The following is a 56,347-nucleotide window of genomic DNA, read 5'->3' on the forward strand; positions in this document are numbered from 1 at the left end:
CTGCACCCGCTACGTCTCGCCAAACGCGCTGGTCAAGGCGTCCGAAACGATCCGTCGCGAGCCTGTCCCCGTTCCCGACGAACTGCGTGCTTTGAGACACGAACTCGGTTTCGACTATGGCAAGTTCGATTTCGTCATGCATGAGGGCAGGGCCGTACTCCTCGATGCGAACAAGACCCCGGGTCGCCCCAAAAACCTGGTGAAGATGTTCGCGGCCGGCGCTTCCTATCTCGCCGACGGCTTCGAAGGCCTCATCCGTCGGATCGGATAATGCGGTGGGCTTGGTCCAAACTAATACTTGACCAAGTCAACTAAATTATTGACTATGTCGGGCAGGAGGATGCCATGACGATTCATCAACCCGGCAAGGAGCGGATCGATGCGGTGCGGGGCTTCAACCGCTTCTACACCCGCCAGATCGGCCTGCTCGACGAAGGATGGCTGAAAAGCGCCTTCTCGCTGACCGAGGCTCGTGTGCTCTATGAACTGGCGCATCGCCACGGGCTGACCGCCACCGATCTTGCGCGCGATCTCGGTCTCGATGCCGGCTATCTCAGCCGGTTGCTGAAAAAGTTTCAGGAGCGCGGCCTTGTGGAGCGCGCTGCGACGGAAGCCGATGCGCGGCGCTCGTCGATCGCGCTGACGCCGGCGGGGAGGGCGGCCTTCGCGCCGCTGAACCAGGGTTCGCACGATCAGGTCGCGGCCTTGCTCGACCGGCTCCCGGATCCGGAGCAGGACAGGCTGGTCAAGGCGATGCAGACGGTGCAGCGCCTGCTGGGCGACAGTGCCGAGCCCAAGGTCCCCTACATGCTGCGGCCTTTGCAGGTCGGCGACATCGGCTGGATCATCCATCGCCAGGGCCTGCTCTACGCGCAGGAATATGGCTGGGACGAAACCTATGAGGCGCTGGTCGCCGAAATCCTCGGCGCCTTCGTCAAATCCTTCGATCCGAAATGGGAACGCAGCTGGATCGCCGAACGGGAGGGGGAAGTCGTTGGCTCGGTCTTTGTCGTGCGCCAGTCGGACACGGTGGCGAAGCTGCGCCTGCTCTACGTCGAGCCCTCGGCGCGCGGTCTCGGCATCGGCAAGCGACTGGTCGAGGAATGCATCGGCTTTGCCCGTGCTAAGGGATACAAGACGCTGACATTGTGGACCAACGACATTCTCGTCTCGGCGCGCCGCATCTATGAGGCGGCGGGCTTCAAGCTTGCCGAGGAAGAGCGCCACCATTCCTTCGGCAAGGATCTGGTCGGCCAGAACTGGAACCTGGAGCTGTAACGTCTCTCACCCCTTCACCGGTATCCAGATTTCCAGCCCGCCATTGCCGCTGCGCGGATCGAATTCGGGGCCGTAGCGCTCGAATTCGGGCGCATCGGCGATCTCGTGTCCGGACGCCGGCAGCCATTTGTTCCAGATCGTGTTGACCGTGCGGCGGATGGTCGAGATGTGGTCACGATGGGCGAACACGGCGTATTTCTGCGCCGGCACGCGTACGCGCGAAAACTCCTTCGGCAGGTCCGAAAAATCGGACACCTCGACACCGGCGATGTAGTCGAAATTGCCGGCGTCGTCGCCATTGACGCAGACGCCATAGGCGACGTCGCCGACCTCGCCCGGAATGTTGCCGATATAGGGGCCGAACCGCTGCCATTGCATCGGGATGCCGGCGCTGGTTTCGCAGCTGTAGCGTTCGCTGAGACCGGCGATGAGGAACGGCCGGCTGGCCTCAAAACGCGGCGGCTCGAGATTGGTGAGGAAGGACTGGTCCATCAGGATCGGCTCCACGAGATCGAGGTTGTCTAGCGAGCCTTGCGCGCGCACCAGTTCCGGCGTGGTGCCGAATTGGTCGCGGAAGGCGCGGGTGAAGGCCTCATGCGAGGCATAGCCGGTGTCGAGAGCGAGCGAGAGGATGTCGGGTGCACCGGCGGCGAGCTTGCGCGCCGCTTCGGTCAGCCGGCGAGACCGCATGTAGCCCATCACCGAACGGCCGGTCGCCGCACCGAAAGCCCGCGTCACGTGAAAGCGCGACACCCCGCTGCTCTTGGCGACATCGTCGAGCGAGACGGATTCCGGCAGATGGCTTTCGACGAACCACAGCGCTTTCTCGGTAGGATTCATTTGGCTCCTTGCATGGGCCAGTCTTCACATTGGCAAAGTCTTCGCGTCGGCAGGTCATCGTGCCGTTTCCTGGAGCTCGCAGTTTGATCGAAATTGCGCACTGCGCAAATCGCGACGGCGGCCGGCAGTCGAAGGCGTCAGGCGAAAGAGCTTGACAGGAGCAAGCAACGTCTTTTAGGTAGTAACGTTATTACATAACGATGATCCATATGACTCCCTCTGACAAGACCCTAGCTCTCGTGGCTTTCCGAGCCCCGGAAATTTATTGCGCTGTGATTGGCGGGAAATTAGGGTGGGCGACTGATGGTCCCCGAGTCGAAAGGCGAGGGGTGAAAAGGGAACACGGTGAGATCTTCGGATCGAGGCCGTGGCTGCCCCCGCAACTGTAAGCGGTTAGCAAGATCCGAAATGCCACTGGCCGGCAAGGCTGGGAAGGCAGGATGGCGCAAAGACCCGCGAGCCAGGAGACCTGCCATCGGCTTGAGTTGACCGGACGGGGTGTGCCGGGAGGAGACGTGGACATCGGTCTTGTCGGCCGGTCGGTCCAGCTTCCTTCCGTCGCCATTGAGAAAGTGACGGTAAGTTGGACGCCTCCCAGCCTCTTCTTGAAGCGCGCGAACTGAGCGCGACGGCGGGTAGTCAGCGCCTGGTCAGCGCGGTGAGCCTTTCGGTGGCGGCGGGCGACCGCCTCGCCATCATCGGCCCCAACGGCGCCGGCAAGACGACGCTGTTGCGCATGCTATGCGGTACGCTGCGGCCAAGCGCGGGAGAGGTGAGATTTTCCGGACGCCGGCTGGAGACGTTTTCTGCCGCCGAGCGGGCGCTGCACATGGCTGTCGTCGGCCAGACCGATCAGCCTGATCCGCGGCTTGCCGTGATCGACTATGTCGAGCTTGGGCGCGTCCCGCATGCCGGTTTGCGACGAAGGAGCGAGCAACGCGACATCGTCGTCGAAGCGCTTCGCAGAACCGGCCTGCTGCCGCTGCTCGGCCGCACGATCGGCTCGCTGTCCGGTGGCGAGCGGCAACGCGCCCAATTGGCACGCGCCATCGCCCAGGAGCCTAAAATCCTGTTCCTCGACGAACCGACCAATCATCTCGATCCGCGCGCCCGCAGCGAACTTCTCGAACTCGTATCGCAGTTGGGCATGACCGTCGTGGCGGTGCTTCACGATCTGTCGCTGGTCACGCCATTTGCCACCAGGGTGGCGGTGATGAACGAGGCCCGACTGCAGGCACTCGCCGGTCCGCGCGAGGCGCTGACCAAGCAGTTGATCCGCGACATTTTCGGCGTCGACGTGCTTCGGCTGCGCCATCCCACCGAAGACCGCGAACTCACGGTCTTCGAAGTTCCAAACCGCGCCTCTTCCGATTTAACCAAGGAGCAACATCCGTGAAACGCCTCGCACTGTCTTCTGCTTCCCTCCTGCTTGCCCAGACCGCCTTGGCTTTTCCGGTAACTGTCGACAGCTGCGGCACGCCGCTGACCTTCGATGCCGCGCCGAAGCGCGCCGTCATCCAGGATCTGAACATGGCCGAGATGGCCTTCGCGCTGGGGCTGCAACCGTCGATCGTCGGCCTGACCGGCATCACCGGATGGTACAAGGTCGGTCCGGAATTCAAGGCCGAGCAGGGCGCGATCCCGGAACTCGCGCCGAAATACCCGACGCTCGAAAACCTCGTCGCCGTCGAGCCTGATTTCTTCTTCGCCGGCTGGTACTACGGCATGAAGCCGGGCGGCGAGGTGACGCCCGATACGCTGGCGCCGCACGGTATCAAGACGTTGGTGCTGACGGAAAGCTGCGTCCACCTCGACAGCAACCGCCCCGCCGCCTCGATGGACCTGCTCTATGGCGACGTCGAGAAGCTGGGCAAGATTTTTGGCAAGGAGGCCAAGGCGAAAAAACTTGTTTCGGACTGGAAAGCGCAACTCGCCGATATCACGGCAAAGGTCGGCGACAGCAAGGGAACGCGGGTGTTTCTTTACGACTCCGGCGAAGACAAACCCTTCACATCAGGCAAGTTCGCGATCCCCAGCGCCATGATCGCCGCCGCCGGCGGCGACAACGTCATGGCCGACATGCAGACGAGCTGGGGCAACACGGATTGGGAAACGGTCGCCTCCCGCAATCCGCAGTTCCTGGTCCTGCTCGATTACCAGGACGGCGGCGGCTACCGCAAACTGCTCGATTTCCTCAGAGCCCATCCGGCGATGAAGGAGACCGATGCGGTCAAGAATGAACGCTTCGTCGCGCTGCGCTATGCCGAACTGACGCCCGGGCCGGCGAATATCGAGGCGATCGGCAAGATCGCCAAGGCGATGCACCCGGAAGCTTTTTGAGCTTGCGCCACCGGGCGTTCGAATTGGCCATGGCAGCAGGAGCAGCAGCGATGGCTGCTCTTGCTCTGCTGTCTATCGCTTATGGATCGACTGTCATAGCGCTGACGGACGTGGTTGCTGCGCTGGCGCATGCGGCCGAACTGGGCGGAGACATCGTGTCCGGTCCGATCGCCAAGATCGTCGTCGATCTCAGGCTGCCGCGCACGATCATGGCCATCTGTGTCGGCGCCGGGCTGGGCGTCATCGGTGCGCTGCTGCAGACGGTAACGCGCAACGACCTTGCCGACCCATTCCTGTTCGGCCTGTCTTCCGGTGCTGCGGCCGGTGCAGTTTCCGTCATCACCATTTTTGGCGACCATTTCGGTATCTGGACGCTGCCGGTCGCCGCCTTCACCGGCGGCATATTGGCCGCCGGCATCGTGCTTGTGCTGGTTTCCAGGGTGAGAGGTCAAGGCCCCGAACGGCTGATACTGGCCGGCCTTGCCGTCTCGTTCATGTTCACCGCCTTGACCAATTATCTCGTCTTTGCCGGGGACCAGCGCGCCGCGCACTCGGTGCTGTTCTGGACGATGGGCGGGCTCGGATTGGCGCGATGGGACAATGTCGGGCTGGCTGCTCTGGGCGCAGGCACCATCCTTGCCTATGCGCTGTGGAACCACCGCCGGCTCGACGCTTTCTTGGCCGGCGAAAATGCCGCCGAAACCCTCGGCGTCCCGGTTGCGCGGATGCGCAGGACGACATTTCTCGTCGCCGCTTTCTCGACGGCGATCCTAGTCTCGGTCGCCGGCGTCATAGGTTTCGTCGGCCTGATGATCCCGCATCTGTCCAGGACCCTGGCCGGCCCGTTGCACCTGCGCCTGATTGCAAGCTGCGCCCTGTTCGGAGCTGTGCTGTTGCTGGCAAGCGACCTTCTGGCGCGCACGCTGCTGCCGCCGCAGGAACTGCCGATCGGCATCATCACCAGTTCGGTTGGTGCTTTCTTCGTCGCCACGATGCTCATTCGCAATCGTTCGGCATGACTGTCATGCAAGTTTGCCGCCTTCTGGCACAATGCGGCTCCTTGAATGATGAGCACGCTTATAATATATGCCGCTTATGGTTTCCGACGGCATCGACAGATTGGGCTTTTTGATCCACGACGTGCAGCGCCTGATGCGCAAGCGTTTCGAGGCGAAGGCCAGCGGGCTCGGCCTTTCCTCGGCGCAATGGCGGCTTATGGTCCGCGTCGCCAAGGAAGAAGGCATCACGCAGGCGCGGCTCGCCGAACTCCTTGAGATCGAGCCGATCAGCGTATCGCGCCTGGTCGACCGGATGGAGGAGGGCGGCTGGATCGAGCGTCGTGCCGACGCTGCCGACCGCCGCGTCCGCATGATCTTTCCAACTGCCAAGGCGAGCGAGGCCTACGCAGAGGTCAAGAGCCTCGCTGGCGAAGTCTATGAAGAATCGCTGACCGGCGTGTCGCCGCAAGATCGCCGCGTCCTGATCAAGGCGTTGGAGACGATGGCCGAAAACCTGGCGGACGGCGACACGGCGTCCTGCGAAAAAGTCAAGAATACAGAAGGCGCAGCAGCATGAACGCGGTAGCCAAAGTAGATGAGAATGCAACCAAGCTGGAGATGGAAGCTCCCGCGCAGCCGGCAGCTCCGGCTACGGTCGCTCCGCAGCCAGCGCCGGTGGCGCCGAAGAAGAAGCGCCGTGCCGGCCGCTTCCTTTTGATGTTTGCGCTCCCCGTGGCGTTGATCGCCGGCGGCAGCTACGTCTGGGTGACCGGTGGCCGCTACCAGGAGACGGAAAACGCCAATCTGCAGCAGGCCAAGGTATCGATCGCCGCCGATACGGCGGGCCGCATCGTTCAGGTCGACATTTTCGACAACCAGTCCGTCAAGCAGGGCGATGTGCTGTTCGCCATCGATCCCGAGCCCTACCGGATCGCGCTGGCGCAGGCCGATGCGGCGGTGGCCGGCGCGCGCCTCAATGTCGAGCAGCTGCGTGCGGCCTACAGCCAGGCGATAGCGCAGGAGAAGTCCGACGCCAGCCAGATCGACTACGCGCAGTCGCAATACGACCGGGCCGCCGATCTTGCCCGCAAGGGCATCAATGCCAAGTCGTCGCTGGACGAGGCCAGGAACGATCTCGACAAGGCCAAGCAGCAACTGGCGGTGGCCGAGCAGGGCATCCTCAGCGCCAAGGCGGCACTTGGCGGCAATCCCGAAATCGAGACCGACAAGCATCCGACCGTGATGGCGGCGCTCGCCGCGCGCGACAAGGCTGCCTACGATTTGGCGCAGACCACGGTCAGGGCGCCGGCCGACGGCATCGTCAGCCAGGCTGCCTCGTTTAAGGTCGGCCAGTATGTCGGCTCGGGCACGCCGCTGTTTTCGCTGGTCGAGACCGCCGATACCTGGATCGACGCCAATTTCAAGGAAACCCAGCTCACCCATATGAAACCCGGCCAAAAGGCCGAAATCGTGGTCGACACCTATCCGGGCAAGACGTTCGAAGCCACGGTCCAGGCGATCGGCGCCGGCACGGGGGCCGAGTTCTCGCTGCTGCCCGCTCAGAACGCCACCGGCAACTGGGTCAAGGTCACCCAGCGCATTCCGGTGCGCCTGCAACTGGCCGATGCCGATGCCAAGATGGCGCTGCGCACCGGCATGAGCGCGACCGTCACGGTGGACACCGGCGTGGCGCGGGGCTTTCCGAGCATCTTCGGCCACGCCACGGCGGGCGAGCACTAAATAGAATTACTCGCCATTTTTTGCGAACTGAATGACAGGATCGGTCCGATGGGAGGTGGCGAAGGGTTGAGGGTGTGAACCGGGCCGCGTTGCGGCCTGGCCAGAACCCAGACAACCCGACGCGGGCCTTTTCGGTCCTCAGGTTTCCGGGCGGCAGGCGCCCGTTTTCTCGAGACGCTCGGTCGATGTACCCCCCACATCGATAATCGCGTCCCACCGCGATGAGGGTCTCTCCATACGGAAAGGCCACGCCGCCCGGAAACCCAACGCATCGGCCCGAAAATCGGAATCGATTATCGGAAAGCACGATGCGCTGACTGAAAGTCGCTCTTGTGTACACGTTTTTGTTATCTGCCGGAAGTTCCGTATCATGAGCACGCCAGAACCTTTTCGCGAAGTGCCGCACCGCGGCCTGATCACCGTAGCGCTGATGTTGGCGACGATCATGCAGGCGCTCGACACCACGATCGCTAACGTCGCGCTGCCGACCATGACCGGCGATCTCGGCGCTTCCCCCGACAACATCAACTGGGTGCTGACCTCCTACATCGTTGCCGCGGCGATCATGACGCCGGTGACCGGCTGGCTGGCCGACCGCTTTGGCCGCAAGGAGCTGTTCCTGACGGCGGTGGTCGGTTTCACCATCTTCTCCATGCTGTGCGGCCTGGCATGGAGCCTTGAAACCATGGTGCTGTTCCGCCTCATGCAGGGCGTGTTCGGCGCGGCAATCGTGCCGCTGTCGCAGACTTTCCTGCTCGACATCAACCCTAAGGAACGCCATGGCCAGGCCATGGCCATCTGGGGCGCCGGCATCATGCTGGGGCCGATCCTGGGCCCGACGCTGGGTGGCTGGCTGACCGAGAATTTCAACTGGCGCTGGGTGTTCTTCATCAACCTGCCGGTCGGCATCCTCGCCTTCCTCGGCATGGCCGCCTACTTGCCGGCCGTTGCAAGGCGGATACGCAGCTTCGATTTCTTCGGCTTCGCCATGCTATCGCTCGGCGTCGGCGCGCTGCAGCTGATGCTGGACCGCGGCGGTGAGGTCGACTGGTTTTCCTCGGTCGAGATATGGATCGAGCTGGGTCTTTCCATCACCGGCTTCTGGGTGTTCATCATTCACACCTTGACGGCGGAGCACCCCTTCATCGACCCGAAGATATTCCTCGACCGCAATTTCGTGACCGGGCTGGCATTCATCTTCGTCATGGGCGTGCTCATCCTTGCCAGCATGTCGCTGCTGCCGCCAATGCTGGCGACCATCTTCGGCTATCCGACCTTGACCATCGGTGTGGTCATAGGTCCCCGCGGCATCGGTACGATGGTTGCGATGCTCCTGGTCGGCCGCATCATGCACAGGATCGATGCCAGGATCCTCGTCGTCATCGGCTTCTTGCTGACCGCGCAATCGCTCTACACCATGTCCGGCTTCTCACCGCAGATGGACAATTGGCTCATCCTCAGCTCCGGCGTCATCCAGGGCCTTGGAATGGGAATGGTGTTCGTACCGCTGTCGACCGTGGCCTTCGCCACGCTGGATACACGCTTCCGCACCGACGCCACCGCGCTGTTCAGCCTGGTGCGCAACCTTGGCTCGTCGATCGGCGTATCGGTGGTGACGGTTCTGCTGGTGCGCAACACGCAGGTCAATCACAGCGAGCTCTCGGCCCACATCAATCCGTTCAATCCCAACCTCTGGGCGGCGTCGCCGGCGGCAGCGAGCGGCGATCCGACAGCGCTTTCTCAGATGGACGGCATGGTCAATATCCAGGCGATGATGATTTCTTACGTCAACGACTTCAAGCTGCTGATGATGATGACGCTGTTCGCCATCCCGTTCGTTTTCCTGCTGCGCAAGCCAAAGACCGGCCCGGCCGCCGGCGGGGCACCCGCTGCGCACATGGATTGATGAACGAGTGGCGGAAGAGGCCTACTTCCCCAGAACGAGGCTCCAGTACCGCCGCGAGCTGTCGCGGCCGTCCCGCACATAGGCTAGGCCGAAGCGGGTGAAGCGCGGATCAAGCATGTTGCGACGGTGGCCGGCCGAATTCATCCAGATCTCGAACAGCTTCTGCTGGTCGAAGCGGCCCTCGGCGATGTTTTCGGCAGCCGCGCCGGTGATGCCGTTGCCCTTGACGCGCGAGGCAAATCCCTTGCCCCAGCCGGTGGTGTGGGTCATACGGCCGCCGCGGGCCATATAGCCGGCCTGTTGCAAGGCTGCCTGTTCGAGCCGAGGATCGGCGACAAGCGGTGCGAGTCCGGCCGAGGCGCGGATACTGGTCAGCGTGCCAACGGCGGAGGCAGAGACGCCGGCGCCTTGTCCGGTAGGCAGCACAGTGGCGCAGGCAGCGAGCCCGGCCAGCGCGGCAAGGCCGGCGCCTTTCAGCAGCGTGCGCCGGTCAAGGCTTGGTCGGCTTTCGTAATTTTCGATTTTCGCAGCATTCATGCCTGCCTGACATAGCAGTGATCATGGCTTTTGCCGGGCAGGCGCTCAAAAATCTCGCTCACTGCGGTTCGTCTTGTCGGTGGTAAAATCCGACGCGTGGTGCGAGACGGATACCGAGAAAAGCTTCCGGAAGGCCGGCATAGCGTAAGCCACTGAGAGGGTCGCGCCTGGATCTCATGACCGTCCCGAAAAGCGGGCCGTTGACACCGCGATTGTGGAGGCGATGATCGCAATCTGCGACGAGTTCGAATTCTACGGTTATCGCCGCGTTGGCGCGGCTCTGCGTCAGTAAGGGCTCGGCACCGACAGCGACCACAATGGCCCAATCTTCAATGTACAGCCGACCATTTTCGCAACGACTGCAATGGTGTAGCGGATGTTGGCGACCGCTTTATTCCTTAGAGGATGAGGATGGATCCAGGTTTTCCGACTGCGTTCAGGATCGAGCTCCGAAAAGTACGATGCAGCAAAGTTCCATTTCAGAAGCGTTGTCCGGTGCACGTAAGTGCCGATGGCTGGGTGCGGATCCCGCTCTCTGTTTCGTCCTAATCTACTTTGCGTTGCAGATCATTTTCGTAACCTTCATGTCGAACGGCGCCAGCATGGACGATGCCGAACAGCTTGCCTATGCCGGATCCTGGCAACTGGGATACGGCAGTTCGCAGCAACCCCTCTACAACTGGATCGTCAGTGCGGCCACGGCCGTTTTCGGCATCAATCTGTTCACGCTGCAGCTGGTGAAGTTCAGCCTTCTCGCCAGCATGTATGCCAGCGTTTATTGCGGCGCCCGGCTGCTCGGACTTGGCCGGTGGGTTGCGGCGGCGGGCGCGCTCGGAATTTTTCTCCTGCCGCCGATCGGCTGGGAATCGCAGCGCGCCCTTACCCATTCGGTCGTAGGTGTGGCGGGCTGCGCCTGGACGTTCTTCTGCTTCGCCTGGCACATGAAGTCGAAATCGTGGTTCTCAGCCGTTGCACTTGGCTTAGCGGCGGCGGCTGCGCTGCTTGGCAAATTGAACGCGACGTTCTTCATCCTAGCATTGTTGGCCGCCGGATTTTCAGTGTCGGATTACAGGAGGACACTTCTCTCGCGGACCGGCTTGCTCACCCTGGTCGTTCTGGTGGCCGCGCTTGCGCCGGTAGGCCTATGGATGCTGGAGCACAGCCATCATGTAACGGCGCGGTCGAACAAGTTCGCCTTCGATAACAGCGGAAACCTATTGATCAGCCGGGCGACCGGCATTGGAGTGATGCTGCTGAAAACAGCTCTGTTTTCCTGTGTCGCGGTGATTTTGTTCGCCATCGCGGTCTGGCGCAACCGGGCCGACATTATTGCACGATCGCCTGCAATGGGCACTGGCGAGCGCTTCGTCGTCTTGCTCGTGTCATGGAGCCTTGGGGTGGTATTCGTCGGTATCGTCATCAGCGGGGCGACGCGCATCGAGGACCGTTGGCTTCAGCCAGTCCTTTTTCTTTTGCCGCTTTTGTTGGCGCTGCTTTTTTCGTATCATATCCGCGGCGACAGGGGCCTGCGGCAGATCGCGTTCTGGAGCGCTATGGCCGCTCTTGTCATCATGCCGGTGCTGGCACTCAACCTTTCCTACGGAAGGGCGGGAAAGCCGCCGATCGGGCAGTTGGATTACAAGAGCCTCTACGAACGGTTGCGGGAAGCAGGAGACTTTCAGGTCGTGGTTTCCGAGGGACCGCAGATTCCGGGGAATCTGCGGCTATACGATCCAAACTTGGTCGTTGCCTATCCGGCGATGCCGGGCGCGGCATCTCGTATAAGACAGCCTGTTGTCGCGGTATCAACGGGTGAGCTATCTCAAGGTGTGTTGAATTTGCTCGCCGCCGCGGGCATCAGCTCCAGTCATGCCGAAATCAGGCGAACGACACTTCACTACGTCAGCCAGCCGGATCTGACCCAGGACGTCAGCTATATCTTCGTGCCATAAAGGCCAGATTAGCATTTTCCATCGGTCAGGATTTGATCCGAATAAATACCACTGTGTTTGCCGTCAACATAGGAATATCGGAAGCGACCTTTACAAATCTAAGGTCAAGTTTAGCGGCACGGGTTCTTCCGTCGTCGAATACCTTGGGCCGCTTCTCGATGGCCTGCCATACCTCAAGGTCTACAAAGAGGTCGGTTCAGAAATGGCTGCTTTAGCCCATATGGCTCTCGATTGCGGACAGCCGAGTTACGTCTCAATAGGACGTTCATTGTTCTAGGCGCAGAGCGTCGGCAGTTCGCTGCCCGCGCATTCCGATCCTCGGCACGGACATCAAGTCCCACCCAAGCCGGTTGTCCAGCTTCGGTATCAGGCATCAGATTTTCCCCACTGGCTATTCCGCCGCCACGAGCCTCGTTTCCGCCGTCGAAGCGACCCGGCCGGCCCGTTCGTCCTCGGTCTCTTTCCACCAGTCGCCGAGCGCGTCGATGAGCGGCAGACCGGATGCATCAGCTGATGGCTTTCGTGAACACCGGCTTCACCGCCGCTTTCGCGCCGCTCTGGGTGGCATCTGAAATGGAATCGGGCGAACCGGCCCCGAAGCCGATCCGGCCGAGCGATATGCGCAAGCCATCCAGGATGGCGAAAAGCCCGCTGGTTCGGGCGCCTGCCTCGGCCATGTCCCATTGGCCGAGGTGATCGATCGCTTCGCTGCCTAGTTTGTCACGCGTCCCACCGCGCGGTGCCAAAGTGGCGCCGCGCGGTGACCGGCTGTGGTTGCCCGGCAGGGTGGAGAATCCGTCCAGTCAGGTGATCAGGTGGGATGCGTTGGCACGCATCCAGTCGGCCAGCGAATCCAGCGTGCCGCGCAAGGTTCTGCCCAGCGGCGTTATCTCATACTCCACGCGCGGCGGCATCTCGGCATAGACCCTCCGATAGACCAGGCCGCGATGTTCGAACAGGCGCAGCTGCCGCGTCAGCTCCTTTTGCGTAATCGGCGCGACGGCCCGCTGGAGCTCGCCGAAGCGGATCGGACAACCGGTGACGATCAGGCGGTAAAGAATGGGAATGGCCCATTTCCCCGAAACCAGATTGACGAAATCGATCATCGGGCAACGATCGGTCGCGCCATTTCCGCCTTCGACGGGCGCGACCTCGATGGCTTTTGCCTGTGCTATGAAATTATTTCCGTTAGTACCCATTCGGTGCCTACTATACAAAGCATACTATCATGCCGACAATGCCTTTCTCATCTCATTGGGAAGGCAAATCATGGGTCGCCAAATCATGGGTCGCTTGAAAGGCAAATATGCCCTCATCACCGGCGCAACCAGCGGCATCGGTCTCGAAACCGCGCGCCAGTTTCTGGCCGAGGGCGCTACGGTGGCAATCACCGGCAGAAGCCCGTCTGGGCTCGAAGCTGCGCAGCGCGAGCTGGGTGGATCGGCGCAGGTGATCAGCAATGATGCCGGCAATCTCGCCGATCAGCGCGCGCTTGCCGCCGAGCTTGCGCAGCGCTGGCCTCGGCTCGATATACTCAACATCAACGCCGGCGATGTAATGCACCAACCGCTGCAGGATTGGGACGAGGCGGTGTACGACCGTCTGATGCAGACCAATCTCAAGGGGCCGTTCTTTCTGATCCAGGCCCTGTTGCCGATGTTCTCCAACCCGTCGTCGATCATCCTGTGCGGCTCGGTCAGTGCCCATATCGGCTTGCCCCAGAGCAGCGCCTATGCCGCCAGCAAGGCGGGCCTCCTGTCGTTGGCGCGTACCCTCTCGGGTGAGATGATCGAGCGCGGTATTCGCGTCAATGGCCTCAGCCCCGGGCCGACCGAGACGCCGGCACTGGGCAAGCTCGGTCTGTCCGAAGCGGAAGAGAAGGCGCTTGGCGACCGGATACGCGCACTGGTGCCGATCGGCCGGATGGGCAAATCCTGGGAACTCGCCAAGGCGGCGGTATTTCTGGCATCGGATGAGTCGAGCTTCGTCGTCGGCACGGAACTGCTCGTCGATGGCGGCGTCGGAAATCTATAACCGGATTTATCATCGCGACCGTCGACTTGGCGACAATCACCCCTAAATCGGCTATCATAGCGCTTGTACGAGAAGTGGCAGCTACGGGCGGCCATCCTGGCGGTGACCGCCCCGACACACGGGAGAATGGTCATGGCCAGCTTTCATGTCATGTCGGACGCGCGCGGAATGCACGTGCAGCCCACGGTGCGCCGCATCACCACGGCGGACCTGATGGATGTGCTGCGGCTCGGCGTCGAGGATTTCTGGGCAAAACCATCGCATTACGTGTTCCTGTGCCTGATCTATCCGGTGGTCGGGTTGATCCTGGCGCAGTGGACGACATCCGGCTCCTATGCCATCCAGCTCCTCTACCCGCTGATGTCCGGCTTCGCCCTGCTTGGACCCTTCGCCGCGATCGGTCTCTACGAGATCAGCCGCCGACGCGAGCTCGGCATGGACACGTCCTGGTGGCACGCGCTCGACGTGCGCCACTCCAAGGCGCTGCCGGCGATCGCGGTCATCGGCGTCATGCTCGTCGCACTGTTCCTGCTCTGGCTGTACACCGCACAATCCATCTACACCGGCCTGTTCGGCAATCAGCCGCCGGCTTCGATCGGCGGCTTTGTGCGCGAGGTGCTGACGACGCCCAAAGGTTGGGCGCTGATCCTGCTCGGCAATGCGGCTGGGTTCGTCTTCGCCGCGATCGTGCTGGCGACGACCGTCGTCGCTTTCCCGCTGCTGCTCGACCGCGATGTCGGCGCTGTTTCGGCAATCGAGACATCGGCGCGGGCGGTGATGGCTAACCCGCTGCAGATGGCGCTGTGGGGCCTGATGGTCGCCGTGCTGCTGGTCATCGGCTCGATCCCGCTGTTTGCCGGGCTCGCTGTCGTCATGCCGGTGCTTGGCCATGCGACGTGGCATCTCTATCGCAGAGTGGTCGAGCCGGAGCGGGTGCAGCAGGACCGGCGGCCGATGTAAGCAGGCGCAGGGCTAGCGCTGCGCTTCGGTCGCCATCTTCAGGGCCAGCGCGGTCAGCACCGTGCCCATCATCCAGCGCTGGATCACCAGCCACAGCGGCCGGCCGGCGAGGAAGACGGCGATCGAGCCGGCCGTCACCGCGATGATCGCGTTGACGGTGAGACTGATCGCGATCTGCGTGGTGCCGAGCACCAGAAGCTGCGGCAGCACGTGGCCCTTGCCGGGGCTGATGAACTGCGGCAGCAGCGACAGATAAAGCACCGCCACCTTCGGGTTGAGCAGATTGGTCATCAGGCCCATGGCGAACAATTTGCGCGGCCCGTCCTTCGGCAGTTCCCGGACCTGGAACGGCGAGCGTCCGCCGGGCCTCACTGCTTGCCAGGCAAGCCATAACAGGTAGAGCGCGCCGGCAAAGCGCAGCACATCATAGGCGTAAGGCACGGCAAGCAGCAGCGCAGTGATGCCGAATGCCGCCGACAACACGTAGAAGACAAAGCCGAGCGCCACACCACCGAGCGAAATCAGGCCGGCCTTCGGCCCTTGTGACAGCGACCGCGAGATCAAATAGATCATGTTCGGGCCAGGCGTCAGCACCATGCCGAGGCAGACCAGCGCGAAAGCGAGATGGTTGGCGGCGTCGGGCACAGGCGCATCTCCGGTGGTGGAGGACACTCACCATGTCCGTTCGACCGCCGCAAGGGCAAGGTGACGATAGCCTTTGCGCCAGGCCCGCTACCAGCCGGAAGAAACGGTTAGTCAGCGATCCCTTCGCGCCCTCCGCTGGCGGCGATGGCCGGCAGGCCAGAGCGGCGCTGTCCCGCCAGCCTGTGGCTTCTGAGCAACGGCGCGCCGCTCAGCCGACGATGCGCAGGTTCGACAATTCGTTGGCGATTTCCTTGAAATTGTCGGACAGCGTCGCTCCGGTCGCATTCCAGAACAGCTTGGCCGGCTTGGTCGGATCGGCGGGATCCTTGCGAAAGCGCGAGTTCGAGGAACAGGCCTTCAGTGCGTCGAGTGCTTTCTTGTCGCCGGTATCGGTGGTCGACAGGTCGAGCGCAACGGTCATGACGAGAATGTTCGAACGCTTGGCGTTGGCGCAAAGCGTCTGCATCTGCTCGTCCAGCGCGGCCGTGTAGTTGGTGCCGGTGTAGGTGGTCTTGCCGATGTCGCCGCTTGTGTTCATGAACAGGCGCGTCACGCTTCCCGACCCCGGATATGTCAGGCCGGTGTAACCGTAAGCGGCGTAGGTTGACCTGTTATTGGCATAGCCGCTGTCGCTGACGGCGCTGTAGGTATTGGCGCCGTCGGTCAGCACGATGACGACTTTGTCGTTGCCCTTTTCGGTGTTCGGTCGGCCTTCGGTGAAAGGTTCGTTGCTCGACACCGTCCGCCAGCCCCAGGCAAGGCCTTCCGGCACGTTGGTGTTGCCGTTCGGTGCCATGGCGTCGATGGCGTCGTTGATTTCCTTCTTCTGGGCAAGCTGGCTCACGTCCTTGAGCGGCGTGATCGGGTTGGTCGTGCAGGACGAATTCGGGCCGTCGCCCGAGGCAGCCGACCTCGAGCCATAAGGCTTGACCAGAAAATATTTGCGCATGTCCGACTGCCGCTCGGAGGCGGTCGGATTTGCGATGTAGGGCCAGTCGGCCCACCAGTTGTTGCCGTAATTATACGACGTGCTGTTGACGTCGTTGACACCGTCGCGGTTGAAATCGAGCCATAAGGTGCCAGCCTCATCCGGTGCGAACATCGGCACGAACAGCGTGGCCGGCGTGGCGGCATTAGGCGTCGTGTCGTCGTTATTATACGGGTACGGCCTCGCCTCCACGCAGCCCTGCCAGCTCGCATAGCGGCTGGTGGTGTAGATATATTCCGGGGTGGTCCAATGGCCGCTGCTGCAGTTGCCTTTTTTGTTATAGGTGTCACAGATGTACTGTTTCGTGTTCGGCACTTCTTCGCGGCCTGACTCGACCGTGATGTCGGCGTACAGGCTGAAGCGGGTCAGAGGCTGGTCCTCGGTGTCTCCCCAGCCGGTGCCGCGCTTGTACCAGACGCCGTTGAGCTTCTCGGCATATCTGTTCGGGTCGTTGGCCGCGGTCATCGTCGTCCAGTCGAAATCCTCATGCTGGATCGGGGAGATGCCGTCCTGATCCATCCAGCCATCCTGGTCATGGGTCGGGCCGACATTGACCGACGCGGCGAACGGCACGAGAGAGAACTGCACCGGCTTGTTGACCTGCCTCATCTGCTGTGCCTGCAGCGCCAGCGTATCGACAAGCTGCTTGGCGGCGGTTTTCAGCAGGTCTATTCGCTTCGCACCGGTGCCGGAACCAAGGTCGTTCATCGAGCCGGAATTGTCGAGCACAAGGGCTACTTCCAGCGTGTTCTTGAGGCGGATCTCCGAGCAGGCCGTGAAGGTTGTATCGCTGGCGGTCCCGCCCGTCAGCATGGCGGCAGCCGGTAGAAAATAGGGGCTATACGTCACGGCGCTGCAAAGCTTCAACGTGCCGCCACCCGCATTGCTGTTGGGCAGGGTGACGGTAAGCGACGTATTCGCCGGATTGACGCGGCCAAGATTGGCTTCGAAGAAGGTCTTGGCATAGGCCTTGGCGTCGTCGTCGCTTGCGCCGGCGACGATCTGCTGAGCGGTGGCGATGCCGGCGGCATCCAGGGCGTTCAGGGTATTGTGCTTCTGGCGAAGCAGTTCCGAGTAGTCGACGCCGAGCGCCAATCCGCCCATCAGCGGCACCATTGTGATGACCGTCATCAGCGCATAGTTGCCACGCCGGTCCCTACCGAATTTCCGGATCATTGCCTTCAGCACCCGCCAGAACCCCTTTGTCGGCGAACGATGCCATGAATGTTTAAATTTCGGATTGCTAAAATGCGTCCAAGATCAGCACACTTTTTCAAAACCTGTTAACCACGCGGTAGTCGGCGACGACCTGGATCGCCGCGAAGCCTCCAGAACGGCTAAGGCTCCGGAATGAGGGACTTTTGTGCTTGCGATCCTGCCTTTATCGCTGGCGGCACTCCTGAACGTTTGCAAAAGCTGGTGACAGGCTGAAGAGCTTCGGTTAATGCGGGCATGCCGCGGCGGACCGTCGGCGGCGGCGCTCGCAACCATCATGATTTGGGAAACGATATGGCGGATTCGCCCGATATCATCGGCTCGCTCGCGGCTTTGTCGGGAGCCTATTCTGCCATCCTGTGCGATGTCTGGGGCGTGGTCCACAATGGCGAACGGCATTTTCCGGCCGCGGCTCTGGCGTTGGCCACCGCGCGCGAAGCGAAGACAGCCGTGGTCCTGATCACCAATTCGCCGCGTCGAAGCGCCGATGTGGTGGCGCAGATGGACGCGATCGGCGTTCCCGCGGCGGCCTACGACCGCGTCGTCACCTCCGGCGACGTGACCCGCGACCTGATCGCCGAAGGGCCGCGAAAAATCTTCCACATCGGCGCCGATCGCGATTTCACGCTCTATGGCGGTCTCGATGTCGAGCTGGTCGAGGAGTTCGAAGCATCCGGCGTCGTCTGCACCGGGCTGTTCGACGACGAGGTGGAAAAGCCGGAGGACTATGCCGATCTTCTGCGGCGGCTACGCGCCAGGAACCTACCGTTCATCTGCGCCAATCCCGATATCGTGGTCGAGCGCGGCGAGCGGATGATCTGGTGCGCCGGTGCCCTGGCTCGCGACTATGCCCAGCTCGGCGGGCGCACGCTGATCGCCGGAAAACCTTATGCGCCGGTCTACGACGTCGCGATGAAGGAGGTCGCCGACCTGCTCGGCCGTCCGGTCGAGCGTTCGGACGTACTGGCGATTGGCGATGGCATGATGACTGACATCAAAGGCGCTGCCGACAACGGCTTCGACGTGCTCTACGTTTCGGGCGGCATCCATGCCCGCGACTACGGCAATCCGCTACAACCGGATCCGGCCAGGCTAACAGCCTTTCTTGAAAAGCACGGCTATCGGCCGGTCGCGGTCATTCCAAAACTGCAATAGTGCCAAAACTGCAATAGGGCCAAGACTGCAATAGGGTCGCTCGATGACGGAAGCCTCTAAATGACGGAAGCCTTCGAACGCGTTTCTGCAATCTCGCCGCTGCCGGCCCCTTTGCGGGGCGGCGTGGTGGCGATCGGCAATTTCGATGGCGTTCACCGCGGTCATCAGGCCGTGCTCGAGCGCGCGCTTGCCGAGGCCCGCCGGCGTGGTGTGCCGGCTCTGGTGCTGACGTTCGAGCCGCATCCGAGAAAGGTGTTCCGGCCTGATATGCCGCTGTTCGTGCTGACGCCGCCGCCGATGAAGGCACGGCTGCTGTCGTATCTGGGCTTTGCCGCACTCGTCGAACAGCCGTTCACGCGCGACTTCGCTTCGCTGTCGGCGGAAGCGTTCGTGACCGACGTGCTGGACAGGAATCTCGGCATCATTCACGCCGTGACCGGCTTCGATTTCCACTTCGGCAAGGACCGGCAGGGCGGCCCGGCCTATCTGATGGCGGCCGGCGAGCGCCACGGCTTCGGCGTCACGCTGGTCGACGCGTTTCGCGACGAGGGCGCCGAGGTGGTGTCGTCGAGCCGGATCCGCGCGCAGCTCGGCGAAGGCGCGGTGGCCGAAGCCGCCGGCCTGCTCGGCTATCGCTTCACGGTCGAGAGCGAGGTAATCGGCGGCCAGCGGCTTGGCCGGACGCTCGGCTTTCCAACCGCCAATATGAGGCTTTCGCCGGAAGCCTCTCTGAAGGAAGGGATTTATGCCGTCCGCTTCCGTCGCGCCGACGGCACGCTTCATGACGGTGTTGCCAGCTTCGGCCGCCGCCCGACCGTCGACGACAACGGCGCGCCGCTTCTTGAAACCTTCGTTTTCGACTTTTCCGGCGATCTCTACGGTGAGATATGCGCGGTGTCCTTCTTCGGTTTCCTGCGCGCGGAGGTGAAGTTCGAGGGGCTCGATGCGTTGGTCGCGCAGATGAAGCGCGACGAGGCCGAGGCGAGGGCGCTGCTGGCCGGCGTCAGCCCGCTTTCCGAGCTCGACGCAGCCGTTGCTTTTTGAACCTACCTCTTCAACGCCAGGCCGACCGCAATGAAGGCCCAGCCCTGGAAGATCAGGTCGATGGCGAGAAACAGCCCCAGCACCCATACGCTGTTGACTGGCCAGCCCATGGCGATGACCAGGCCTGCCAGCGCGCTGATCACGCCGGCCGCAACAAGCCAGCCCCAGCCTTTGTCCGGTCTGTGCTTATACCCGACCCAGGCCCTGAGTACGCCTGAAGCGAGAAGGGCGACTGCCAGCAGGAAGGTCAGCACCGCCGAGGCCAGCAGCGGGTTATAGAAGGCGAAGAACCCGGCAACTGCATAGAGAAGACCGCTGAGCAGCCAGTAGAAGAACCGGCTCCATGTCTTCACGCCGAAGGCATGCATGATCTCGATGATGCCGGCCATCAGCATCAGCCAGCCGACGACATAGACCGAGGCGACCGTGGCGATGAACAGATTGCCGAAGGCAATGCCGCCGAGGATCAGCAGCAGCACCCCGAGCCCAACGAACCATCCCCATTTCGCCCGCGTCTGGCCAATCGCATCCTTTAAAGCATCGCCTTGCAGGGTCATTGCCGCCATCTCCACCGAAGTTGCCTGGCATCTTGCCAATTGGAGGGTAGCGCCGAAGGCGTTGCCCGTCCAGCGAGCAGCTTGCGCCGGATCCACGCCAAAAAAGCGAGCCAGCGTTTCGAACTTAAATCAAATTTTACCGAACCGACGCCATGGCTCTTGGCAAAGCCGGTTGTTCCTGCCGGTGTTCCGTGCATATGGAGTGACGATGCGTTCTGCCAGGTTGTTTCAGGTGGTCTTGGCCACCATCATGCTGGGCCCGACCGGTGCCGCCGAAGCAGGCGAGGGCGCCTTGGGCTGGTTGTCCGGCGACTGGTATCTGACGGTCGGCGCCACTGGCATGGTCGCGCCGGATTTCGAGGGCAGCAAAAAATACCTGCTCAGTGCCTCGCCGATCATCTCGCTCGGCAAAGCCGGTCCCGCGGCGCGCTTCACCTCGCGCAATGACAACATCTCGCTGGCGCTGATCGACGACGGCGGCCTTCGCGCCGGTCTGGCCGGAAAAATCCTGTTTTCGCGCGATGGCGGCGACGCCGACGAGCTGAAGGGCCTCGACCCGGTGCGCTGGGGCGGCGAGGCAGGCGGCTTCTTCGAATTCTATCCTCTTGACTGGTTGCGGGCCCGCGCCGAATTGCGCCACGGCATTCGTGCCCATAGCGGCTTTGTTGCCGACATCGCCGCCGACGCCTTCTACGATGTGACGCCTGAGGTCAGGATCTCGGGCGGGCCGCGCGTTTCGTTCGCCTCATCGGACTATTTCGACGCCTATTATGGCGTCAACGCAGAGGAAGCCGTGGCTTCGGGCCTCAGCGAATACCATCCGGGCGGCGGAGTGAAGTCGGCGGGCCTTGGCGGCGCGGTGACCTGGAAGGTGACCGAGCCGATGACGGCCAGCCTGTTCGGCGAATATTCGCGCCTGATGGGTCCGGCGGCCGATTCCAGCCTGGTCAAGGAGCGCGGCGACCGCAATCAGTTCACGATCGGTGTTTCAACGACCTATCGGTTTGATTTCTCGATGTGACGTTGCAGGTTGTGCGCTGCGCGCAGCCGCCTAGTTCAGGCGAATATGCCGTAGCCGATGAGGTTCGTCTTCCACGCAATGGTACACGCTTCTAGGGCAAGCGTCAGAGTTCGGGCTTTTCAATATCGGCCGTCTCGGTTAAAAGCCCTGCGATGATGAGCTTTTCGCGCCTTCTCGCGCTGGCGATACGAATTACAAGCCCGGTGTTCCGGGCGGCCTGACCGCCGCCGGAGCCGCCGGGAATTTTGCGCGCGGCCTCTCGCGCTTTTTCCAGATCATGATAGTTCAACACCCGGGCTCTTTTGCCGCCGGGCAATGCATATGGCAGACCAATGACCGACACCCCAACGACCGACACCGTCGAAACGATCGACTATTCCAAGACGCTTTATCTGCCGCAGACGGATTTCCCGATGCGCGCCGGCTTGCCCGAGAAGGAGCCGCTGCTGGTCAAGCGCTGGCAGGACATGGACCTTTACCGCAAGCTGCGCGAAAACGCTGCCGGCCGCGAAAAATACGTCCTGCACGACGGCCCGCCCTACGCCAACGGCAACATCCATATCGGCCATGCGCTGAACAAGATCCTCAAGGACGTCATCACCCGCTCGTTCCAGATGCGCGGCTACGATTCGAACTACGTGCCCGGCTGGGATTGCCACGGCCTGCCGATCGAATGGAAGATCGAGGAGCAATATCGCGCCAAGGGCAAGAACAAGGACGAGGTGCCGGTCAACGAGTTCCGCAAGGAATGCCGCGAGTTCGCCGCGCACTGGATCAAGGTGCAGGGCGCAGAATTTCAACGGCTGGGCGTCGTCGGCGATTTCGACAACCCCTACATGACGATGGCGTTCCATGCCGAGGCGCGGATCGCCGGCGAGTTGCTGAAATTCGCCATGTCGGGCCAACTCTATCGCGGCTCCAAGCCGGTAATGTGGAGTGTGGTCGAGCGCACCGCGCTGGCTGAGGCCGAGGTCGAGTACCAGGACTATGAGAGCGACACGATCTGGGCGAAGTTTCCGGTCGTCAGCCTCGCTCGGCAGGTCACCAACATCGAAGACGGGCAGCCAGCCCTGGATCCGAAGCTGACGGAGACGTCACTGGACTTGCTGGAGGCCCATGTCGTCATCTGGACGACGACGCCCTGGACCATCCCCGGCAACCGGGCCGTCAACTATTCGCCACGCATCAACTATGGCCTCTACGAGGTGAAGGCGGCCGAGAATGCTTTCGGCCCGCAGCCCGGCGAAAAGCTGATCTTCGCCGAGGCGCTGGCCGAGGATGCCGCCGCCAAGGCAAAAGTCACCTTGAATCGCCTTCATAGCGTTTCGGCGGAACAGCTTGGAAGCCTTACGCTTTCCCATCCCTTCAAGGGTTTGAACGGTGGTTATGAATTCGCTGTGCCGATGCTCGCCGGCGACCATGTCACCGACGAGGCCGGCACCGGCTTCGTCCACACTTCGCCAAGCCATGGCCGTGAGGATTTCGATGCCTGGACGGATGCCGCATCGGAACTGCAGGCACGTGGCATCGACACGGCGATCCCGTTCCCCGTTGACGATGCCGGCTTCTTCACCAAGGACGCGCCGGGCTTTGGTCCGGATCGCGAGGGCGGTGCGGCGCGTGTCATCGACGACAATGGCAAGAAAGGCGACGCCAATCAGGCGGTCATCGACGAACTGATCAAGCGCAATGCGCTCTTCGCGCGCGGGCGGTTGAAGCATTCCTATCCGCATTCGTGGCGATCGAAGAAGCCGATCATCTTCCGTAACACGCCGCAATGGTTCGTCTATATGGACAAGGAACTGGGCGACGGCACGACGCTGCGCAGCCGTGCGCTGAAAGCCATCGACGACACCCGCTTCGTGCCGGCCGCCGGCCAGAACCGCATCCGCGCCATGATCGAGGAGCGTCCCGATTGGGTGCTGTCGCGCCAGCGCGCCTGGGGCGTGCCGATCGCCGTCTTCGCCGATGAGGACGGAAATGTCCTGCGCGACGAGGCGGTCAACCAGCGCATCATGGACGCCTTCGAGAAGGAAGGCGCCGACGCATGGTTCGCGGCCGGCGCCAAGGAGCGTTTCCTCGGTAATCACGATGCCTCGAAATGGCAGCAGGTGATGGACATCCTCGACGTCTGGTTCGATTCGGGCTCGACGCATGTCTTTACGCTCGAGGATCGTCCGGACCTGAAGTGGCCGGCCGACGTCTACCTGGAAGGCTCCGACCAGCATCGCGGCTGGTTCCATTCCTCGCTGCTCGAAAGCTGCGGCACCAGGGGCAGGGCGCCTTACGACACCGTCGTCACCCATGGTTTCACCATGGACGAAGAGGGACGGAAAATGTCGAAGTCGCTCGGCAACACCGTGGTGCCGCAGGACGTCATCAAGCAGTCGGGCGCCGATATTCTGCGGCTCTGGGTGGTGACGACCGATTATTGGGAAGACCAGCGGCTCGGCAAGAATGTGCTGCAGACCAACATCGACGCCTATCGCAAGCTGCGCAACACCATCCGCTGGATGCTGGGCACGCTTGCCCATGACGATGGCGAGGAAGTGCCGCTGGACAAGATGCCGGAACTGGAACGGCTGATGCTGCACCGGCTCTCCGAACTCGATGAAGTCGTTCGCGCAGGCTACGACGCTTTCGAGTTCAAGCGCATCACCCGCATGCTGCTCGATTTCATGGTGGTCGAGCTGTCGGCCTTCTATTTCGACATCCGCAAGGACGCGCTCTACTGCGAAGCCCCGTCCAGCGTGAAGCGCAAGGCCTCCGTGCAGGTGGTGCGCCATCTGTTCGACTGCCTGGTGAAATGGCTGGCGCCGATGCTGCCCTTCACCATGGAGGAGGCCTGGCTTGACCGTCATCCGGGTGCCGTCTCGGTGCATCTCGACCAGTTTCCGCAAATCCCGGCCGACTGGAAGAACGAGGTGCTGGCGGAAAAATGGCGCAAGGTCCGGCAGGTTCGCCGTGTCGTCACCGGCGCACTGGAGATCGCACGTGCGCAGAAGGTCATCGGCTCGTCGCTGGAAGCGGTGCCGGTCGTCACGCTCGACGATGCGGCGCTCGAAGCGGCGATTTCAGATGTCGACATGGCCGAGATGGCGATCACCAGTGATCTGGTCATTGCGCATGGCACAGCGCCTTCCGGCGCCTTCACGCTGGATGACGTCAAGGGCGTCGCTGTCGTGGTCGATAAGGCCGAGGCGAGGGGCCTGGTCAAATGCGCGCGCTCCTGGCGCTATACCGCCGACGTCGGCAGCGACGCGGAATTCCCCGATGTTTCGGCCCGGGATGCCGCTGTGCTGCACGAGTTGAAGTCGCTTGGTCGTATCTGATGCATGTCGCCCAAAAGTGTGAAGCGGTTTTGGGATAACGACATGCACAGCCGCCATATCGGTGCACAAATGCCACTGCGGACGGCTGATCGGCCCCGGCGCGTTGCCCTTAACGAGTGGTTGAGATAAACACGCGAAACTCCGGACGACAAATTGTCGCCGGATTTCCGTCGGAAGAGCATAGGCGATGGGGACCGGACCTTTGGCCGGTGGCGATCGAGAGGCTGTCTAGAGTGGGACTTTTTGGCATGACCGAAAGAACTTGCGTGCGCGTTGCGCTGCTGGCGCCGCTTGTCGTATCCGGCTTGGCCCTGTCCGGCTGCATGGGCTCGCCGACCTACGGAACCGACAAGTCCGCCTCCGCCCAGCTTGCCGGCGATCTCACCAGCGCCTTTTCAGTCGTGCCGAAGAACAAGGACAGGATCGACTACAAGCCGCGTCCCGAGCTGGTGAAGCCGGCGCCGGGGCAGAAAGAACTGCCGCCGCCGCAGGACAGTATCGCGACGGCGAGCGCCGATTGGCCGGAATCGCCCGAGCAGCGCCGCGCTCGCCTACGCGCCGATGCTACGCTCCATCAGGATGATCCGGCCTACCAGGCGCAGATCGTCGATGACGTCCAGACGGATCCGACGGCGATCAAGGCTGCGATGGCGCAGTCGGGATCCAGCCATCCCCCGGCCTGGACTCCGGCGGATTCGGACAAGGGCCGCGCCGCCGAGGTCAAGCGCCGCCTCGCCCAAGGCAAGCAGGGTGACCCGAACACCCGCAGATACCTGAGCGAGCCGCCGGTGCAATACCGCGCCGCTGCCGACACCGCGCCGACGGGCGATCTCGGCGAGGACGAGTACAAGAAGGAACGTCGCCTCAAGAAGGAAGCGGCCGCAAAGAACAAGAGCGGCGGCATGTTCGACTGGCTGCCGTGGTAAGCTGCCGGCGCTAGAGCATTTTGCAGCCGAACGTCTTGGTTTGGCGTCCGACAAAATACGTTGAGAGAAAGCGCTCTAGGGAAAGCTGGCGACGCTACGGTTCGCGTCGTTCTCTGAAGAAATCCTTCAGAAGCAGCGCCGCGTCGCTTTCGGCCATGCCGGGATAGATGTCCGGCACATGGTGGCAGGTCGGTGAGGCGAAGAAGCGCACGCCGTTGACGACAGCGCCGCCCTTTTCGTCGGCGGCGCCGAAATAGAGCCGGCGCAGCCTAGCGAAGGAAATAGCACCGACGCACATGGCGCAGGGCTCCAGCGTCACGTAGAGATCGTAACCGGTGAGCCGCTCGCTGGACAGCTTGCTGCAGGCTTCGCGGATCACCAGCATTTCGGCATGGGCCGTGGGATCGGCGAGCTCGCGGGTGCGGTTGCCGGCACTGGCAACGACCGTATCACCGCTGGCGATGACCGCGCCGACCGGCACTTCGCCACGCAAGGCGGCGGTTTCGGCCTCTTTCAACGCCAGCGCCATAAAGTCCGGCCGCTTCAAGCGGTTTCCATTCCTATTATCTCCTCGCTACTCAAGCGTGATCCTGTTATTTACCCGCCCAAACGAGCAAAGGCCACATGGACGACAAAAACAAGAAATTCCCGGGCCAAAAAGGCCCGCGCAAGAGCGGCCCGAAACCGTCGGGCCCGCGTGGTCGTGATGCCGCTGCTGGCAAAGGCGGTAAGCCGTCTTTCGGCGCGAAAAAACCCTATGCGCCACGCGGCGAACGCCCGATGGCGGCTGACGGCGAGCGGCCGAAGCGCGATTTCAAAAGCGGCGATAGGCCGTTCAGCAAGGGACCTGAAGGCAAGCCCTATGAAAAGCGCGAGGGGCCGCGCAAACCCTATGCGCCACGCGGCGACCGACCGATTGCGGCTGACGGCGAGCGGCCGAAGCGTGATTTCAAAAGCGGCGACAGGCCGTTCAGCAAGGGACCTCGCCCTGAAGGCAAGCCCTACGAAAAGCGCGAAGGGCCGCGCAAGCCCTACGCGCCGCGCGGCGAGCGGCCGATGGCCGCCGACGGCGAGCAGCCGAGGCGCGACTTCAAAAGTGGCGACAGGCCGTTCAGCAAAGGGCCGCGTGCGGAAGGCAAGCCTTACGAGAAGCGCGAAGGGCCGCGCAAGCCCTACGCGCCGCGCGGCGACCGGCCGGCGGCTGCCGAAGGCGAGCGCGGCGAGAGGCGCTTCGACCGTCCCAAGTTCGACCGTCCCAAGGGAGACTTCAGTGATCGCCCCAAGCGCGACTTCGGCGATCGGCCCAAGCCCGATTTTGGAGGTGATCGACCCCAGGGAGCATCGGGCGGTGGCTTCAAGCCGCGCCCGCGTCCGGCCGAAGCGGCGGAAGAGGCTGGCGAGCGCATTGCCAAGCGGCTGGCCCGCGCCGGCCTTGCCTCGCGCCGCGACGCCGAGGAGCTGATCGCGGCCGGCCGCGTCAAGGTCAATGGAAGAGTGCTGTCCTCGCCGGCCTTCAATGTAATGCCCGGCGACATCATTCATCTCGACGGCATGGAGATCCCGCCGATCGAGCGCACCCGGCTGTTCCTGTTCCATAAGCCGGCTGGTGTGGTCACCACCAACCGTGATCCTGAGGGCCGCAAGACCGTCTTCGACGTGCTGCCGGCCGACCTGCCGCGGCTGATGACCATAGGCCGGCTCGACATCAACACCGAAGGCCTGCTGCTGCTCACCAACGATGGCGGCCTTTCGCGCGTGCTCGAACTGCCGGCCACCGGCTGGCTCAGGCGCTACCGCGTGCGCGTCCATGGCAAGGTCGAGGAAAGTGCGCTCGCCGGCTTGCGCGAAGGCATCGCCGTCGATGGCGTCTTCTACGGCGCCATCGAGGCGACGCTCGATCGCGAGCAAGGCACCAATGCCTGGCTGACGCTCGGCCTGCGCGAAGGCAAGAACCGCGAAGTCAGGAACATACTGGGCTCGCTTGGCCTCGACGTGACACGGCTGATCCGCATTTCCTACGGGCCGTTCCAGCTCGACGACCTGCCCGAGGGCCATGTGCTGGAGATCAAGGGCCGCGTGCTGCGCGACCAGCTCGGCGAACGCCTGGTCGAAGAATCCGGCGCCAATTTCGACGCCGAGATCACCAAGCCGTTTTCCAACAAGCCGGTGCGGCGTGAAGCGGTGCGGGACGCGGAACCGGAGCGGCCGAAATTCACCCGCGACGGCGAACGCCGTCCGATCGGCGAAGGCGGATTGATCAAGAACCGCAAACGCCGCGAAGGCAGCCGCGACGAGGCGCTGGGCAAGCTGTCGACAAGTCCCGGCAGAAGCTTTGGCCCGGAAAAGAGCTTTGGCGAGCGTGGCCCCAAGTCTGAACGTAGCGGGCCAGGCGGCTTTGGCGGCAAACCGGGCGGTGGGAAAAAGTCCGAGCGCGAGCAGCGCCCGATCGAGCCGCCGGGCCAGCGCAAGGCCAATGTCTGGATGGCGCCGGGCGCGCGGCCGATCGGCAAGGGCAGGGCGGATGCGGATGCCGCCAAGGCAGCCGAAGCCAAGGCGCGCAAGGCCTCGTTCAAGCCGTCTTACGGCAAGCCCGCCAGTGGAAAGCCGGGAGCGGGAAAACCCGGGGGCGCAAAGCCGTTCGGCAAGCCGCGCGGCGAGCGTCCAAATTCCGGCAAGAGTGATGGCGACCGGCCGCGCAGCGGCCCCGGAGGATCAAGGGGAAGCAATGCGGATCGTCGGCGGTGAGTTTCGCGGGCGTCCGCTGGCGACGCCCCGCTCAAGCGCCATCCGCCCGACCACCGACCGGACCCGCGAGGCTGTCTTCAATGTGCTGGCGCATCGCTTTCCCGATCGGCTGGACGGCGCGCGCGTGCTCGACCTGTTCGCTGGCACCGGTGCGCTCGGCCTCGAAGCGCTGTCACGCGGTGCTTCTTACGGCGTCTTCATTGAAGAATCGGCGGAAGGGCGTGGCCTGATCCGCACCAATGTCGAGGCCTTTGGCCTCACCGGGCGTACCAAGATATTCCGCCGCGACGCCGCCGCCCTGGGCGAGGCGGGCACGATGGCCGTGTTCGGCCTGGTGTTCGCCGATCCGCCCTATGGCAAGGGCCTGGGCGAGCTTGCCTTGCGCTCGGCCAAGGCCGGCGGCTGGCTCGCCCCCAAGGCGCTCTGCGTCATCGAGGAGGCGGCGGGGGCGCCATTCGAGGCAGGGCCGGGCTTTTCGGTTGTAGACGAGCGCAGCTATGGCGAGACCGTCATCCGCTTCATCGAAGCTGCCTGAAACTCGATCGCCTGAGTTCGGCCTCCTTTGCGCGCGAAAATGACGAACAAACCACTTTGCCTGTGACGCCGTCCCCGCCTATCGTCCCACCCCATGATAACCGGAGCCATTAATGACATCTCAGGCTGAATGGCTGCGCGGAACGGTCTTGGCGCTCGCTCTCGTGATGACCGGCCCGGTTCTGGCCGACACCAAGCCGGACGACGGCAAGGTAACGAACTTCCTGCTCGACAACGGCATGGAGGTCGTCGTCATCCCCGATCACCGTGCGCCGATCGTCACCCATATGGTGTGGTACAAGATCGGCAGCGCTGATGAGCCGCCGGGCAAGTCCGGCATCGCCCATTTCTTCGAGCATCTCATGTTCAAGGCAACGACCAATCATCCGGCCGGCGCGTTCGACCGTGCCGTCTCCTCCATTGGCGGTTCCAACAACGCCTTCACCTCCTATGACTACACCGCCTTTTACGAGACGGTGGTGCCGCAGGCGCTCGAGCAGATGATGGATTTCGAGGCCGATCGCATGCGCAACCTCATCCTCAACGACGATGTCATCGCCACCGAGCGCGACGTCATCCTCGAGGAACGCCGCTCGCGCATTGACAGCAATCCGCAGGCAGTGCTCGGCGAGGAGATCGATGCCACCCTCTGGCAGAACCAGCCCTATCGCATTCCGGTGATCGGCTGGATGCAGGAGATGGAGAAGCTGAACCGCACCGACGCCAAGGCATTTTACGACAAATATTACACGCCCAACAACGCCGTGCTGGTGGTGGCGGGCGATGTCGAGCCGGAAGTGGTCAAGGCGCTGGCCGAAAAGACCTATGGCAAGATCGCGCGCGGTCCAGATCTGCCGCCGCGCATCCGTCCGGTCGAACCCGAGCAGAACACCAGGCGCACCGTGACGCTCACCGACGCGCGTGTCAGCGTGCCGAACTTTTCGACGCAATGGGTGGTTCCCTCCTACCACACTGCAAAGCCGGGCGAAGCGGAAGCGCTGGACCTGCTGGCAGAGATCCTCGGCGGCGGCAGCCGCAGCCGGCTCCACCAGCAACTTGTCGTCAAGCAAGGCATCGCCGCCGAGGCCGGCGCCTTCTTTCAGGGCACCATGCTCGATGCCACCAACTTCACCGTCTATGGCGCGCCGCGCGGCGACGCCAAGCTGGCCGATGTCCAGGCGGCGGTCGAGGTCGAGGTCGCCCGCATCGCCAAGGACGGCGTCGCGTCAGACGAGCTGGAGAAGGCCAAGGATCGTTTCGTCCGCTCGATGATCTTCGCCCGCGACAAGCAGGATTCGATGGCCAACATCTACGGGGCGACGCTCGCCACCGGCGGCAGCGTCAGGGATGTCGAGGAATGGCCGACCCGCATCCGCAAGGTCACCGCCGACGAAGTCAAGGCGGTTGCCGCGCGCTATCTCAATCTCAACCATTCGACATTAGGCTATCTCTTGCCGCAGACACAGGCAGGGAATTGATTTGATGATGAACTTCATGCGCCGCCCGATCTTGCCTTCTCCCACAAGGGGAGAAGGGAAAACCGCGCGCGTCACCACCCCTCTGGTCACCCTGCTCCTCTCCCTGTTCTTCCTGATCCTGCCGTCACTCACAGCTCGCGCGGCGATGAGCATCCAGGAGGTGACGTCCCCAAAGGGCATCACCGCCTGGCTGGTGGAAGACTATTCCGTGCCGCTCGTCGCCATCCGCTTCGTCTTCGACGGCGGCACGACGCAGGATCCGGCTGGGACGGAGGGGCTCGCCAATCTGATGAGCGGGCTGTTCGACGAGGGCGCCGGCGATCTCGACAGCGAGGCTTTTCAGATCAAGCTGGACGACGTCGGCGCCGAGATGAGCTTCGAAGCGGCGCGCGACGGCACCTACGGCTCGATGCGCATGCTGGCCGAGCAGCGGGACGCGGCGTTCGAGCTGTTGCGGCTGGCGGTCACGAAGCCGCGCTTCGACCAGGCGCCAATCGACCGCATCCGCGCCCAGGTGCTGTCAGGCATCATCGCCAACGAGCTTGACCCCGACACGGTCGCCCAGCGCAAATGGCTGGAAGCACTGTACGGCACCCATCCCTATGCGCGACCCGACCAGGGCACCAAGCAAAGCATCGCCACGATCGCACCGGCCGATCTCATCGCCTTTCACAAGGCGAACTTCGCCCGCGACGGGCTGCATGTGGCGGTCGTCGGCGCCATCGATGCCGAAACGTTGAAGAACAAGCTCGACATGGTCTTCGGCGACCTGCCGGCACACCAGGCCCTCGGCGCGGTCGCCGATATCGAGCCGAAACTCAACCAGCAGCTCGAGGTCAATTACGACCAGCCGCAGACCTCGTTGCAGCTGGCCTATCCCGGCGTCAAACGCAGTGCGCCGGACTTCTTCGCCGCGGCGCTGATGAATGAGATCCTCGGCGGCAGCGCCTTCACCTCGCGGCTGTTCGACGAGGTGCGCGAAAAGCGCGGCCTCACCTATGGCGTCAGTTCCGACCTGGTCGACCACCAGCATGCCAACGCGTTGACCATCACCACGGCGACCCGCTCGGACCGGGCAACGGAGACGCTGGCCGTCGTGCGCGAAGTGGTGAGGCGCATGGCCGAGGAGGGGCCGACCGAAGCGGAACTGGCGGCGACCAAGCAATACATGATCGGCGCCTATGCCATCAACAATCTGAACTCCTCCGGCGCCATCGCCGCAACGCTGCTCGAACTGCAGCTCGACAAGCTCGGCATCGACTACATGCAGCGCCGCGCCGCCCTCATCGACGGGGTGACGCTGGATCAGGTCAAGGCGGCGGCGAAAAAGCTGCTGTCCGCCGAGCCGGCCATCATGGTCGTCGGGCCGAAACCCGGCGAGGCCAAAAAGGAATGAGCCCGAGCTTCGGCATCGCCTTTGGCGGCGGCGGCGCGCGCGGGCTGGCGCATATCCATGTCATCGAGACGCTCGACGAGCTGGGCATACGACCGGTCGCCATATCAGGCTCGTCGATCGGCGCCATCATGGGCGTCTGCATGGCATCGGGCATGACAGGCAAGGACATGCACGCCTATACGCGCTCGATCCTCAGCCGCCGCGCCGAGGTGGCGACGCGTATGTGGCGGGCACGGCCCGGCACCTTCGCCGAGGTGTTGCAAGGCGGACTGCGGGTCAGCCAGTTCAATGTCGAACGCATCCTCAAGGCATTCCTGCCCGACGCCATTCCCGAAACCTTCGCCGAACTGTCCATACCGCTGAAGGTGACGGCGACGGATTTCTTCGGCCATAGCCTGGCCGTGCTCGACGAGGGCGACCTGCACTCGGCGCTGGCCGCTTCGGCGGCTATTCCTGCGGTGTTCCGCCCGGTGATGCGCGACGGCACGCTGCTGATCGACGGCGGCATCTACAACCCGGTGCCGTTTGACCTGATCGAGCTCGACGCCGACATCATCATCGCCGTCGACGTCGTCGGCGCGCCGACCGAAGGCGGGCGCAAATACCCGACCTCCGTCGACCTGATGTTCGGCGCAACTCAATTGATGATGCAGTCGATTATCGCCAGCAAGCTGATGCAGAGCCGGCCCGACATTCTGGTCCGCCCGGCAGTATCGAAATACCGCGTGCTCGATTTCATGAAGATCGACGCCTTGATGACCGAAACAGTAGCGATCAAGGACGAACTGAAGCGGGAAATCGAGAAGGCGGTGGAGGCGCGGGCCAAAGCCGACACGGGCAAGCGCACCAAGCAGGTGGAGGCGGGGGCGGCGCGGAAAGTCTGACGCTTGCTGGCCTCAATGGAACGAGCGCAAGCCGACAAACTCTCCGCGGCATGACTATTCCGCCGCGGAGTGAGCCGTTTGCGGGTCGATCGAACGGTTGAGGATCAGCGCCGCGGCATCGCTTTCGCACGCCGCTGTCTGTGGCTGTTGCCGCACATCAGGGCAGGCCGCCGCCAGTCCCTCCATCGTCAGCACGTCGGGTATTCGCGTGCGGCTGACGCAAAGCGCGCCGTCGGCACCCCACGCCGCCTCGAACGACATATCAGGCGCGGCCTCGTCCTGTTGAATGCCCTTGCGATCATAGATGACGATCGGCGTCCCGTTGCGGGTATGGCCGACGCCATCGCCGCAATAATCGGCGCGGATCATGCGGGTGCATGCCTGATGATGATCCCACAGCGACGTGCCGTCCGGCGATTTTTCCCAGGGGCGATATCCAAAGCGCACGCATTTCGCCTGGGCGCCGCCGGTGCAGGTAATGCTGAACGCCGTGTCGGACGGCAGATGGCGACCGTCCTGCGTCCAGGTGCCGGCAAGCGGAAAACCCATGCGCCGGCCTTCGATGTCCGGTTCGCAGATGTTGCGCCATGCGCCGCTTGCCGGGTCGAGCGTCGACATGGCGTAGAGCATGACCCCGCCATCCGGATTCCTCGGATCGATCTCGACCGCGTCGATGCGCAGCGGCATCCGGTCCTGTCCGTCACCAATCGTCAGAACGGCGCCGACGAGGTACTCCTGAGTGACAATGCGACCATCTTGCATCGTCACCTCGAACCTTGTGCCGACAACGGAGATCGAACCGATCGCTTGTTCGGTCCCGGCCTGGGCAAGAGGCACCGCGGCCGTGCTGGAAATGGCTACGCCGACCGCGACGAATGCGTGGCGGCCAATCTGGGCGAAGCGATTTCTGTGGGCTGACATTGTTGGCTCCTGACGGCATATCATTCGAATGAAGCGCGGCCAATGAGAACGGAGGGCACAACGCCATCCGTTCCATTGATCACGGACGCCGGATATCAACGCCTCGGCGAAGGGGATGGCCGGTCATGGTCGGTCCCGGCGCCGCTGCCGGTGCCGTGCTGGCCAGACGGAAGGCCGTTGCTTTTCTTACCAGCAGCCGATGACCGGACATTGTCCTTCTGGACAGCCGGCAAGCCGCGGATGTTCGGGTCGATCACCGAGCCGCTGCCGTGCTGGACAGCCGGCAGACCGCGGATGTTCGGGTCGACGATGGAGCGGACATTCGGGTCGATGATGGACTTGCCGGCCGGAGCGAGACTCTTCGCCAGAACGATGCGGTCAGCATGCACACCGTTGAGCGCAAGGACGCCGAGGCCGTTGCTGGTCAACGAATTGCTGGTCAGCGAGTTGCTGGTCAGTGAGTTGTTCTGCAGGCCGTTCAGCGATTTGCCGTTCGCGCCGATCGGACCCGCCGCGATAGCCGGTGCGACGAGACAGGCCATTGCCGAGGCAGCAGCCAGGTAAGTCTTGAAGCGATTCATCTTGATTTCCTTTTTCGTTTATCAGCGGAGCCGTCCCGTCGGGTTCGCTCCATGGCGCGGTTTTCGCTCCCGACTGTTTCGGACGAATGCCGAAATCCGTCCGAATTGTTTCATTTGTTGCGATCCCTCGGGCGCTGCGCCTGATGCGCACGGCGCGACGACACAAAGGAAACCTTCAGCCGGCAAATCGGCAAATCCGCGCAACACCCCTGCGCCATTGGTGACGCCAGAACGAGGAGATTTCTGGCGATGCAAGCTTTGCGAAAAACCAATGGCCAACCGACCGGCGAGGCGGCCCGGACTGCACGTCTGGCGGTGCTGGCGGGCACCCCGGGCTTGCTGCTGACCGCATATGCAGCGGCGACATCCACGTCGCTGACCATCCGTGCCGATCTCGCCCTGACGCTGATGGACATGCTGGTGCTGGTCTCAGTCATGGTTGTGGCTGGCGGCAGCAAGAAACTGGGCATGAACAAGCGGCGAGCAGCCCTGGCCGAGACGCTAGTCAATGGGCTGGCCGCCGCAGGCATGTGCTTTTCCATGGCAGTCGTCGCCGGCATCGCCATCCAGCGGATCACCGTCGGCGGCGTCGAACCCCACGGTCCCGGCATTGTTCTCGCCATGAGCCTGAACGGGGCCTACGCGGCGATCAATTTCTGGATCCTGCGCCGGTGGAAGGCCCGCAACAATGCTGCCGCTTCCGCGCTGGCCCGCGCGCAAATCTGCCTGTTCTCGGACAAGCTTTCGTCGAACCTGCTTATCGCCGCATCGCTCGCAACAGCCTTGATTTGGGAAGGCACGATCATCGCCCGCTTCGTCGATCCGGTTGCCGGTCTGCTGATCGCAACGATGACCGCGCGCTGGACCGTGCCGGTCGTGCGGGACACCGTGCGAAGCCTGCGACGGGAATTTCGCAAGCGTGCAGGTCTGTCGCATAAGGCGCGATGACCGGTAGCCCGCTGGATCGCAAGCCCCTTCTTTCTTGGCAACGCCCTTTTTCTAGCGGCGCCGGCCTTCGTCGTGAGCAGGCTCATAGACATAGCCTTCGCCGCGAACCGTCACCAGGACCACCGGCGCGTCGGGTTCGGTCTCGAACTTCTTGCGCAGCCGCGTGATGCGGATGTCGATGCTTCGGTCGCCCGGCTCGAGGTCGCGGTTGTGGGCCAGCCTGCACAGCTGGTCGCGCGACAATATCTGCCGGGGGTGGCGCGCGAACACGCATAGCAGGTCGAATTCCATGGACGTCAACTGCACGTCGGCGCCGTCCGGGTCGACCATCGTGCGGCCGGCCATATCGAGGACGCAGCCGCCAAAACGGATGCGGTTTTCCGGCGTCCGCTCTTCCTCGCCAAGGCGCCGGATGACACTCCTGACACGCGCCAGAAGTTCGCGCGGCTCGAACGGCTTGGCCATATAGTCGTCGGCCCCGGCGGCAAGACCTTCGAGCCGATGCGGCAGGTCACCGACGGCGGTCAGCATCAGGATGCCGGCGCGGCTGCGTTTGGCGATTTCGCGGGCGAGGTCATAGCCGCTTTCACCGACGAGATTGACGTCGAGAATGACCAGGTCGGGGCCAAAGCGGTCGAGTTCGGTCAGCATTCCCGTTCCATCCGGAACGGAACGGACATCGAAGCCGTGCGCGAGCAGGTAATCCGACAGCATCTCGCGCAAGGGCGCTTCGTCGTCGACGATGAGCAATTTCTGTTTTGTCACGCTTTAGCCTCTTCCATTGCGCTGGTCTCCATCGCCCTCAGGCGCTCCATCACCAGCCTGCGAAAGGTTTGCGGATCGAGCGGTTTCTCGATCACCGGCGCGCCCGTTTCGCCGATGAAGCGGTCGATCTCGGGCGCCAGCGTGTCGCCGGTCACGAACAGCAGCCGACGGGTGAGTCCGGGGCGCAGTTGCTCCAGCGCGCGGTAAAGGCCGGGGCCGTCGAGGCCGGGCATGCGTATGTCGCTGATCAACAGGTCGATCCCATCCTCACGCACAGCCTTGAGGGCGGCATTCGCGTCGTCGGCGATGGTGACATCGTGGCCGTCGCGGCGGAGCATTTCTGCGATCATCGAGGCAATGTCGGCATCGTCATCGACCACCAGAATTCGTGCGGCCGATGGGGCAGGCGGCATCTTGCCTGCAGCTTCGGGCGGAGCAACGATTTCGGCTCTGCCGCTCGGAAGCCGAACCGTGAAGCGTGCGCCGCCGCCCTGCGTCGAATCCAGCTCTATGCTGCCGTCGTGAGCCGTCACGATGCCCTGGCAGACGGACAGTCCGACCCCGGTGCCTTCACCGGCCATCTTGGTCGTGTAGAAAGGCTCAAAAGCACGCGCGCGCACCGTTTCCGGCATGCCTGGACCATTGTCGGCGACAACAATTTCAACGGCATCGTCTTCCCCTGACGTGACGATGGTCAGCCGCCGCGGGTGCGGGACCTGCAGCAGAGCTTGCTGCGCATTGACCACAAGGTTGGTGATCACCTGATGAAGCTGGTCCCTGTCGCCCCAGATGTTGGGAAGCGGTTCCGCCAGCTCGGTGCGGATCTCGACGCCGGCCGAGCGCAGGCTGTAGGCGGCGAGCTCGAGCGAAGCGGCGACGACTTCATTGATGTCGACAGCGCCTCTGGTCGGCGGCTTCTTGCGGGCCATCGCCAGAAAGGTGCGGACAATCCGCGAGCATCGCTCAGCCGCCGCGTGGATCTTGTCGGCGCGCCCCACAGTTACCTTGTCCGTCGAGAATTCCTTCAGCATCGAACTGTAGCCGATGACGACCGAAAGCGGGTTATTGAGCTCATGCGCCACGCCGGCCAGCAGCGAACCGAGGGCGGAGAGTTTTTCCGACTGGTACAGCGTCTCGCGCTGGCGGGCGATCTCCGCCTCGGCTTCGCGCTGGCGGGTTATATCGGTGACGGCGGCAAGCATGGCCGAACGGCCGGCCTGCGTGATCAGCCGCGCCGAAACCAGCGTATCCATTCTCGAGCCTTGCATATTGGTCATGCCGGCTTCGAATGCATCGACGATGCCATCTCTCAGCAAAAGCCGCATGAGATCGTCTCGCTGCGAGAGATCTTCCCAGGTCGCCGTCGCTTCGGCTCCGGTCTGGCCAACCTCGATGCCGAGCGTCTTGCGCGCCGGTTCGTTGACGAACAGGATTTCGGGGCCTTCTATTGCCGAGATGGTGATCGGCAGCGGCACGCCTTCAGCTATGGCGCGAAACTGCGCCTCTCTTTCGGCCAACAGTTTCTCGGCTTCAATTCTGGCTTGCTCGGCCAGGACGCGGTCGGAGATATCGCGGCCGACGGACTGCACTTCGACAAGGCGCCCGTCGCTGTCGAAAATGCCATGATCGTTCCAGGCGAGCCATCGGCGCGCGCCATCCGGCATCGCATTGACAAGTTCTATGCTGGCATCCGGCGCTTGCGGAGTCAGGCGGGCAAGGTGGTCCAGGAACCGGCGCCGTTCGTCGGGCGGCAGCACATCGAGTTCGCACCAGGACGGGTCGAGAAGCTGTTCGCGCGTCATCCGGCACGCCCGGCAATAGGCGTCGTTGACAAAGCTCAAATGGCCCTCCGGCGACATCCGGACGACGAACTCGGTCTGCAGCTCGACCACGCTGCGATAGCGCTGCTCACTGGCCTCCAGTGCCTGACGGGCGAGCTTCTGCTCGGCAACATCGCGACCGATGGACTGTATTTCGATGAGCTTGCCGCTGTTGTCGAAGATACCGCGATCGGTCCAATGGATATGGACCTCGCGGCCATCGCTCAGAGCGCCGGCCTCTTCCACTTCGCAGACAGGCCGTTCGGGGGTGACGCGACCGATGATCTCGTCGAAGCTACCGAAATCGGCGGAAAACGAGTTGAAATAGTGCCAGTCCGGGCTCAGCAACTCTTCGCGCGTCTTGCCGACAAGACGGCAGTAGGCGTCGTTGGCAAAGCTCATGCGCCCATCCGGCGCGACCCGGATGATATATTCCGTCTGTGCCTCGACAACGTTGCGATAGCGCTGCTCGCTGTCGGCCAGTTCGCGCAGCGCCCTGCGGTTTTCGGCGAAGATGCTCGAAGCCATGTCGATCCAGGGCCGCCAAAGCGCCGAGGTTTTGATTGCGGTGCCTGGTTTGTCGGTGGTTTCGCCGGCGGCGCCGGAGCGCACATGGTCGACAAGCGAGATCGCCGGACCGACGATCTCTCTCAGAAGCATTCTGTGCAAAGCGAACACCGAGATAAGCAACCCGAGCAAAATGAACGCATAGGGTAGAAGCGACTGTTGCAGGGCGTAGGACTGGTAGAGGCCGATGCCGGCGACAAGCACGAGGAGCGGCAAAACGCAGGCCGCCATCAACGATGCGTAATGGCTGGACAGCTTGGAGGAGGTCGGCACGGCGAGGTCTCCACAGACGGATGCGCCGTCACGACGGTTGCTGTTCCCGTGCGGGCCAGTGGACTGAACGGCCCGCGGCCTGTCAAGCCGGCCTGCCGGCCACCCGCCCGACGTCTTTCGACACTAGCCGCGGGATGTTTCACGATGATGCCGTGAGCCGGGTTTCCCGGCTTGGATTGTTTCAATTGTGTCGAGCCCGCCCGGAAGCGGCAGCAGACGGGCCGATTGACCCGGGGTTGATGCGCCCTGTAGGTTTGCGGCGTCGCTCGCCGCGGGGGAAACGCATGGCCGACATTATTGTCGTGGACGACGAGACCGACGTGGTATTCATGATCGCCGACTATTTGCAGGCGAAAGGCTATCGCATACGCACGGCGTCCGGCGGCGCCGAACTGCGCGAGGCGATCGCGGCGGCGAAAGCCGATCTTGTCGTTCTCGACCTCAACATGCCGGGCGAGAACGGTTTTAGCCTGGCCCGCTGGCTGCGCGAGCATCACGACACCGGCATTCTGATGCTGACGGGCGCCGATTCGGTATTCGACAAGGTGGCGGGCCTCGAGGTCGGCGCCGACGACTATCTGGCAAAGCCCTTCGCGCCGATCGAGCTGGAAGCGCGCATCGCCGCGGTGTTGCGCAGGCGCAGGCCGAAAGGGCCGAACGATGCCGACGCTTTGCCGGCCGGGCATTTCGCCTTCGGAACCTATGCGTTCGACGCCCGCGCGAGGAACCTCATCGATGCTGACGGCGTGGCCATTGCGCTGACGCCGATGGAGCTCGATCTGGTGGCGGCCTTCGCCACCCGGGCCGGCCAGGTCATCGGCCGCGACGAATTGCTCGATCTGGCGCCGCCCAGGGGCGACGAGCCCTTCGACCGCAGCATCGACAGCCGCATTACCAGGCTGCGCCGCCGGCTCGAAAAGGACCCGGCCAAGCCGGACCTGATCAAGACGATCCGCGGTGTTGGATACCTGTATCCAAAGCGGTGAACGGTTCAGGGAACGGGCTGCCCCGCGGGCGGAACGATCTGCATGACAAGGCGCATCAGATCGGCCTGGCGGGAGACGCCGGTCTTCTGGAAGATATTGTCGAGATGCGTCTTCGTTGTCGTGCTGGCAATGTGAAGGCTGGCGGCGGTCTCGGCCAGCGTGTGCCCGGCGAGAAGGCTGGCGAGCACGCGGGTCTCGGCCAGCGTGAGCCCAAAGGCTGTCGCCAGCATGTCGGCGGCGTCGCGCTCGTCCAGTGCATTGCCGATGAACACCGCGGCTGCCGCCGCGGGTTCCATGCCGGCGCGCAGATCGCCGCCGGGCATCGGCAGCACGCGGGCGAAGACGGGCGGCAGGCCGGGTTCGGTGAGGAGGACGGCAAGCCCTGTCTTGCCGATGCTTGCCGCATCCTGAACCGCAAGCATGATGGCGCTGTGAAGCTCCTTGGAAGCCGACGGGATCTGCGCTTGCAGAATGCCGTGAACTTCCTGGATCGGGGCGCCGCTCCGCAGCATGCGCTTGGCCGAATGGTTGGCGTGCAGGAGGGCGCCACGCTCGTCGGTGAGGACCACGGCGCATGTGAGCGCATCGAGCGCCTCGGCCACCCGTGCGCGCTCGATCATGCCGATGTCGAGCATGTTGCTGATTATCAAAGAACGACGGACATGCGGCAGCAACAATCCGCCAAGCTTGATTTCGCGCTCGGTGATGATGCCTTGCCGCTCATGCCGGGTAACGGCGAAGCCGGCAAATCGGGTCGGGGTGTGGATCAGGAAGAACGACATGATGTCGACCACACCTTGCGGCTTCAGGCACTCCTGAAAATATCGGGAGGTCTCCAGATAGGTTTGAGGGACATGGCGTGAGACCACATGCGGCATATCGAGGGAAGGCCACGTCGAGAGATCCTCGCGCAGCCGGGCGTGAATCTCGGGGATGTGTTTCGCCTGCTGCTCCTGCCAGTATGGCTCTATCCCAACAGTCCTGGAGATCAGCAGCCGGTCGTTGGTAAGGTCGTCAAGGTGCAGGACCGCAGTCTGCGCGTTGAGCGCATCCCTGATCCCGGCAAGCGCGTCCTCCCATCGCTCCGGGTCGAGTGCGCAATCGTAAATCGAGCCGATCAGCTTCGACAGCTCATGGTTCGACAATGCCTTGGCCATCGACGGCCCCCCGCATGTCGACAGCGCTCCGACGCGGAAAGCCGCGCGCTCTCACAGGTGCTCTCGCCTCTCCAAACTTTAGCGATCGCTTAAATTCGGATTATCTCCCCCAAACAGGGGATGCGCAAGCAACCGGGCGGTGAAATACTCGCGCCAAGAAGAAAAGGTCACACTTGACTTTGACGACCAGTGGGGTTCAGCGCCGTTCCCGGCTCGTGGGCCGTCGCCACTGCGAAGCAGCCGGGGGGACTAATCAAGAATTCTTCCTGTGTGCGCCGATTGTCTCGGCGCGCCACCGTCTATTGCTGAAACCTTGAGCCGGGGTTCGACCCGGCCAATTCGGGATGGAGCAGCATTATGTATAGGTACATTGCTTTTGCAGTATTTTGCATGGCGGCGATACCAGCGCATGGCGGCGAGCTTGGGGCCATGAAGGCCGAAAGCATCGATCTCGCCGGCTTCCTTGGTGTCGTCTATTACACGCCGCAGGAGGACGGCTATCGGGTGGTCACCACAATCGCGCAGGGCGAGGCGGGCCTGCCCGTGCGTTTCGTGGCGACACTGACCGAGAACCAGACGGTCGCACTCTCCGTGCCGGGCAAGCTGGGAGAGTCGGACCAGATCCTCGAGATTTCGCGTGTCGGCGGCAAGCTTGTTGTCAGCCCGCATCCGATAGACGGGATCGTGGTTGCTACTCCAAAGTCCGCCGTCGATTGATGACCCCCGCCGAGTGATCCAAAGTCGCGTGATCCCAAGGTCGAGTGACCCAAGATCGAATGTTTCAGCTGCACGCGCGTTGCGGCGGTGCTGGATGAGGCTGCAACGTGGGCGACAGACGATGTCCCTATGGCTTGTCCTCCCGTCTGTCGTCGTCTTCACCGTCGGCGCCGGCTTCTCTTCGCAAGCTGACCTGACCACGGGCAAATTGGCCACGGGCAAGTTCTACGAAATTGTCGGCGGCAAGGTCGATGCGCGAACCTATAACGGCTTCCGTCGCTACCATGGCAGCTGCAATCACTGCCATGGCCCCGACGGCATGGGCTCGACCTTCGCCTCGGCGCTTGTCGACCGGCTGCCCAGTATCGGAGTCTTCCGCAGCAACGTTCGCGACGGCGTGCGCACCGGTCCTTCGGTCATGAAGGGCTTCGCCGACGACCCGAACGTCGCCCCTTATATCGACGACATCTACGCCTACCTGCAGGCCCGTGCCGACGGCGCGCTTGGCCGAGGACGGCCGCAGAGGCTTGAACGGTGAGGGGTACTTACCCGTAGGCGATAGCCCTGCTTGTGGGGGAGATTGGCTGTCATCGGCGCCTCACGCCTTCCCCATCCCAGCCCCATACTCAAACGCCACTGCTGAAGGGCGTGGCCGATATCAACTCGAGCGGCACTTGCTCGCCGGGCGGGAACAGCGTCTTGCCCTGGCCGACGGCACCGGGATAGCTAAGCAGCCTGATGCGGTCGACCAGGCCGTGGCGCAGCAACTCCTGCGCGATGCTCAGGCTGCCATGCACATAGATGTTGCCGCCGCTGCCTTGTTTCAGTTCCCTGACCGCATCCGGCAAGGCGCCCTTCAGCAGCTCTGCCGGTTTCCAGTCGAGCGCCTTCAGGCTGGTCGAGGCGACATATTTCGGCAGCGCGTTGAACCGGTCGGCGAAGTCTCCGGTTTCCTCAGGCCAGGAGCCGGCGAAGATTTCGTAGGTCGTGCGCCCCAACAGCATGGCGCCGCTGTCGGCAAGCTCGTCCTCCTTGAACCTGTTCATCTCATCGTTCCAGGTCACACCGGGCAGCTTCTCGACCTCGGCAATGCCATCGACGCTGATGAATTCGGTGACGATGAGTTTTCTCATGGTGTTCTCCTTCTGTCAGAGGACGAACCGCGCGGGCCTTTTGCGACCGCTTGGTGAAAAAAGCGCGGCGCTTTGTTGGTCTCTGGTCGATGTCAGACACAAGCGTCGATTTCAGCCGACCTTGTGCCCGGCGCCAATTCCAACCGGCAGGAGAAGCGCGAAGCGGTGGTGGGCGGTCGGTGCTTGTTTGTCCGCGATGGCCGCTTTTGACCGGAAGGCGACGCCCACACGTCAGATTCTGAATGGCAGCTCTGCGTCCCACTCAGCCATTGCAACACAAGGGACGTTGGGAGACCGAAATGCGCAGTTGGCGTCCCAATAGAACCCGAAAATCACTCAGGCGAAGAGATCCGCGATGGCGCGATTGGCCCGATCATTTTCGCTAGGCTTTCCGTGTGGCCGCCCAACAGGTCGGTTCGCTGACGTGGCTTGGCCAGAAGCCAAAGGTGACCCGCCCGGCATCACCGCCGGAGACGCGATGCCCCATTTGGGCGGGAAGAAAAGCACGATGTCTTCGGCAGAGCCTCTGTATCGGGCTTTAATGCGGCTGCGGGCGCTCGTAAGCTCTGGAACCGCCTCTCGACAGTACTTGTCCAGCTCACAAAACAGGCCCTGGCAGTCGATGGCATGGAGCGGGCGGCCAAAAAGTCCGTCAAACGCCAAGCCCAGGCGATCAAACTCACGCTCCTGCTGTTCCACCATCCACAAGATGGTGTCAGCCGGCGAGTAGTCACCCATATCGGTGAAGGCCTTCTTCAAACCACGCAGTGCTCCCGGACCAGCCTGCGTGTAGTCATTTTCGCTAAAGTCGACCAAATCCGAATAATTGATGTCGATCGCGGTCTGGTAGGCCATAAACGGCCCCATCAGCGGGAAACCCTGCAAAAGCGCGACGATGTCCTCGATCGCCGGCGCTTGAAGGACCCGCTCTGCGCATGCGTGTTCTAGGAACATGTGCTTGAAAAGGGCAACATGGTTGCGGTGCTTCTCGTCAAAGCCGAACGCCTTGTTCGCACACAGAATGAAGGCGCCGGTGTAAAGCCCTCCATTGACTGCCTTCACATGATCTAGACCTTGTTCGAAGGTGCCTGATCGCAGGTGCTCAAGCCGAGGTGCGCCGCCGAGCCAAGCTGTCAGCGAGCGCCACGTCTCGATATTGCTGAAGGTTCTGAAAGCCACGATCTGGAAGACGCGATCCAGCGCGGTCGTCGTCGGATCATCGCCATAGGCGACGTCGCGGATCATGAATTGCGACACACGATCAGCGGCGCGAAAAACATTGCAGAACTTGAAGGTCCGCAGGATTGGATCCGAAGTCCACGGCCAGCTCTGTCCCGATAGCCTATTCTCGAATGCTGCCTGGCGGCGTGATGCGAAGGTCCAGTAAAGCTCATAAACGCTTGAGCGTTGCTGCGGTGTCGAACGGCGGACGAAGTTGTTCGGGGACTTGGTCATGACTGCCTCATGAAAACACCGGTGCCGTGGAGGTTAAAATAGCGGGGGTCGGCAGCGAGAGACTTGGCGGCAATCCTCTCACCGATCGTGTCGATATGTCGATCATGTCCCGTCCAATGGTCGAAGATGATCGCCCCTCCAACCTGCGTGCGCTCTGCTATGACACGGATAATTGCCTGGGCAGAGGAGAAATTGTCAGTATCCACGAAAGAAAGCACAAGGGCCTGGTCAGCAAGCTTTGAGACCGTTTTGACCACGTCGCCCTCGACCACTTCGACGTTCCGCTTGGCAAAGACAGCGCGAACCATATCGACATCTAGGAATACGCAGTCTGGATGTGCATACATGTCCAACGGACTGCGCTTGTCGGGGAATCCCTTGAAGGTATCGAAGCCAAAGACCTTCCAGTCTGCCCCGAGCTGCTCGATGAAGCGCGAGATCAGCATCGTGGTGCCGCCCTTAAACATGCCAAATTCGGCGACAACGCCCTCAAGCCCACGATTATGAGCATTCTTGAGGCATTGGTAGATGTGCACCAGGCAATGACGATAGCCGTTCGCAAAGGAAGGAATGAAGAGCTCCTTCCTAGCACTATCGAACAGCTCGTCTCGAAACTCGAAGTGGCCGAAGCCGCCGATGAGTATCTTGGTTTTTGGCGGCACGAGTAGGGCAACGGCCGCGAGTAGAGGCTCTTTGCCGGCGTCGTCGGCAATGACGACAATATCCGGGTGCTGGCCGGCAAGCTCCGAGAGGTCATGTATCCCGCCGGTGCCGCCGGCGGCGAAAATGCCTAGGAATTCTACACCGCCTGATCGCAAAGCGGCTGAGCTTGCGATGTCGAAAGCAATCGCTGTCCAGCCAACGATCGCGACTTTCACGCCTGGGTCTCGCGCGACAATCGTCTCAGCAAGCTTGGTCTTGAGCTTCTCGACGTCGGAAAGATTCATCAGTTTATGCCAGCGTGTAGAAATTGTGTGACCGCCAAACGATCGCGGGTCACAATCTGGCCGACAAGTTCGGCCGATGACTTCACCAGCGCCGAGGCCAGCTCAAGTTTTTCCGTCGGCCAAGCCTTGGCTTCGGCGCGGGTCCAGCAGTTCTCGAACGTGCTCAGGATCTCGTCGATGACGGCTTTTTGTGTTCGTTGGATCGGCGGAAAGTCCGTCTGGTCAATGAGCGCATCGAAATTAGCCTCATGGTCGCTCAGCGGTGTCGGCGCAGTTCCTGGCAACAAAGTGCCAGGCGCCAGCTCCTCCGCCAGTTTGAGGCGGTACTTTTGGGTGTAAACGAGCAAGTCTATCGCGGTATCGAGGGCAGATTCTCCGCTCATCTCCAACCCAGTCGTGGAAAGCGTGTCGAGCCGATCAACCTTGCGGGCGATATTGGGAAGAACGCTCACCAGCTCGCCGCGCCGCTTCCAGGCGGCGCCATACGCCCGATCCTTCACCGCATGGAGCTTCTTGATCGCGTTTTTGAACGCGTCATCGTCGACACTTGCGAATTGGGCTTCGACGGCGGCAAAGAATTCGGCGATCGGAGGTTGAGCAGCCTCGCGCAGCAACTCAGGGAACTGTCGGCCAAAGAATTCGAACAACGCAGCGGCATAGTCGACTGCTGGCAATGCGGTTAGCTCCCGAGCAATGCGCTCGTAGTCCCAGACTGCCGCGGCCCACTTAAAATGAATCAAAGTCAGAGCACTATCGAGAAGCGGATCGCCGACCTCGCCATAGCTGCCGATAGAGCGGCTCGGATTGTTTCTGATCATCTCCTCGAGCTCAAACCATCGTGCCATTCTGGCAGGAAATTCTTCCCACGAGGTGCCGAACCTCGCCCGGTCGATGTTGTAGTCGTACGGGCTCAACCCATGAAAGGCTTCAACCGCCTTTAACGCTCGCTCGAAGTGGTTGTCATAAAGGTGTAGCGAGGCAGCTACGAATTGAGCCTCTCCCACATCGGCCTCGACCCAGTGGGCGAGCATTTCGTGCAAAACGCTCCACTCGAAAGCATTGATGCCCGAAAAGCCCCACCAGAGATCGTTGCTCCTCAGGGCAGTGTTGAGATGAAGTCGGTCGTCGCGGATGATCCAGCTCAACCAGTTGTTGCATGGAATATCCACGGACGCGACAAAGTCGCGCGCCGGGTCGAAAAGCATCATCACGCCCTGCCGGCTTGTTCGGTCGGCCAGAAGCAGCTTGCGGACCTCGTCAATTTGGTCAATTCCCGCCCACTTCCTCAGCCGCGGACCATAGGCGCCCCGCCACACCCGTTTGTCATCAGAGAAATCCGGCGCGCGAGGGAGGTAGCGTTCCAGCCAGGCGACGTCATCACGACCAGCCAGAACCCATAGGGTTTCGGCGAACTGGGCAACGACATCGTTGAGCCTATTCGGGACAAACAGGTATCGCTCAAGCGGGCGCTCAATCTGCGTCACCCGCCCGATCAGCTCCTTGGTTTGCTTTCCGCGAACTGAAATGTCCGCACCCAGCGCTAGCAAGTCCCTCGCGCTCGCCGCCGTGGCAAAACTGATGTTTCTATATATGGGCATTCTATTCTGGCGTATTACATTCTGACCAAAAGATTGCTAGAAACAAAAAACGAATCACATTTTCATGTATTCGGAGGCTAGATTGGAATTCAATAAAGTAAAGGCCTACGTTTTCCCTGTTCCGGGCCGGGAACAGAAAATTGCCGCGATCAAGAAAATGATCGTCGATGCCGGTGGCGAATTGATTTGTGATGACAAGCAAACGATCGCGGGCTTTGAGGCTTGTATTGACCAGTGTGATGTCGTTGTCGTTCTGATCTGCCCGGAAACGGACAGCGCGGATTACGAGGCCGCTACTGACTACGCGAAGAAGACCAACAAGCGCATCGTTGGGATCTGGCTAGACGAGACTGCCGGAGGCGGCGGCGTTGGTATTCCGGCTGCGCTCGACCGTGAGGGCGACGCGGTGGTCGAACCAACGATTGAAAGCGTGAAGAAGGCCGTCATCGAAAAGGAACGCATCTGGAAAGAGCCTGACGGCACCAAACGCGCGGTCCAGAAGACGCCCCGCCATAAAGGCTAAACGACCATGGTGCTGTTTTCGTACGTCGTGCGTTGGGATCACGGCTTTGCGCCCAATCCATTCTACGGGGTGTGCAGCTTGGCCACCTGCAAACCCGGCCTAAGAAAAAAGGCCAACGTGGGTGATTGGGTTCTTGGGACCGGACCATCGAAGCGCGGCCTTGCTGACCGAGCGGTCTTCCTAATGCGGGTCGATGAGATCACCAGCTTCGATGCGTACTGGCGTGATCCAAGATTTTTAGCCAAGCGCCCGGTGCTGAGCGGCAGCTTCAAAGTGCGCTTCGGGGACAATATCTACCATCGTGCAAATCCAGGTAGTCCCTGGATCCAGGCGGACTCGAGGCATAGCCAACATGGGGCCGTAGCCAACCAAAAGAACCTGAATCGTGATACCGGCACGACCGACAAAGTCCTGCTGTCGATGAACTTCAAGTACTGGGGTGATCAGGCACCTCAGCTCCCCCAGCAATTCGCTCACTTTGCTATCGGCCGCCCGGGATACGAGTATGATTTTCCGGCGGCTAAGGTCGCGGCCTTTCTTCAGTGGGCTGATGGGCTCGGGCAAACCGGACGCCTTGGGGACCCCATCGAATGGAAGTGGGCCCGATGGTGGCGCTAACCTAAACGAAAAGCCCAGAGTCTTGTGGACGCCATCTCAATGTCGTCGAACACGTTCTAGCTTCCCTGTTCGCGTTCGGTAAGTCCTACGCTGGATCCGCTCGCGCTTGAGGAGGTTCTCTGCCCCGCATTTTCGTGGCAGTTCCCACGTCGGCCGGGCCGCAACTTTCGCTTCGAGGTCAGAAGCAGAATGACCGCTTTCGATAATTTCGACCTATTAGCTGTCAGTCCGCTTCCGGCCAAATCAAGACGTTTGGCACATTGGCGCCAAGCGTCCGCGCCTTGTTGACCTTGGACCAAGAGAGACGCGATCTTATAACACGCCGAGTCAACCTGCCGGTATCACCAGTGCAGCCGGATCGTGCGGTCCAGGAACATGGCCGGCGGGGACCACTGCCGCCGCGCCGAGTACGTGCTTCTCTTGGTCGTCGAAGAAAATGTGCGCACCGAGTGCCTTTAATATAGGTGCTTTCTCACGGCTTCCGACGAAGTGCGCCTCATCGGCAGGTGTCCCCCAAGCCCTCAGCGTGCGAATGACACGCTCGTGAGCAGGGGCGTTCCGAGCCGTGACTAGTGCGATGCGGACCTTGCTTACGTTACCCTCATCCAGGAAAACTCGCCGCAACGCGGACAGCTTATGAAGAAAATTTCCAAACGGGCCACGCGCCATTGGATTGCTCGCGTTCGCGGTCTCATGAGCGAGGAAGGCGTCCAATCCATCCTCTTTGTAGATCGCGTCGGACTCGGGACCAAACACGACAGCGTCGCCGTCGAACGCGACCCGGACCTCGCCCGAGGGCGTTTCGGCACGGTCCTTAGGGGCCAAGCCGAGCCGGGCGGCAGCCGCACCGCCAATTACCGCTCCTTTTACGTCCGCGTCCGCGTTCGAGAGAAATAGGTCGATGCCCCACGCCGGTACAAAGGGCGCAAGCGACCGCCCGCTAGTAAAACTACCCGTCTTAACGACAAGCCCGTGGTGGTCGATCGACTTGAAGGCCCGTAGCGAGAGGTCTGGCGAATTCTGCGACAAGAGGATCACCTCGACATAAGGCGCCGCGCCAGGATCGTTCAGCGCGAGTAACCGCTCGACCACCTCGAAGCCGGCGCCCCTGCCGAGGATGACGTCCTCCCGTTCGAGCTGCATAGCGGCATAAGCCTTGACGCCGTACTCCTCGAATATGCGATGCTCTTCCTCCAAGTCAAAAAGCGCGCGCGTAGAGATACCAATGCGGAGAGGGCTAGATCTAAGCGCAGCCGCTGGATCGCGATTTCCCTTGTCGTCCTCGGCCCTAAGCGCGGCATCCATGACTTCCATGAGCGCTAACTCCCGACCTGGGCCCGCCTTGGAGGAACCCCTTTTCACAACTGCGAATTTCAAAGCATTGGAGACGTGTGATTAACTTACCTAAGTCTACTACCACAACTGGGTTGCCATCATCCTATCAGTCAAGCGACTAATCGCCCGCTGCTTGACGGTTTTCAAACTCCGCGCTGGCCGCGAGCGTCTGTTCTTGGCGGATATTGTTGAAAAACTCGTCATTGCAGGCACTTGGGACGCGTGATTCAATCCTCTGAGTGATTTGGCAGGGGATCAGGCGATGATGGGCAAGCAGGCGGCTCCGGCGCAGCTCTTCTATGATTTCAGTCTCGATGAGCACGTGCCAGCCGACCATCTTCTACGCCGGATCGACAACCACCTGGACCTCGATGGCGTCCGCGCGCAGTTGAAGGCCTACTACAGCAGCACGGGTCGACCATCGATCGATCCGGAACTGATGATGCGCATGCTGATCATTGGCTACAGCATGGGCATCCGGTCGGAGCGGCGGCTGTGCGAGGAGGTTCATCTCAATCTCGCCTATCGTTTGTTTTGCCGGCTTGGACTGGCCGGCAAGGTGCCGGATCATTCCAGCTTCTCGAAGAACCGCCATGGACGTTTCAGGCAAAGCGATATCCTTCGGCATCTGTTCGAGACGGTGGTTGAGCGCTGCCTCGTACAGGGTCTTGTCGGTGCTGAAGGCTTTGCCGTCGATGCCAGCTTGATTGCCGCGGATGCCAACAAACAGCGCTCGGTGTCTGGCGCAGAATGGAGCGCGCAAGAGGCGAAGGAGAATGCAGGCCGTTCCGCTCAGGAATATCTGGCGGTGCTTGATGACGCTGCTTTTGGTGCGGCTTCGCCGGTAACGCCGAAGTTTATTTCCCCGTCAGACCCGGCAGCCCAATGGACGGGTGCCCATAAAGGCCATGCCTTCTTCGCCTACGCCACCAACTATCTGATCGACACCGACCATGGCGTCATTCTTGACGTGGAAGCCACCCGTGCCATTCGACAGGCTGAAGTTGGCGCTTCACGCACCATGATCGACAGAACAGAGAACCGCTTTGGCCTGAAGCCGGGCTATCTGGTCGCCGACAGTGCCTACGGCTCGGCTGACAATCTGGCTTGGCTTGTGAAGGAAAAGGAGATTGCTCCGCACATTCCTGTGTTCGACAAGTCCAACCGGACAGACGGGACTTTCTCGCGTGCCGACTTCAATTGGGATGGCGAGGGCGATCGCTACATCTGCCCGGCGGGTAAGGAACTGGTTCAGTTCCGCCGCACCTACGCGACGCCCCGATCGGGCATCACCAGTGAAGGCACCCGGCTCTATCGAGCCAGCAAGAAGGACTGCGACGCTTGCGAACTCAAACAGCTCTGCTGCCCGAATGCAGTTGCTCGCAAAATCCCTCGTGATCTCAATGAGGATGCCCGTGACGTCGCCAGAGCCATTGCCGGCACGCCCGATTACGAGCGTTCACGGCATCGTCGCAAGAAGGTCGAGATGCTCTTCGCTCACCTCAAGCGCATTCTGCGGATGGCCAGGTTGAGACTGCGCGGTCCATGTGGTGCACGCGACGAATTCCTGCTCGCAGCAACGGCACAAAACCTCAGAAGGCTGGCAAAGCTTAGGCCTTCACGCCTCCCAACCGCGGCCATGGCTGCATAATGGCCTGTGGCCTGGAGCCATCCCACGGCATCAGAACGAGAGACACCTTGCCAACTCTTCGAAAAACCGCGTGCACAGCGTCGCGGATGCTCAAACTCCGAGTTTTTCAACGATATCGGCGCAAGGCGGTCGTTGATGGGTAACCGCTGCTCGCGTCACCCACCCCACTATACCCGCTTGCATTCCCAGCATTCGCATCCTAATCTCCTCTGAGAAAACCTTTTCTCAGTCCTCCAAGCGTCGCCAGCCACCCAAATCGATACTCTACTGGCCTGCAAGAGAAAACCTTTTCCCAACTAAGGAATTCACCGCGCACCATGGCCTCCGACACCTCGCCAGCGCCCGCCAAGAACCCCGTCACCCTCCGTGAGGTGGCCGCACTTGCCGGCGTCAGCGTGGCGACGGCGTCAAAAGCCCTCAACGGGCAGGGGCGGATGACCGCCGAGACGCGCGAGCGCATTCGCGAGACGGCGCAGCGTCTTGGCTTTCGGCCGAACAGCTTGGCGCAGAGCCTGTTACGCCGGCGCTCCTTCACTGTCGGCCTGTTGACCAACGACACCTATGGGCGCTTTTCGCTGCCGGTCATGTCGGGCATTTCGGATGCGCTGGTCGACAAGGGCGTCTCGGTGTTTTTGTGCAATGTCGAGGACGACCAGCGGCTCGGCCAGCTCCACGTCGATGCCATGCTCGATAAGCGCGTCGACGGCATCATCGCCACCGGCAAGCGCATCGACCGCCATCTGCCGGTCGACCTGTCCAATCTCGGCGTTCCCGTGATTTACGCCTTCACCCAGCCCGATCCCGACGCCATCGCCTTTGTCTCTGACGACGCCGGCGGCGCGCGGCTGGCGGTCGAGCACTTTTGGCGGCTTGGGCGGCGGCGCATCGCCCATGTCACCGGGCCGGCGAGTTTTGCGGTGGTGCACGCGCGGGCACAGGCCTATCGTGACGTGCTGACCGAGAAAGGCTTGCCGGTCATGGAACCATTGCTCGGATCGTGGTCGGAAGCGTGGGGTCACGAGGCGGTGAAGAAGCTCTTCGACGGCAAGCTGTCGAAGAGTGGGGGCGAAAAGCCCGATGCCGTCTTTTGCGGCAACGACCAGATCGCGCGCGGCGTCATCGATGCGCTGCGCGAGCGCGGGCTTGGCGTGCCTGATGATGTCGGCGTCATCGGGTTCGACAATTGGCAGATCGTGGCCGAGGCAACCCGCCCGCCGCTGACCTCCGTCGACATGAACCTGGCGGCACTCGGGCGCGAGGCCGGCCTTACCTTGCTTTCGCTCGTCGGCGGCCAGCCCGCCGAGCCGGGCATCCGAAAACTGCCGTGCCGGCTGGTGGTGCGGCAGTCATGCGGCCGTCCGCCGGACGGCTGAGACCAATGCATGTCGCCCAAAAGTGCGCAGCGGTTTTGGGATAACGACATGCATCAAAGCGAAACGACGCTGCGCGGGGAGCGCGGCCGAGGAAGAACCATGAGGAGGAGAACATGAGGACTGTCATTACCGGGCTCGCCTTTGCCGCGAGCATCCTGAGCTTTCCGGCGGCCGCCGCCGAGACCGCCAACATCTGGGTTCGCGCCGACGGCTCGAACTTCATGCCGCGCATCGTCGATGCCTTCAACAAGGGGCATGAGAACCAGGTCAAGCTGGATATCATCCCCAATGCCGAGATCATCCCGAAATATGGCGCCGCCGCCGCCGGCGGCACAGCACCGGATGCGCTCTCGCTCGACCTGATCTACACGCCGTCCTTCGCTGCCGCCGGCCAGCTGGAAGACATCACCGACTGGGCGAAATCGCTGCCTTATTTCAACAGCCTGTCGCCGGCGCACGTCAAAACCGGCACCTACAAGGACCGCATCTACGGGCTGCCGTTCTCCGCCGATAGTTCGGTGCTGATCTGGAACAAGAAGCTGTTCAAGCAGGCAGGGCTCGACCCTGAAAAGGGCCCGACCAACTGGGCCGAGATCGAAGCCGACGCCGAGAAGGTCAACGCGCTCGGCGGCGACATCAAAGGCTTCTACTTCTCCGGCAATTGCGGCGGCTGCAACATCTTCACCTTCACGCCGCTGATCTGGGCCTCGGGCGGCGACATCCTCACCGAGGACGGCTCGAAGGCGACGCTCGACAGCCCGCAGCTGCGCGGCGCCATCGACCTCTACCGCTCGATGGTCAAGAAGGACCTGGTGCCTTCAGGTGCGCAGACCGACACCGGCTCCAACTTCTTTGCGGCGTTTGCCGGCGGCAATATCGGCATCTCGCCGTCCGGCGCCTTCGCCATCGGCGCGCTGAACACGCAATACCCAGATATCGACTACGGCGTCACCTTCCTGCCGGGAAAGGATGGCGGCTGGTCGTCCTTTGCCGGCGGCGACAATTTCGTCGTCACCAAGGGCACCACGAAAATCGCGGTGGTGAAGGAGTTCCTCGATTTCGCCTACTCGCTCGAAGGCCAGACCATCCTGGCGAAATACGGCAGCCTTCCGGTGCGCGGCGACATCGCCAATGAGGCGCTGAAGGATCTCGACCCGCGCTACAAGGTCGCCGCAGAGGCCATGGCCAAGGGCCGCACGCCCTATTCGGTGGTGTTCAACGACCTGATCAACTCCGCCAACGGTCCGTGGAACCAGATGGTCAACGAGGTTTTCTTCGGCGAGGACGTCGATGGCGCCATCGCCAATGCGCAGGAAACCATGCAGTCGATCATAGATTCGGCGCCGCAGCAGTAGGCGCCGGCTACCTCCCCCTCGAGGGGAGGTCGGACCGCAGGTCCGGGTGGGGTCGTTGCGGCAGTGCTCGACGTTCTTTTTCTGTCAGTGCTCGACGTTCTTTTGATGTCGGCACGCTTCGCAGAGGACCCCACCCCCGGCCTTCGGCCGGACCCTCCCCTCGAGGGGGAGGGGGACGCAGCGCTAATGGAAGAACGGCCATGACCTTAATCGCAGCGGCAATCACAGCACCGGCACCCCACCTCCCCCTTGAGGGGAGGTCGGACCGCAGGTCCGGGTGGGGTCGTTGCGGCAGTGCTCGACGTTCTTTTTCGTCGGCGCGCTGCACGCAGGACCCCACCCCCGGCCTTCGGCCGGACCCTCCCCTCAAGGGGGAGGGGAGCGCCCAGCCATGACCTCCATCGCAGCAACCTCCACCCCAGCCCGCCGCCGCAAACTGGTCGGCGCCGGCCGCCGGCAGTGGATCGGCCTGCTCTATGTCGCGCCGGCCGTGGCGCTCGTCGTCGTCTTCTTTATCATCCCGCTCGGCATGACGGCGTGGATGTCGCTGCACAACTGGCCGCTGATGGGCGCGCATTCCTTCATTGGCCTCGACAATTATTGGGCGATCCTGCGCGACAACAGGTTCTGGAACGCGCTCAAATTCACCGGCTATTACACGGTGATCGTCACCATCGCGATCTTCGCCGTCGCCTTTCCGCTGGCGCTGTTCATCGAAAAACCCAGGCAGATGACCGGCTTCTACCGGACATCCTTCTTCATGCCGGCCGTCATCGGTTTCGCCTCGGCCAGCCTGCTCTGGTCGTGGCTGCTCAATGTCGATTCCGGCCTGTTCAGCCCGGCCGCCTTCGAGCTCGGCCTGACCGAAAGGAAGGTCAATCTGCTGGCGACCTTCCAGCCGGCATTCTGGTCGATCATCGCCATGGTCGTCTGGAAGGTGGCGGGCTTCACCATGATCATCCTGATGACCGGTCTGCAGTCCATTCCGCCGGACCTGCAGGAGGCGGCTATGATCGACGGGGCAGGGCCGCTGGCGCGGTTTCGCGCCATCACCCTGCCGCTGATGCGCCGCACCCTGGCGCTGGCGCTGATCCTGTCGGTTGCCGGCTCGGTGCTCGCCTTCGACCAGTTCTACATCATCCTGCGCGGCGGGCCGCGCAACCAGACGCTGACCGCCGTCTACTGGATTTTCAACCAGTCGTTCGTGTCGTTCAAGCTCGGCTACGGCGCCGCATTGTCGATGGTCCTGCTGGTCATCCTGGTCGCACTCAGCCTCATCCAGCTGCGGCTGCTGCGCCAACCGGAGGGCGTTGACTGATGGCGCAGGCACGCAGCCGCAAAACCCGCATCGGCATGCAGATCGCCGAGCATGCGACGGGCATCATCGCCTCATTGCTGTTCCTCGCGCCGATCGTCTGGACCGTGCTTTCGGCGTTCAAGCCGGCGCAGGAATCGCGTCAACCGCCGCTGCCGCCCTGGCCGACGACGGGTTTTTCGGTCGAGAACTACGCCACGCTCAATACGTTCGGCGATGGGCTGTGGCTGCCGGCGCAAAACAGCATCTACGTCTCTGTCATGACGGTGGTGCTGTCGGTGATCGTCAGCGTGCTGGCCGGCTACGGGTTCTCGCGCTTCCGCTTTCCACTGAAGAACCTGCTCTTCGTCGTCATCCTGTCGACGATCATGATCCCGTTCCAGTCGATCCTGACGCCGATCTTCCTGGTGCTGACCAAGATCGGCCTGCACAACACGCTGACCGGGCTGGTCTGCGTCTATGTCACGCTGCAACTGCCGTTCTCGATCTTCATGATGCGCAACGCCTTCGACGCGGTGCCGCGCGAGATCGAGGAGGCCGCCCGCATGGACGGCGCCAACAATGTCACCATGCTGTTGAGGGTGATGCTGCCGCTGGTCTGGCCGGGCATCGTCACCATCGCGCTGTTCGCATTCCTCGGCGCCTGGAACGAGTTCCTGGCAGCGCTCGTGCTGATGACGGACCAGTCCAAATTCACGCTCCCGATCATGATGACGGCGCTTCAGTCCGGCCGTTTCGGCGCCATCGACTGGGGCGCGGTGCAGGCCGGCGTCACCGTGATGATGGTGCCGTGCCTGGTGCTCTTCCTCTTGCTGCAGCGCTTCTACATCCGCGGCCTCATGGCAGGGGCCGTGAAGTGATCCCTATTCGAACGGAGTAAATTGATGACCGCATCGCAATCCGCCAAACCGGCCGCCAATCCGGGCAAGCCGAAGCTCGCCTTCCGTCCGCTGCCGGTGCCACAGGTCGATATCAGAGGCTTCTGGGGCGACCGGGTCGATGCGGTCGCCACCAGGACCGCCGACATCCTCTACGACCGCTGCGTCGAGGCGCGCATGCTGGAGCAGATCGACCCGGACCGGCCGTCGCCCGGCGTCGTCATTCCGTTCCACTCACCCTCGCCGGACGAGGCCGCTGCCGCCGGCAACGAGTTCACCGGCTCGACGGTGACGACGCAGATGTTCTGGGACTCAGATTGGGGCAAGACCATCGAGACCGCGGCCTATTCGCTTTATCGCCGCCGCAATGACGCTCTGGAGAAGAAGATCGACGCCGTCATCGACATGTACGGCAAGCTGCAGCAGCCCGACGGTTATCTCTCCAGCTGGTACCAGCGCATCCAGCCCGGCAAGCGGTGGACCAATCTGCGCGATTGCCACGAGCTCTATTGCGCCGGCCATCTGATCGAAGGCGCGGTCTCCTACTACCAGGCCACCGGGAAACGCAAGCTGCTCGACATCATGTGCCGTTATGCCGACCATATCGCCGAGACGTTCGGTCCCGAGCCCGGCAAGAAAAAGGGCTATTGCGGCCATGAGGAGATCGAGCTGGCGCTGGTCAAGCTCGCGCGGGTCACCGGCGAGCAAAAGTATATGGACCTGGCAAAGTACTTCATCGACCAGCGCGGGCTTGAGCCGCATTATTTCGACGAGGAGGCGCGTGCCCGCGGTGAAGACCCGAAGGCCTATCATTTCAAGACCTACGAATACAGCCAGTCGCACAAGCCGGTGCGCGAACAGGACAAGGTCGTCGGCCATGCGGTCAGGGCGATGTATCTCTATTCCGGCATGGCCGATATCGCCAC

52 protein-coding genes and 1 riboswitch (2 of these 53 running past the window's edge) are annotated in these 56,347 nt (G+C 62.3%); of the genes, 33 read left to right on the plus strand and 19 right to left on the minus strand.

Annotated features, from left to right (window positions below; translation table 11 throughout):
* Window positions 1-271: the end of a hypothetical protein gene (locus tag NKH73_RS14585; RefSeq protein ID WP_352932546.1), read on the plus strand. Its footprint begins 581 nt before the window's first position; only the last 271 of its 852 coding nucleotides appear in the window; the start codon falls outside the window, past its left edge; it ends in the stop codon at window positions 269-271.
* Between the two features lie 74 nt (window positions 272-345).
* The gene (locus tag NKH73_RS14590; RefSeq protein ID WP_352932548.1) at window positions 346-1,278 is read left to right on the plus strand and encodes a bifunctional helix-turn-helix transcriptional regulator/GNAT family N-acetyltransferase; all 933 of its coding nucleotides are present in this window, start codon (window positions 346-348) and stop codon (window positions 1,276-1,278) included.
* Window positions 1,279-1,284: 6 nt separating this feature from the next.
* Here the strand turns inward: NKH73_RS14590 and NKH73_RS14595 are convergent, their stop codons facing one another.
* Window positions 1,285-2,118, minus strand: a complete 834-nt coding sequence (locus NKH73_RS14595; protein WP_352932550.1) for a GyrI-like domain-containing protein — start codon at window positions 2,116-2,118, stop codon at window positions 1,285-1,287.
* Between the two features lie 287 nt (window positions 2,119-2,405).
* Window positions 2,406-2,609, plus strand: a riboswitch (cobalamin riboswitch).
* A gap of 92 nt (window positions 2,610-2,701) precedes the next feature.
* Here NKH73_RS14595 and NKH73_RS14600 point away from each other — a divergent pair.
* The 6 genes from NKH73_RS14600 (at window position 2,702) to NKH73_RS14625 (ending at window position 9,102) form a co-directional block, all read left to right on the plus strand.
* On the plus strand, window positions 2,702-3,514 hold the full coding sequence (locus NKH73_RS14600) for an ABC transporter ATP-binding protein (protein ID WP_352932552.1): 813 nt from the start codon (window positions 2,702-2,704) through the stop codon (window positions 3,512-3,514).
* The gene (locus tag NKH73_RS14605; RefSeq protein ID WP_352932554.1) at window positions 3,511-4,458 is read left to right on the plus strand and encodes an ABC transporter substrate-binding protein; all 948 of its coding nucleotides are present in this window, start codon (window positions 3,511-3,513) and stop codon (window positions 4,456-4,458) included. Before NKH73_RS14600 ends, NKH73_RS14605 begins: the two co-directional genes overlap by 4 nt.
* Before the next feature lie 50 nt (window positions 4,459-4,508).
* Window positions 4,509-5,477, plus strand: a complete 969-nt coding sequence (locus NKH73_RS14610) for a FecCD family ABC transporter permease (RefSeq protein WP_352932555.1) — start codon at window positions 4,509-4,511, stop codon at window positions 5,475-5,477.
* Window positions 5,478-5,553: 76 nt separating this feature from the next.
* Window positions 5,554-6,033 (plus strand): MarR family winged helix-turn-helix transcriptional regulator, encoded by a 480-nt coding sequence (locus NKH73_RS14615; protein ID WP_352933023.1) that lies wholly within the window; start codon window positions 5,554-5,556, stop codon window positions 6,031-6,033.
* Window positions 6,030-7,196 (plus strand): HlyD family secretion protein, encoded by a 1,167-nt coding sequence (locus NKH73_RS14620; RefSeq protein WP_352932557.1) that lies wholly within the window; start codon window positions 6,030-6,032, stop codon window positions 7,194-7,196. Before NKH73_RS14615 ends, NKH73_RS14620 begins: the two co-directional genes overlap by 4 nt.
* Window positions 7,197-7,566: 370 nt before the next feature.
* Window positions 7,567-9,102, plus strand: a complete 1,536-nt coding sequence (locus NKH73_RS14625; protein ID WP_352932560.1) for a DHA2 family efflux MFS transporter permease subunit — start codon at window positions 7,567-7,569, stop codon at window positions 9,100-9,102.
* Window positions 9,103-9,123: 21 nt separating this feature from the next.
* On the opposite strand, the gene NKH73_RS14630 is transcribed toward NKH73_RS14625, so the two are convergent.
* Window positions 9,124-9,639, minus strand: coding sequence for a CAP domain-containing protein (locus NKH73_RS14630; RefSeq protein WP_352932562.1), 516 nt, complete (start codon window positions 9,637-9,639; stop codon window positions 9,124-9,126).
* A gap of 461 nt (window positions 9,640-10,100) precedes the next feature.
* On the opposite strand from NKH73_RS14630, the gene NKH73_RS14635 reads away from it, so the two are divergent.
* A complete protein-coding gene (locus NKH73_RS14635) occupies window positions 10,101-11,591 on the plus strand; it encodes a glycosyltransferase family 39 protein (protein ID WP_352932564.1) in 1,491 nt (496 codons plus the stop codon).
* A 506-nt stretch (window positions 11,592-12,097) separates the two neighbouring features.
* On the opposite strand, the gene NKH73_RS14640 is transcribed toward NKH73_RS14635, so the two are convergent.
* Together NKH73_RS14640 and NKH73_RS14645 are read right to left on the minus strand one after the other, a co-directional pair.
* Window positions 12,098-12,337, minus strand: a complete 240-nt coding sequence (locus NKH73_RS14640) for a hypothetical protein (RefSeq protein ID WP_352932566.1) — start codon at window positions 12,335-12,337, stop codon at window positions 12,098-12,100.
* A gap of 57 nt (window positions 12,338-12,394) precedes the next feature.
* Complete coding sequence (locus NKH73_RS14645) at window positions 12,395-12,697, minus strand: winged helix-turn-helix transcriptional regulator (RefSeq protein WP_352869470.1); 303 nt, start codon at window positions 12,695-12,697, stop codon at window positions 12,395-12,397.
* A gap of 178 nt (window positions 12,698-12,875) precedes the next feature.
* Here NKH73_RS14645 and NKH73_RS14650 point away from each other — a divergent pair, with 178 nt between their 5' ends.
* Window positions 12,876-13,625 carry an SDR family oxidoreductase gene (locus NKH73_RS14650; protein ID WP_352933025.1) on the plus strand — a complete coding sequence of 250 codons (750 nt, stop codon included), beginning with the start codon at window positions 12,876-12,878 and terminating at the stop codon, window positions 13,623-13,625.
* Between the two features lie 132 nt (window positions 13,626-13,757).
* On the plus strand, window positions 13,758-14,585 hold the full coding sequence (locus NKH73_RS14655; protein WP_352932569.1) for a DUF2189 domain-containing protein: 828 nt from the start codon (window positions 13,758-13,760) through the stop codon (window positions 14,583-14,585).
* A 12-nt stretch (window positions 14,586-14,597) separates the two neighbouring features.
* On the opposite strand, the gene NKH73_RS14660 is transcribed toward NKH73_RS14655, so the two are convergent.
* On the minus strand, window positions 14,598-15,182 hold the full coding sequence (locus NKH73_RS14660) for a LysE family translocator (RefSeq protein WP_502893865.1): 585 nt from the start codon (window positions 15,180-15,182) through the stop codon (window positions 14,598-14,600).
* Window positions 15,183-15,438: 256 nt separating this feature from the next.
* Entirely contained in the window at window positions 15,439-17,394 is a 1,956-nt protein-coding gene (locus tag NKH73_RS14665; RefSeq protein ID WP_352932571.1) for a pilus assembly protein TadG-related protein, read from the minus strand.
* A 333-nt stretch (window positions 17,395-17,727) separates the two neighbouring features.
* On the opposite strand from NKH73_RS14665, the gene NKH73_RS14670 reads away from it, so the two are divergent.
* Together NKH73_RS14670 and NKH73_RS14675 are read left to right on the plus strand one after the other, a co-directional pair.
* Window positions 17,728-18,588 (plus strand): TIGR01459 family HAD-type hydrolase, encoded by an 861-nt coding sequence (locus NKH73_RS14670; protein ID WP_352932572.1) that lies wholly within the window; start codon window positions 17,728-17,730, stop codon window positions 18,586-18,588.
* A gap of 60 nt (window positions 18,589-18,648) precedes the next feature.
* Complete coding sequence (locus tag NKH73_RS14675) at window positions 18,649-19,632, plus strand: bifunctional riboflavin kinase/FAD synthetase (protein ID WP_352932574.1); 984 nt, start codon at window positions 18,649-18,651, stop codon at window positions 19,630-19,632.
* 2 nt (window positions 19,633-19,634) lie between these two features.
* On the opposite strand, the gene NKH73_RS14680 is transcribed toward NKH73_RS14675, so the two are convergent.
* A complete protein-coding gene (locus NKH73_RS14680) occupies window positions 19,635-20,189 on the minus strand; it encodes an HdeD family acid-resistance protein (RefSeq protein ID WP_352932576.1) in 555 nt (184 codons plus the stop codon).
* 208 nt (window positions 20,190-20,397) lie between these two features.
* On the opposite strand from NKH73_RS14680, the gene NKH73_RS14685 reads away from it, so the two are divergent.
* A complete protein-coding gene (locus tag NKH73_RS14685) occupies window positions 20,398-21,210 on the plus strand; it encodes a MipA/OmpV family protein (protein WP_352932578.1) in 813 nt (270 codons plus the stop codon).
* Between the two features lie 103 nt (window positions 21,211-21,313).
* Here NKH73_RS14685 and NKH73_RS14690 read toward each other — a convergent pair whose 3' ends face one another.
* Window positions 21,314-21,499, minus strand: a complete 186-nt coding sequence (locus tag NKH73_RS14690) for a hypothetical protein (RefSeq protein WP_352932580.1) — start codon at window positions 21,497-21,499, stop codon at window positions 21,314-21,316.
* Window positions 21,500-21,542: 43 nt separating this feature from the next.
* Between NKH73_RS14690 and ileS the strand changes: the two genes are divergently transcribed.
* Window positions 21,543-24,542 (plus strand): isoleucine--tRNA ligase, encoded by a 3,000-nt coding sequence (gene ileS, locus NKH73_RS14695; RefSeq protein ID WP_352932583.1) that lies wholly within the window; start codon window positions 21,543-21,545, stop codon window positions 24,540-24,542.
* Between the two features lie 248 nt (window positions 24,543-24,790).
* The gene (locus NKH73_RS14700; protein ID WP_352932584.1) at window positions 24,791-25,468 is read left to right on the plus strand and encodes a hypothetical protein; all 678 of its coding nucleotides are present in this window, start codon (window positions 24,791-24,793) and stop codon (window positions 25,466-25,468) included.
* 94 nt (window positions 25,469-25,562) lie between these two features.
* On the opposite strand, the gene NKH73_RS14705 is transcribed toward NKH73_RS14700, so the two are convergent.
* The gene (locus NKH73_RS14705; protein WP_352932585.1) at window positions 25,563-26,015 is read right to left on the minus strand and encodes a nucleoside deaminase; all 453 of its coding nucleotides are present in this window, start codon (window positions 26,013-26,015) and stop codon (window positions 25,563-25,565) included.
* Window positions 26,016-26,092: 77 nt separating this feature from the next.
* On the opposite strand from NKH73_RS14705, the gene NKH73_RS14710 reads away from it, so the two are divergent.
* From NKH73_RS14710 to NKH73_RS14730, 5 genes are all read left to right on the plus strand, one after another.
* On the plus strand, window positions 26,093-28,213 hold the full coding sequence (locus NKH73_RS14710) for a pseudouridine synthase (RefSeq protein ID WP_352932586.1): 2,121 nt from the start codon (window positions 26,093-26,095) through the stop codon (window positions 28,211-28,213).
* Window positions 28,194-28,748: a 16S rRNA (guanine(966)-N(2))-methyltransferase RsmD gene (gene rsmD, locus NKH73_RS14715; RefSeq protein ID WP_352932588.1), complete on the plus strand. Its 555-nt coding sequence runs from the start codon at window positions 28,194-28,196 to the stop codon at window positions 28,746-28,748. The genes NKH73_RS14710 and rsmD overlap by 20 nt, the downstream gene beginning before the upstream one ends.
* A 112-nt stretch (window positions 28,749-28,860) precedes the next feature.
* Window positions 28,861-30,225, plus strand: coding sequence for a M16 family metallopeptidase (locus tag NKH73_RS14720; RefSeq protein ID WP_352932591.1), 1,365 nt, complete (start codon window positions 28,861-28,863; stop codon window positions 30,223-30,225).
* Between the two features lie 4 nt (window positions 30,226-30,229).
* Entirely contained in the window at window positions 30,230-31,621 is a 1,392-nt protein-coding gene (locus tag NKH73_RS14725) for a M16 family metallopeptidase (protein ID WP_352932592.1), read from the plus strand.
* The gene (locus NKH73_RS14730) at window positions 31,618-32,505 is read left to right on the plus strand and encodes a patatin-like phospholipase family protein (protein ID WP_352932594.1); all 888 of its coding nucleotides are present in this window, start codon (window positions 31,618-31,620) and stop codon (window positions 32,503-32,505) included. Before NKH73_RS14725 ends, NKH73_RS14730 begins: the two co-directional genes overlap by 4 nt.
* A 54-nt stretch (window positions 32,506-32,559) precedes the next feature.
* Here NKH73_RS14730 and NKH73_RS14735 read toward each other — a convergent pair whose 3' ends face one another.
* Together NKH73_RS14735 and NKH73_RS14740 are read right to left on the minus strand one after the other, a co-directional pair.
* Window positions 32,560-33,426: an ADYC domain-containing protein gene (locus tag NKH73_RS14735; RefSeq protein ID WP_352932595.1), complete on the minus strand. Its 867-nt coding sequence runs from the start codon at window positions 33,424-33,426 to the stop codon at window positions 32,560-32,562.
* 95 nt (window positions 33,427-33,521) lie between these two features.
* Entirely contained in the window at window positions 33,522-34,007 is a 486-nt protein-coding gene (locus tag NKH73_RS14740; RefSeq protein ID WP_352932597.1) for a hypothetical protein, read from the minus strand.
* Window positions 34,008-34,256: 249 nt separating this feature from the next.
* Here NKH73_RS14740 and NKH73_RS14745 point away from each other — a divergent pair, with 249 nt between their 5' ends.
* Window positions 34,257-34,955 carry a cation diffusion facilitator family transporter gene (locus NKH73_RS14745; RefSeq protein ID WP_352932599.1) on the plus strand — a complete coding sequence of 233 codons (699 nt, stop codon included), beginning with the start codon at window positions 34,257-34,259 and terminating at the stop codon, window positions 34,953-34,955.
* 51 nt (window positions 34,956-35,006) lie between these two features.
* Here NKH73_RS14745 and NKH73_RS14750 read toward each other — a convergent pair whose 3' ends face one another.
* Both NKH73_RS14750 and NKH73_RS14755 read right to left on the minus strand, forming a co-directional pair.
* Window positions 35,007-35,720, minus strand: a complete 714-nt coding sequence (locus NKH73_RS14750) for a response regulator (protein WP_352932601.1) — start codon at window positions 35,718-35,720, stop codon at window positions 35,007-35,009.
* Window positions 35,717-38,380: a hybrid sensor histidine kinase/response regulator gene (locus NKH73_RS14755; RefSeq protein ID WP_352932603.1), complete on the minus strand. Its 2,664-nt coding sequence runs from the start codon at window positions 38,378-38,380 to the stop codon at window positions 35,717-35,719. Before NKH73_RS14755 ends, NKH73_RS14750 begins: the two co-directional genes overlap by 4 nt.
* A gap of 284 nt (window positions 38,381-38,664) precedes the next feature.
* On the opposite strand from NKH73_RS14755, the gene NKH73_RS14760 reads away from it, so the two are divergent.
* Entirely contained in the window at window positions 38,665-39,366 is a 702-nt protein-coding gene (locus NKH73_RS14760) for a response regulator (RefSeq protein WP_352932605.1), read from the plus strand.
* A gap of 5 nt (window positions 39,367-39,371) precedes the next feature.
* On the opposite strand, the gene NKH73_RS14765 is transcribed toward NKH73_RS14760, so the two are convergent.
* Complete coding sequence (locus NKH73_RS14765; RefSeq protein WP_352932607.1) at window positions 39,372-40,523, minus strand: helix-turn-helix transcriptional regulator; 1,152 nt, start codon at window positions 40,521-40,523, stop codon at window positions 39,372-39,374.
* Between the two features lie 390 nt (window positions 40,524-40,913).
* Here NKH73_RS14765 and NKH73_RS14770 point away from each other — a divergent pair, with 390 nt between their 5' ends.
* Complete coding sequence (locus NKH73_RS14770; protein ID WP_352932608.1) at window positions 40,914-41,240, plus strand: hypothetical protein; 327 nt, start codon at window positions 40,914-40,916, stop codon at window positions 41,238-41,240.
* 121 nt (window positions 41,241-41,361) lie between these two features.
* Window positions 41,362-41,778, plus strand: coding sequence for a cytochrome c family protein (locus NKH73_RS14775; protein ID WP_352932610.1), 417 nt, complete (start codon window positions 41,362-41,364; stop codon window positions 41,776-41,778).
* A gap of 88 nt (window positions 41,779-41,866) precedes the next feature.
* On the opposite strand, the gene NKH73_RS14780 is transcribed toward NKH73_RS14775, so the two are convergent.
* From NKH73_RS14780 to NKH73_RS14795, 4 genes are all read right to left on the minus strand, one after another.
* Complete coding sequence (locus NKH73_RS14780) at window positions 41,867-42,373, minus strand: dihydrofolate reductase family protein (RefSeq protein ID WP_352932612.1); 507 nt, start codon at window positions 42,371-42,373, stop codon at window positions 41,867-41,869.
* A 336-nt stretch (window positions 42,374-42,709) separates the two neighbouring features.
* A complete protein-coding gene (locus NKH73_RS14785) occupies window positions 42,710-43,828 on the minus strand; it encodes a nucleotide kinase domain-containing protein (protein ID WP_352932614.1) in 1,119 nt (372 codons plus the stop codon).
* Window positions 43,825-44,775 carry a TylF/MycF/NovP-related O-methyltransferase gene (locus NKH73_RS14790; protein WP_352932615.1) on the minus strand — a complete coding sequence of 317 codons (951 nt, stop codon included), beginning with the start codon at window positions 44,773-44,775 and terminating at the stop codon, window positions 43,825-43,827. The genes NKH73_RS14785 and NKH73_RS14790 overlap by 4 nt, the downstream gene beginning before the upstream one ends.
* The gene (locus NKH73_RS14795; RefSeq protein ID WP_352932617.1) at window positions 44,775-46,373 is read right to left on the minus strand and encodes a thymidylate synthase; all 1,599 of its coding nucleotides are present in this window, start codon (window positions 46,371-46,373) and stop codon (window positions 44,775-44,777) included. Before NKH73_RS14795 ends, NKH73_RS14790 begins: the two co-directional genes overlap by 1 nt.
* Before the next feature lie 82 nt (window positions 46,374-46,455).
* On the opposite strand from NKH73_RS14795, the gene NKH73_RS14800 reads away from it, so the two are divergent.
* The gene (locus NKH73_RS14800) at window positions 46,456-46,896 is read left to right on the plus strand and encodes a TIR domain-containing protein (protein ID WP_352932620.1); all 441 of its coding nucleotides are present in this window, start codon (window positions 46,456-46,458) and stop codon (window positions 46,894-46,896) included.
* A gap of 6 nt (window positions 46,897-46,902) precedes the next feature.
* Window positions 46,903-47,514, plus strand: coding sequence for an Nmad2 family putative nucleotide modification protein (locus NKH73_RS14805; RefSeq protein WP_352932621.1), 612 nt, complete (start codon window positions 46,903-46,905; stop codon window positions 47,512-47,514).
* 327 nt (window positions 47,515-47,841) lie between these two features.
* On the opposite strand, the gene NKH73_RS14810 is transcribed toward NKH73_RS14805, so the two are convergent.
* Complete coding sequence (locus tag NKH73_RS14810) at window positions 47,842-48,828, minus strand: 5'-nucleotidase (RefSeq protein ID WP_352932624.1); 987 nt, start codon at window positions 48,826-48,828, stop codon at window positions 47,842-47,844.
* A gap of 283 nt (window positions 48,829-49,111) precedes the next feature.
* Here NKH73_RS14810 and NKH73_RS14815 point away from each other — a divergent pair, with 283 nt between their 5' ends.
* The 6 genes from NKH73_RS14815 to NKH73_RS14840 all read left to right on the plus strand — a co-directional run.
* On the plus strand, window positions 49,112-50,500 hold the full coding sequence (locus tag NKH73_RS14815) for a transposase (RefSeq protein ID WP_352932626.1): 1,389 nt from the start codon (window positions 49,112-49,114) through the stop codon (window positions 50,498-50,500).
* A 317-nt stretch (window positions 50,501-50,817) separates the two neighbouring features.
* Complete coding sequence (locus tag NKH73_RS14820) at window positions 50,818-51,873, plus strand: LacI family DNA-binding transcriptional regulator (RefSeq protein WP_352932628.1); 1,056 nt, start codon at window positions 50,818-50,820, stop codon at window positions 51,871-51,873.
* A 113-nt stretch (window positions 51,874-51,986) separates the two neighbouring features.
* Window positions 51,987-53,228, plus strand: coding sequence for an ABC transporter substrate-binding protein (locus NKH73_RS14825; RefSeq protein WP_352932630.1), 1,242 nt, complete (start codon window positions 51,987-51,989; stop codon window positions 53,226-53,228).
* A 391-nt stretch (window positions 53,229-53,619) separates the two neighbouring features.
* Entirely contained in the window at window positions 53,620-54,546 is a 927-nt protein-coding gene (locus tag NKH73_RS14830; protein ID WP_352932632.1) for a carbohydrate ABC transporter permease, read from the plus strand.
* Window positions 54,546-55,403 (plus strand): carbohydrate ABC transporter permease, encoded by an 858-nt coding sequence (locus NKH73_RS14835; protein WP_352932634.1) that lies wholly within the window; start codon window positions 54,546-54,548, stop codon window positions 55,401-55,403. Before NKH73_RS14830 ends, NKH73_RS14835 begins: the two co-directional genes overlap by 1 nt.
* 24 nt (window positions 55,404-55,427) lie before the next feature.
* Window positions 55,428-56,347: the beginning of a glycoside hydrolase family 127 protein gene (locus NKH73_RS14840; protein ID WP_352932636.1), read on the plus strand. The gene runs 1,072 nt beyond the window's last position; the window shows 920 of its 1,992 coding nt (coding positions 1-920); the start codon lies at window positions 55,428-55,430; its stop codon lies off the right edge, out of view.

The sequence above is a fragment of the Mesorhizobium sp. M0938 genome (assembly GCF_040319125.1).
Lineage (GTDB): Bacteria > Pseudomonadota > Alphaproteobacteria > Rhizobiales > Rhizobiaceae > Mesorhizobium > Mesorhizobium robiniae.

Excerpts from the sequence above, each read along its gene's own strand:
- NKH73_RS14590 (WP_352932548.1), top strand. The coding sequence starts at position 346 with ATGACGATTCATCAACCCGGCAAGGAGCGGATCGATGCGGTGCGGGGC.
- NKH73_RS14595 (WP_352932550.1), bottom strand. The coding sequence starts at position 2,118 with ATGAATCCTACCGAGAAAGCGCTGTGGTTCGTCGAAAGCCATCTGCCG.
- NKH73_RS14610 (WP_352932555.1), top strand. The coding sequence starts at position 4,509 with ATGGCTGCTCTTGCTCTGCTGTCTATCGCTTATGGATCGACTGTCATA.
- NKH73_RS14615 (WP_352933023.1), top strand. The coding sequence starts at position 5,554 with ATGGTTTCCGACGGCATCGACAGATTGGGCTTTTTGATCCACGACGTG.
- NKH73_RS14620 (WP_352932557.1), top strand. The coding sequence starts at position 6,030 with ATGAACGCGGTAGCCAAAGTAGATGAGAATGCAACCAAGCTGGAGATG.
- NKH73_RS14625 (WP_352932560.1), top strand. The coding sequence starts at position 7,567 with ATGAGCACGCCAGAACCTTTTCGCGAAGTGCCGCACCGCGGCCTGATC.
- NKH73_RS14630 (WP_352932562.1), bottom strand. The coding sequence starts at position 9,639 with ATGAATGCTGCGAAAATCGAAAATTACGAAAGCCGACCAAGCCTTGAC.
- NKH73_RS14635 (WP_352932564.1), top strand. The coding sequence starts at position 10,101 with ATGCAGCAAAGTTCCATTTCAGAAGCGTTGTCCGGTGCACGTAAGTGC.
- NKH73_RS14645 (WP_352869470.1), bottom strand. The coding sequence starts at position 12,697 with ATGATCGATTTCGTCAATCTGGTTTCGGGGAAATGGGCCATTCCCATT.
- NKH73_RS14650 (WP_352933025.1), top strand. The coding sequence starts at position 12,876 with ATGGGTCGCTTGAAAGGCAAATATGCCCTCATCACCGGCGCAACCAGC.
- NKH73_RS14655 (WP_352932569.1), top strand. The coding sequence starts at position 13,758 with ATGGCCAGCTTTCATGTCATGTCGGACGCGCGCGGAATGCACGTGCAG.
- NKH73_RS14660 (WP_502893865.1), bottom strand. The coding sequence starts at position 15,182 with ATGGTGCTGACGCCTGGCCCGAACATGATCTATTTGATCTCGCGGTCG.
- NKH73_RS14665 (WP_352932571.1), bottom strand. The coding sequence starts at position 17,394 with ATGATCCGGAAATTCGGTAGGGACCGGCGTGGCAACTATGCGCTGATG.
- NKH73_RS14670 (WP_352932572.1), top strand. The coding sequence starts at position 17,728 with ATGGCGGATTCGCCCGATATCATCGGCTCGCTCGCGGCTTTGTCGGGA.
- NKH73_RS14675 (WP_352932574.1), top strand. The coding sequence starts at position 18,649 with ATGACGGAAGCCTTCGAACGCGTTTCTGCAATCTCGCCGCTGCCGGCC.
- NKH73_RS14680 (WP_352932576.1), bottom strand. The coding sequence starts at position 20,189 with ATGACCCTGCAAGGCGATGCTTTAAAGGATGCGATTGGCCAGACGCGG.
- NKH73_RS14685 (WP_352932578.1), top strand. The coding sequence starts at position 20,398 with ATGCGTTCTGCCAGGTTGTTTCAGGTGGTCTTGGCCACCATCATGCTG.
- ileS (WP_352932583.1), top strand. The coding sequence starts at position 21,543 with ATGACCGACACCCCAACGACCGACACCGTCGAAACGATCGACTATTCC.
- NKH73_RS14700 (WP_352932584.1), top strand. The coding sequence starts at position 24,791 with ATGACCGAAAGAACTTGCGTGCGCGTTGCGCTGCTGGCGCCGCTTGTC.
- NKH73_RS14710 (WP_352932586.1), top strand. The coding sequence starts at position 26,093 with ATGGACGACAAAAACAAGAAATTCCCGGGCCAAAAAGGCCCGCGCAAG.
- rsmD (WP_352932588.1), top strand. The coding sequence starts at position 28,194 with ATGCGGATCGTCGGCGGTGAGTTTCGCGGGCGTCCGCTGGCGACGCCC.
- NKH73_RS14720 (WP_352932591.1), top strand. The coding sequence starts at position 28,861 with ATGACATCTCAGGCTGAATGGCTGCGCGGAACGGTCTTGGCGCTCGCT.
- NKH73_RS14725 (WP_352932592.1), top strand. The coding sequence starts at position 30,230 with ATGATGAACTTCATGCGCCGCCCGATCTTGCCTTCTCCCACAAGGGGA.
- NKH73_RS14730 (WP_352932594.1), top strand. The coding sequence starts at position 31,618 with ATGAGCCCGAGCTTCGGCATCGCCTTTGGCGGCGGCGGCGCGCGCGGG.
- NKH73_RS14735 (WP_352932595.1), bottom strand. The coding sequence starts at position 33,426 with ATGTCAGCCCACAGAAATCGCTTCGCCCAGATTGGCCGCCACGCATTC.
- NKH73_RS14740 (WP_352932597.1), bottom strand. The coding sequence starts at position 34,007 with ATGAATCGCTTCAAGACTTACCTGGCTGCTGCCTCGGCAATGGCCTGT.
- NKH73_RS14745 (WP_352932599.1), top strand. The coding sequence starts at position 34,257 with ATGCAAGCTTTGCGAAAAACCAATGGCCAACCGACCGGCGAGGCGGCC.
- NKH73_RS14760 (WP_352932605.1), top strand. The coding sequence starts at position 38,665 with ATGGCCGACATTATTGTCGTGGACGACGAGACCGACGTGGTATTCATG.
- NKH73_RS14765 (WP_352932607.1), bottom strand. The coding sequence starts at position 40,523 with ATGGCCAAGGCATTGTCGAACCATGAGCTGTCGAAGCTGATCGGCTCG.
- NKH73_RS14770 (WP_352932608.1), top strand. The coding sequence starts at position 40,914 with ATGGCGGCGATACCAGCGCATGGCGGCGAGCTTGGGGCCATGAAGGCC.
- NKH73_RS14775 (WP_352932610.1), top strand. The coding sequence starts at position 41,362 with ATGTCCCTATGGCTTGTCCTCCCGTCTGTCGTCGTCTTCACCGTCGGC.
- NKH73_RS14780 (WP_352932612.1), bottom strand. The coding sequence starts at position 42,373 with ATGAGAAAACTCATCGTCACCGAATTCATCAGCGTCGATGGCATTGCC.
- NKH73_RS14785 (WP_352932614.1), bottom strand. The coding sequence starts at position 43,828 with ATGACCAAGTCCCCGAACAACTTCGTCCGCCGTTCGACACCGCAGCAA.
- NKH73_RS14790 (WP_352932615.1), bottom strand. The coding sequence starts at position 44,775 with ATGAATCTTTCCGACGTCGAGAAGCTCAAGACCAAGCTTGCTGAGACG.
- NKH73_RS14795 (WP_352932617.1), bottom strand. The coding sequence starts at position 46,373 with ATGCCCATATATAGAAACATCAGTTTTGCCACGGCGGCGAGCGCGAGG.
- NKH73_RS14805 (WP_352932621.1), top strand. The coding sequence starts at position 46,903 with ATGGTGCTGTTTTCGTACGTCGTGCGTTGGGATCACGGCTTTGCGCCC.
- NKH73_RS14810 (WP_352932624.1), bottom strand. The coding sequence starts at position 48,828 with ATGGAAGTCATGGATGCCGCGCTTAGGGCCGAGGACGACAAGGGAAAT.
- NKH73_RS14815 (WP_352932626.1), top strand. The coding sequence starts at position 49,112 with ATGATGGGCAAGCAGGCGGCTCCGGCGCAGCTCTTCTATGATTTCAGT.
- NKH73_RS14820 (WP_352932628.1), top strand. The coding sequence starts at position 50,818 with ATGGCCTCCGACACCTCGCCAGCGCCCGCCAAGAACCCCGTCACCCTC.
- NKH73_RS14825 (WP_352932630.1), top strand. The coding sequence starts at position 51,987 with ATGAGGACTGTCATTACCGGGCTCGCCTTTGCCGCGAGCATCCTGAGC.
- NKH73_RS14830 (WP_352932632.1), top strand. The coding sequence starts at position 53,620 with ATGACCTCCATCGCAGCAACCTCCACCCCAGCCCGCCGCCGCAAACTG.
- NKH73_RS14835 (WP_352932634.1), top strand. The coding sequence starts at position 54,546 with ATGGCGCAGGCACGCAGCCGCAAAACCCGCATCGGCATGCAGATCGCC.